The organism is Wolbachia endosymbiont (group A) of Anomoia purmunda (assembly GCF_947251545.1).
Taxonomy (GTDB): Bacteria; Pseudomonadota; Alphaproteobacteria; order Rickettsiales; family Anaplasmataceae; genus Wolbachia.
Genome location: NZ_OX366362.1, coordinates 460,917 through 518,587 on the forward strand (window position 1 = coordinate 460,917; position 57,671 = coordinate 518,587).

A 57,671-nucleotide genomic window follows, 5' to 3' on the forward strand; every position below is an offset into this window, starting at 1 on the left:
CATCCAGAGTTCAAAGAGTGGCGTTGGCAAGGTATAGATAGTTTAGTAGCCAGTGCTATATCATTTAAAAAAGAAGTTTATAAAACAGTGATAGAAGAGTTTTCTTCTATAATAAAAGCCTCAACAATAAGCTCATGATAATAGATTCTCATTGCCACTTGATTTATTTTTTCGATGATGAAATACCAAAAGTAATTTCAAGGGCAGAGAAAAATGGTGTAAAGGTTTTGCATAACATATGCGTAAGCATTGACGATGTTCCTAAGTTATTAAAAATTTCTTCATCCTATGATCAAGTCTACTCCTCTGTTGGTATACATCCGCTTGATGCTGCTATAGAAAACGGTGAGTGTATACATGTTGATGAATTAGTTGAATTGACCAAGAACCAAAAGGTAATTAGTATCGGTGAAACCGGGTTAGATTTTTATAAATCTGACAACAAAGACAATCAGAAAAAAAGTTTTGCATCACACATAGAAGCAGCAAGAATAACAGGGTTACCTTTAGTTATTCACACAAGAAGCGCTGATAATGAGATGATCGATATGTTAAGGTCAGAAATGAAAGCCGGTGGTTTTAGTGGAGTAATGCACTGCTTTGCTTCCTCTAAAGAACTTGCTTATCAATCTATAGATTTGGGGTTATATATTTCATTTTCTGGAATTATTACTTTTAAAAATGCGAACTTACTCAGAGAAATTGCACAAAATGTACCACGCGGGCGTGTTTTAGTCGAAACTGATGCACCATATCTATCACCTGAGCCTTATAGGGAAAAAAAGAATGAACCAGCAATGGTGAAATACGTTGTTGATTGTTTGGCAGAGTTGTGGAATGAGTCACCTGATAAAGTGGCAGAGATAACTACAAACAACTTTTTTAGGCTGTTTACGAAACTTAAGCTCAAAGAAACTCTATAGAGCAATTAATTTAGTATCTGTTCAAGGGCGTGGCTAATATGCAAATATTGAAGCAAAAGTGGTGTCATGCAAGTAGCTGACACTGGAATCTAGTTTCACTTTATGGTGGTGTCATTCCAGTGCTTGACACTGGAATCCAGCTTTTAATGCAACCCCTCACCAAAAATATTGTGTTTTAACATAAGGTTAGCTACTTTTATACTCAGTATCCAATCAAAATCCCTGGATCCCAGTGTCAAGCACTGGGATGACATCATTTGTTGTAAACTCACTTTTTCTTGATTTTTTGATTTATCTTGTCTACCTTATTTTGCCACTCCGCTGAACGGATACTTAATTTAGCTTAGAAGTTTCACCAGCTCTCTCACCGAGTTTACAGACTTATTAAACATTTCTTGTTCACTATCATTCATTTTAACTTCTAGGATCTTTTCAATTCCGTTTTTTCCAATAATTACAGGAACACCAATAAACAAATCTTCTACACCATATTCACCATTAAGGTAAGCAGCACATGGTAATATACGCCTTTTATCTTTTAAATATGACTCTAACATGCATATAGCTGAAGATGCAGGAGCGTAGTATGCAGATCCAGACTTAAGCAGATCAACTATTTCTTTACCGCCATTGCGAGTGCGTTCAACTATTTCATCGACTTTTTTCTGTGTGATAAGACCCATATCGATAATTTGAGTAAGTGGAACTCCAGCAACTGAAGCACAATTGATTAGTGGTACCATAGTGTCGCCATGTCCTCCAAGCACAAAAGCAGATATATCTTCAACTGAGATATTTAATTCACTTGCAAGAAAGTAACGAAAACGGGAAGAATCAAGCACTCCTGCCATGCCAACAATCATATTAGTTGGAAGATTTGAAAATTCATGCACCACTGAAACCATGGCATCCAAAGGGTTGGTAACCACTATTACAAACGCGTTTGGAGAATATTTTTTAATATTTTCGCCAACCTCCTTCATTACTTTAGCATTGGTTTGCAGGAGGTCGTCTCTGCTCATTCCTGGTTTTCTGGCAATGCCAGCGGTTATTATAATTGCATCGGAGTTTTTTATATTTTCATACCTATTTGTGCCAGTAATATTGACATTAAATCCATCAATAGGGGATAATTCTCCTATGTCGAGTGCTTTACCTTGTGGTATTCCATCACTAATATCAAGTAAAACAACATTGCCGAGCTCTCTTAGTGCAATCATATGGGTGAGAGTTCCACCGATATTTCCTGCACCGATTAAAGATATTTTTTTTCTTTGTACTGTCATTTTTTACTCCTTTGTATTTACTTTTATGGTTTTACCTTCCCAAGGCGATAAGCTATCAAACATACGAAAATCTTGCGGTAAATCTATAGGATTATACACAACCTTTTTTGTCTCTATATCATATCTTACTTCCTCATAACCAGTGAGAGGGAAATCTTTTAACATTGGATGACCTTTGAATCCATAGTCTGTTAGAATCCTACGCAAATCAGGGTGATCAGAAAACTCTATTCCATACATATCAAACACTTCACGCTCAAACCACAAAGCCGTACTAAATATCTTCGCTACACTTGGAGGCATATCGCCCTCACATAATTGAAGTTTTATGTGTACTCTAATATTATGCACAATGCTGAGCAGATTGTATATTAGCTCGAAACGCTTCTCTCTATTTGGATAGTCAACCCCAAAAATATCAACTAATAGTTCAAACCTACACTTTTCATCATCACGTAGAAAGAATAGGTGCTTTTCAATTTCATCTAAAGTTGAATATATTACAATAATGCCATCATCTTTTTGAATGCACTCGCATTTGGTCTTTTTTTGTATATACTTTGCAGTTTTATCCATGCTTTATATTCTGAGTTCGTTTTATTTTGTTTTGTAGGCATAGCATTCCATATAGCAACGCCTCAGCGGTTGGTGGGCATCCAGGGACATACACGTCAACTGGTACAATTCTATCACAGCCTCGGACTACTGAATAAGAGTAATGGTAATAACCACCACCATTTGCACAACTTCCCATGGAAATAACATACTTCGGGTCTGCCATTTGATCATAAACCTTGCGCAATGCTGCTGCCATTTTATTAGTTAGTGTGCCAGCAACAATCATCACATCTGATTGACGTGGGCTTGCACGAAACATTATGCCATATCTATCAAGATCATAACGGCTGGATGCAGTATGCATCATCTCAACTGCGCAACATGCAAGACCAAATGTCATTGGCCACAATGAACCAGACCTTGCCCAATTCATTACATAATCTGTTAAATCACCAAATTTAGTGACAAGAAACCCTTCTTTTTTATAACGACCCCAGTCATCATTAGATAGAATTTGATTTGTCATAAACTACTCCCACTCTAATGCACCTTTACACCATTCATAGATAAAACCTATAGTGAGTATTGCAAGAAATACCATCATAGACCAAAATCCACCATAGCTTATCTTAGATAAAGAAACAGCCCAAGGAAAAAGAAAAGCAGTTTCTAAGTCAAATATTATAAATAATATTGAAACTAGATAAAATTTAATGTCAAAATTTTTCCTTGCACTGGATAGTGGATTGAAGCCACACTCATATGTGGAAAGCTTTTCACCATCTGGCTTACTCACTGCAAGAAACATAGGCAATATACCTAAAGCAAAAGATACTACAATTGATACGCAGATAAAGATTACTATGGTTAAATATTCGCTCATTTAACAAAACATATAACACTATGAGTTTACATGCTTTCCTAACTTTTTACCACCTAAAATATGCACGTGAAAGTGTGGTACAACCTGCTCTCCATTTTCACCGTAGTTAGTGACTAATCTATATCCTGTTTTTTCTAGATTATATTTGTGTGCTATTTCTCTAACAGTTTTGAAAAAACTTATTATCTCCTCTTCAGGAGCTTTTAGAATGAAGTCATCATATGAAACATATTGATTTTTTGGTATAACTAAAATATGAACTGGCGCATCAGGGTACTTATCACAAAAAGCTAGTACATTTTCATTTTCATGTACCTTCTCACAAGGTAACTCACCTCTTAATATTTGAGCAAAGATGTTATCGCTATCATAAACTTCATTGCTCATATTTTAAGAGCGACCTTTCCCTCTTTCTTCGTTTTTCTCTACATTAGGTGTAGATAGTGGTTTTATCGCTTCACCAGAAGCATCTTCAAGATTTAAAGAGCTTACAAGTTCCCTTACTTTTACCATGTCCTGCTGTTCTTTCAAAAAGGGTTCTATTCCACTTACCATTTTTCCAGTAATAACTCCTGGTTGTAAGTGATACATATCCCCAGGAACAGTTAGACTATGATGTCTTTCCTCTATTTTTTTAGCTTCACTCATAATACTCCCCTATAACTTATTTTACATTCCACAACTTTGCGACTTACCTGCCTTTATAGCTTCTTGCGCCCATTTTTTCTTACCTGAAGCTATAGTTTCTGAAGGCTGACCAACATCAGACTTCACAACTTTGTCTAATGACTGCTTTTGATTATCATATTCCTTATACAATTTTTCTGCAATACCATTTAGCAATTTTAAGTCTGTATGAATTTTAAATTCCCCGCCAGTAATTTTTGCCAAGCCTTTGAGGTTGCAATCAACTTTATTAAAAATTTCCTTAAGAGCAAGTTCTTTTATTGCTTTTTCATTGATTCCTGGATTGTCATCTTTGATCTTTTTAATTATCTTTTCAACATCAACTTCAATTACAATTTTGTTTTCTTCTCTAAAAATAGTTATATTTGGCAAACCTTTTTTTATTTTATCTAATTGCTCTGGGCTCAAATAAGGTATATCTCCCGTCAGAGTTCTTGACGCTAAAAAACTTACCTTTCCTGTCCCTTTCTTTTGCTCTGTTATTTGTACACCAAGATTCTTACTAGCTTGTGTGGTTTCTATGGGTGGGTCATATTCCTTTTCTTCTTCAGGTACATTTATATTAACAACTTTCTTTAACGAAACTGTAGCATCATGTTTCATTTCACCCGTTGAAGCAAACGGCTTCCTTATAGGGTAAATAAGTGCTTTAGGCACAAGAGCAAACACCCGACCTGTAGCCTTTACACCTGTTTTAACTGCTCCGCCTATCTTAGCCCAAATAGATTCTGCCATACATACCTCCAAGGTACTTTCTATAACCAAATACATTTTAATTATAGACGAAAAAATTTAAACTTCTATATCCATTATAAGATAGAATTATAGGGATTGCAACCATTATTTGCACATTGTCTAAAACATGTAGTATTTTCGCTACTTTTATTGTTCAATTTATTATAAAGAATACTCTAAATTATGTTTAAATGGAACACAAATAATATCATTGATGCAACTGGCGGAAGAGACGTAAATGGTTATAATTGGATACATAGCTCAAATATTTCAACGGACACAAGAAGCATAAAAAAAGGTGATTTATTTATTGCCCTCAAGGGAAGGAATTTTGATGGCCATAATTTTTTGCATGAAGCGTTTTTAAAAGGGGCTGCCGCTGCAATAGCAAGTGAGAGTAAATATAAAAGTTTCCCTCTCATTATTGTACAAGATACCCTGAAAGCTTTGCACGATATGGCATCATACTACATTAGAAATGTTCTTATTGATGCTAAAGTTATTGCAGTTACAGGCAGTGTCGGGAAAACCACTACAAAGGATATGCTGCATACTGTTTTATCGCAATATGGAGTGTCCCATGCAAACGAAGGTAACTTAAATAATAATATAGGATTGCCTTTGACAATTCTGAAAGCTCCAAAAAACTGCCAGTACTTAATTCTTGAAATGGGAATGAATAAAGCTGGTGAAATAAAAGAATTATCAAAGATTAGTAATCCGAATATTGCAGTTATTACCAACATCGAACCTGCGCATGTTGAAAATTTTTCATCACTATTTGACGTTGCACAAGCGAAGTTAGAAATTCTGTATGGTATGAAAAATAACGGTACTTTGGTTTTAAGCAGAGATAATAAATATTATGATTATCTCTCATCACACGCCAATAGAAATGTAATAAGCTTCGGTAAAGATAAAAATGCTGAAGTTTGTTTACTAAACTTAATAAGAAACGATGAATCTTCTGTCATTTCAGCACTATCTTCTGTCATCCCAGTGCTTGACTACTTGGATCCAGGAAGTTCAATTGCAAATGAGCATATCAGACGGTTGTATAATAAAGACTGGATTCCAGCGTCACGCGCTGGAATGACATCAAACCGAGTTGCTAATAGATTAAGTTTAAAAATCAGGCTGAGTGATAATCAAATTATAAACTGTAATTTACGTGTACAAGGTGAGCATTTTGCTTATTCGCTACTTGCTGTTGCAGCAGTTGTGCAAAGCCTCGGACTTGATTTATCAAAATTACCACTTGCACTTAAGAATTTTAGTGTAGCGAAAGGTAGAGGCAATATTCATAAGGTCAAATACAATAAAAAATATATACATTTAATTGATGACTCCTATAACGCCAGCCCTGCTTCGATGAAAACTGCAATAAAAACTTTGAGTACATATTCTAATCAGAGAAAAGTAGCTTTGCTTGGTGATATGTTGGAACTTGGTGATGAAAGCATAGAGTTTCATACAGATTTGGTTAAGATTATCACAGGAAATAATATAGATAAAGTTTATACAGTTGGTAAATTTATGTTAGAATTGCATGAGCTTTTGCCAGATAATATAAGAGGCGCGCATTTTAATGATTCTAATCAATTGAAAAGTGATTTAGCTAACATTATTCAGAATAATGACGCAATTCTAGTTAAAGGCTCACGAGGAATGAAAATGGATCTTATTGTACGGGAATTCATAATAGAATATTAAGCAAAATCATTGTATTAATTTATAGTAACAAATTATTAGGAACTTTAATTGTGACAAAACGTGTAATTATTTTTGGTGGAACGGGGTTTATAGGGAAACACATCGTAAGACGCTTGGCAGCAGAAGGATATTTAATAAAGATATTCACTCGTAATCAGGAAAAAGCTGCTTGTTTAAAATTGTGTGGCAATTTAGGACAAATATCAATATTTAAAGGCGATTTTTTTGATGAAAAATCAGTTCTGGAGGGTATGGAAGAATGTGATGTAGCTATAAACTTAGTGGGAATATTATATGAAGCAAAAAAGCACGATTTTTACGCTGTTCACGTTAAAATAGCTGAAAGGATAGCAAAAGCTGCAAAAATGAAAAATGTACCTATGATGATACATTTTTCTGCTATGGGAATAGAAAATAGCAAGTTGTCAAAATATGCCAAAAGTAAATTGGAAGGTGAAAAAGCTGTAACTTCAGCATTTCAAGAAGCAATAATAATTAGGCCAAGCCTTGTATTTGGTAAAGAAGATAACTTCTTTAATAAATTTGCAAGATTAGCAACTATTCTTCCTTTTTTGCCGCTAATTGGCAATGGAACAACTAAATTTCAGCCAATATGTGTAACAGACTTAGCTGAAGTGGTATATCGTATTATCAGTTTTAATAAGCAAGACAAGAAAATTTATAACATGGGCGGACCAAAGGTTTACTCTTTCAAAAGCTTATTGAAGTTTATCCTGAATGTTACTAACAGAAAGTGTTTGTTGATCAATGTATCTTTTCCAATGGCAAAGTTAATAGCTTTCTTTTTAGAAAATAAAATTATTTCTATGCTGCTAAAACCAATAACCGGAGATACGAACCCTGTGCTTACTCAAGATCAGGTAAAAGTTATGATGAATAGCTCAATCGAAAAGTCAGCTGACCTTGAAACAATGAAGGTTCGACCATTAGCAATTGAAAATGTGGTGCCAGAGTACTTGAAGATTTATAGAAAGTATTGATAGAAGAGTGTGCCCGGTGGGATTCGAACCTACGACCCACAGCTTAGAAGGCTGTTGCTCTATCCAGCTGAGCTACGGGCACACAACATATATAAAATGCTTCTTAGTACAAGTGAAGTCAAGTATTTCGTGTGAATATGATGGTTGTGGTAATATCTTACAACACCTTGTCATTGCAGTTGTGTGTCACGCGCTGCTGAAATTGGATGCGAGAAGTCTATTTATTTTAGAAAATATTATATAGAAAGTTGCTTGACACTCTTCGCCAGCCCCCTTATCATGAAACTGAAGCTATTTCATTTAACTTCGCAATCTGTGCAGATTAAAACGACAAGAAAACTTGTATTTGGCGTACTATGCTTAATTTTTTGCACTATGTGTACCTTATGTCTTTATCAAATTTCTAGGTTTTTACCTATATAAGCTGAAACGCGCTTATAAAGCGTTCAAGACATCACCCAACGTCAAATTTTAAAATAGAGAGTGAATAACTAGCTACTGCGGGTTTTCTATGCCTTTTTTTTCTGCCTGGTAAATTTCTTAAATATTAAAGCTAAGGTTAGTTGCATTTAAAAGCAGCTAAATTGCAGCGTTTAAGACTTAAAAACGCCAATACTGAAAATAGACAATGGTTAGGGCTTCTTTTGCCTTTTTTTTCGTTTGGTAAATTTCTTAACGTTTGTGGCTAAAAGAGCCCAAGAGAGGTGTCATTCCAGTGCTTGACACTGGAATCTAGAAAAAAAGAAGCTGGATCCCAGTGTCAAGCACTGGAATGACACCCCACTGGTGGGAATTGCTCACAAACTACAACGTTCGTACAGTTGTGCGCGTGACACTGGAATCTAGTTCTTATTGTACATTTACTTGGTGTAGAGTTAAGTTTCCTGGATCCAAGTAGTCAGGGCACTGGGATGACAGGAGAAAGAGGCACTGGGATGACACCGAAGGGGCTACTCGGATGACACCCTTGTGGATGGAAATCAGTGTCAGCTACTTGCATGACATCATTCTTTTTTCTGGATTCCAGTGCTCCTTTTTTTGTCATCCGAGTAGCTGACACTGGGATCTATTTTGCATGTAACTCCAATTGTGTTTTGGCATAAAACGCGACGCGTATTAGACTTATTTGCAAGCAAAGCTTGCTAGATCGCAGATATCAACTATGTTTTTTTAAAAATTTTTTATTTGTAGTTTTGCAACTTCATATGGGCAATAAAAACCCATTTGTTATAGAAACAGAATTTTGTATCAAACAGCCACCACAGCAATTTCTGCTTAAGTTAATGAATATGCGCTTTTAATGTGTGTGGACGCGCATATTCATTAACCAATTTCAGTTATTGCTATGTAAATTTTTAAATATGCAAATTAACTGCTTCTTTAAGCCTTGCATTAGCAATCACTATTATTTTACGCATTAGAGCTGTTATAGCCACCATCTTTTTCTTACCACTTTCAATAAGCTTAGAATAAAAGGCACCAAGTGCAGATTTGGACCTTGCAGCAGCCATGGCAGCTGTAAAAAGCTTTGAACGAACGTTACTTCTTCCACCTATAATCCTTCGGTAGCCAATAGCTTTACCACTTTCCTTAGGATGAGGCGCAACACCTGCAAGGCTTGCAATTTGCCTTTTATTTAAAGAACCAAGTTCCGGTATGAGACACAATAAACATTGAGAGGTTTTTCTACCTATTCCAGGGACTGTTTCAAGAATTTTTTGGCATCGTTGCAATTCAGGATTTTCATTGACTATTTTTTGTATAGCTTGATCAAGCTTTTCTACCTGGTTGTTGAGGAATTCAATAGCTTGTTGACAACTTTCCTTAATGTAATCATTTCCAGGAGTTTTTAGCCTATTCTTCTCTTGAACAAGCATTTTCGTAATATCGTCACGACGCTGACAAAGTGCAAACAAGGTGGTTTGTTCTTTTGAGATAGGTGTAAATAGCTGCAGATGTCCACAACGCTCAGAACCATATTGGGCAAGCGCTTTTGCATCAAGACTGTCGGTCTTTGCCAAAGTTCCATGAGATAGAATGAAGTTTTTAACTTGACGAGTATTAGCACGATGCACAGCAATGTTTCTATCAATAAGAAAATACAATAAGCCAAGCTCATAACCTCCTGTAGCTTCTAAAATTACCATGGAGTTGGGCAAGATATTTGAAAATTTTTGGTAGAATTGTTTCCAACCAACACAACTATTGTCAAATTTGATGACACCTTTTTGTTCATTAACTGCAGTAACAAATTCAAGTTTTCCGATATCAATGCCAATAAAATTTTGATAAGATGTAACCATAAAGAACCTCGAGAGTTTAAGTTAAAATTTAAGATTGTAAACGGGTGCATATATATGTCCCAAACAACTATTCAAACGTCTCGAAGGATAGGCTTGAGTACCTTGATATCTACGTATGTTATAATACTACCGTCTTACGGTCGCTCAAGCCTGGCGATAACCACATTTTTATAGAGTTATCTTCCTTCTTGCTTCTTTTTATATCACATTTCCAACTTACAATTTCCTTGTTGCTAAACTCAGTAAACTTGTATGGTCTTCCAGTAAAGAATAATCCAAAGATGTCTTTATCTCCATGCTTATCCAGAGGTACAGGAAAGTTATCTTTTATATACCCTAAAAGGATGAGAGAGATAGCAACATTTACTTGTTCTTCTGGTTCCATAGCGATTTCTTGATATTTAATCAATAGAGGCGGACAAATAGATGATATCTTGCTATGAATTTCCTTAACTGACTCATTAAACAACGCCGGAATCCACCTAATTATAATTTCTCCTCTTTTGTTTTGTAATACTTGTGGTATTAGCGCTGACTTTTCCATCAGCATATGTGCAAACTGTGAAATCATATGCATGAAGCGAAGTTCAGGATTAAGCCTGTGAAGTAACGAATTAGGAATGTCGTTTAAAAATCGCGCTATATCTTTCAATACATTTCTACTTAGCATAAATACATTAGTTGTACCATTGCTCACTTGAGTAAGGTAATGCTGATCATCAATGAATAGTTGAAATGTTTGCCAATTCTCAATATTTCCCCATCTTTTAATAAATAGCTCCTCTTCTGATAGTTCCTTCTTAGAAGCTGGATAGTACACTAACTTTCCTGCAGGATACTTTTGCCAGTGCTTATAAGCTACCTGTAAAATATTATGGAAGTTTTTTTCAAAAAAAAGTGGATTATCTGTTAAAATACTACTGATACAATCAAAAAGGTTAGGAATAGTTGATAAATCAATATCATTTAAAATTGCTTGGTTATGTATTCTAATTTTAGAACATGCCTTAAATATATCATCTATCTTTAAAATGTTTTGAGCATTTTCTAATTTTCCATTCCCAAAATCATCGATAAGTGCTGACAAATTACAATTATGAATATTAAAAATCATGAAGGGGTTTTTATCAATTTCTGCAGCAATAAGATAAATTACAGCAGCAATGTGTTTACAAGGCATAGCCCAATCAGGACAGTTGCAATTTGCATTCATCTCTTCCCAATTTGAAGGAAACAATTTAATCCCAAGATCATTAAGCTTATCAAACAAGCTGGTTGGTAATTGCCTATTTATTAATTTAGATAGTATAGAAGGTGAAGTTTCAATTATTTGGCGAATAGTATGTTGTTCTGATGAACTTAATTCATTAAGTATAATTTCGACTTTATATGGGTGAGCACGAATTTTATATGCTGAGCTATGAACTTTAGCTGTAACTATGTGACCATTAATTTTAATACCAAAAGCTCGACCAGTATTAGCACAAGTTCTGCCACGTGGAAGACGGTTGTAAGTTGGAAATGTGATATAAAAAGAAGCAAGAAGGAAGATAACTCTATAAAAATGTGGTTATCGCCAGGCTTGAGCGACCGTAAGACGGTAGTATTATAACATACGTAGATATCAAGGTACTCAAGCCTATCCTTCGAGACGTTTGAATAGTTGTTTGGGACATATATATGCACCCGTTTACAATCTTAAATTTTAACTTAAACTCTCGAGGTTCTTTATGGTTACATCTTATCAAAATTTTATTGGCATTGATATCGGAAAACTTGAATTTGTTACTGCAGTTAATGAACAAAAAGGTGTCATCAAATTTGACAATAGTTGTGTTGGTTGGAAACAATTCTACCAAAAATTTTCAAATATCTTGCCCAACTCCATGGTAATTTTAGAAGCTACAGGAGGTTATGAGCTTGGCTTATTGTATTTTCTTATTGATAGAAACATTGCTGTGCATCGTGCTAATACTCGTCAAGTTAAAAACTTCATTCTATCTCATGGAACTTTGGCAAAGACCGACAGTCTTGATGCAAAAGCGCTTGCCCAATATGGTTCTGAGCGTTGTGGACATCTGCAGCTATTTACACCTATCTCAAAAGAACAAACCACCTTGTTTGCACTTTGTCAGCGTCGTGACGATATTACGAAAATGCTTGTTCAAGAGAAGAATAGGCTAAAAACTCCTGGAAATGATTACATTAAGGAAAGTTGTCAACAAGCTATTGAATTCCTCAACAACCAGGTAGAAAAGCTTGATCAAGCTATACAAAAAATAGTCAATGAAAATCCTGAATTGCAACGATGCCAAAAAATTCTTGAAACAGTCCCTGGAATAGGTAGAAAAACCTCTCAATGTTTATTGTGTCTCATACCGGAACTTGGTTCTTTAAATAAAAGGCAAATTGCAAGCCTTGCAGGTGTTGCGCCTCATCCTAAGGAAAGTGGTAAAGCTATTGGCTACCGAAGGATTATAGGTGGAAGAAGTAACGTTCGTTCAAAGCTTTTTACAGCTGCCATGGCTGCTGCAAGGTCCAAATCTGCACTTGGTGCCTTTTATTCTAAGCTTATTGAAAGTGGTAAGAAAAAGATGGTGGCTATAACAGCTCTAATGCGTAAAATAATAGTGATTGCTAATGCAAGGCTTAAAGAAGCAGTTAATTTGCATATTTAAAAATTTACATAGCAATAACTGAAATTGGTTAATGAATATGCGCGTCCACACACATTAAAAGCGCATATTCATTAACTTAAGCAGAAATTGCTGTGGTGGCTGTTTGATACAAAATTCTGTTTCTATAACAAATGGGTTTTTATTGCCCATATGAAGTTGCAAAACTACAAATAAAAAATTTTTAAAAAAACATAGTTGATACCAACTTTCAACTATAACATTTTCACTTAATTTTGACAACTCCCCTATCCATTGCAATAGCAACATTTAACGTGAACTTGATCGTCTTTCTTCTATATTAGGCTGCACAGTGACGTTTTCTAAACTCATAGAAGCTTGTCTCTCTTGTGCATCAAGAGTGAACTCTCCTAACGATTCCCTGATCTGTGGTACTTGCAACATAGTATAAACCCCTATTCCAACCATACCTATTAAACACCTAGACATTGAAAACTCTTCATCATTATCATTTCTGATTCCAGATGTATAGACTAGGTAGGATGAACCTGCAAGTAGGGCACAATGAGCCACATTACGACTTAAATCTCTTACCATTCGACGAATTATTTCTCTTTGTCCGTCTTCCAAAATTTGTCGTGCTTGCTCTAGGCCATGCGTTAGAGCTCTACGAAGTTCATCTTGACCATAGTGAATATTTTGTACTTGTCCCAATTCCTCTGATGTTTTTCCTCCAACGTTTCTAATAGCATTTTCTAGTTCTTTTAATGTTCTATTATTTACTCTCACTCTTTCACTTATTCTTGGATTATTACCTTGACCATACGCGTCAAGTTAAGAAGCAAGGGTAAGAAAATTCAATGAACTTAAGGTGGATACTCTAGTTTTTCTATATCTATCTTTCACAGAAAATTGTGACCAGTCTGTGGTAAGTTTTTTCAGGAAAATTCTCAAATTATTAATTTTACTGCTTAACGCTAAAAACAACTCCCTAATCCTTCTTTTTAATTCAATGAATGCCTTTGTTAAACTCAGCTCTGTATTCTCTTTCAGTTTTATACAACCAACTATTCCATGAAATATAAGAATTGCGCACAATTTAGCGTATAGTTCACATAATACTCTGTATGGTTTTCCTTTAAGTTCGTCAAGCCTGATGTGACTCTTATACAATTTAAATAATAATTCAATCTGCCATCTTACCCTGTAAACTGTTAATACTTGTTCAGCGCTGATTTTACTCTCTGGAACGTTAGTTATGAATATCGACCAATCCAGCAATTTTTGATTCTTTTGAGAAGATGTATATCCATGTGATTTTGCTAACTTATTAGCCCTTCTTCTAATTATAGACTGTTCTTCAGTTAATTTTTGACATATAATTCTCACTTTAATTTTTACTTCTTTTCCTAATAGCACTTCCATCTCTAGAAGGGATTGACCTTCTAAACATTCCAACAACTCTATTTTTTGATTTGTTTCTATATCATATATATTGGTATCAGACTTATAACGACTAACAAAATATGCACCTGCTTCATCAATCTGTTTAAAAGAACTAGGCACAAAGTAGCACAAATCAAATATTAGCAAATCATTGGCTGATAAACCGTTCAGATAATCCCTATAACCTTGATCCGACCTTATTCCTTCTATTAAATTTAACTTATCTAGCGCTTGGTTCAGGTAATCAAAGACTAACTGCAGCTTTATTCCTGATTTGGTATTACTCTCACAATCTCTATAGCTACTCCCATATCCTTTGTACATATCTTCCATGCTACTGGGCAGGCTAATATAATCCAAACCCTGTTTTGTAATTTCTATCGAGTCTTCATTTAGCAATTGGCACATTGTTTCTATGCTGCAATCACCAACTCCTATGTTACCAAAAACCATAGCTTTTATGAATGATGAGCCATTAAGTTTTCTCTTTCTTTTTATAAAACCTACTGCAATTGATATTTCGTCTGCTTTTTCATTAAAGAATTCATTGAGGTCTTTTGATAAGCAAGCTATTCTGTCCATTGTAAGTTCTCTCATTCACATATCCAAGAAGAACTTATACCTTATTCTTTTCCTTCACTCTATCAATTTTACTTACACTTTTCCTTAACTTGACGCGTATGATTACCTTGACTGTCAGCAATAATCACACAATCTAAAACTGTAAACTGTTGATTATTAATAACAACGATCTCATTAATGTGATCTTTTAACTCATTGATAATCTCCAGTGCTACTTTACCACTAGCTTCACTATCAGCTTCCGTAGGAATCAACAAAATTTTTTCAACTAGTTCTTTTTGTAATTTTTTTATATCCATGTTATTTCCTTTAGTTATAAATCTCTTAACATGTGGTATTACATTTTCACTTAATTTTGTCAAATATTCATTGAAATCACAATCCTTCGCTTTGGCTTCACACCTGCTACTTTTAACTCAGCCTTGATTCGTTGTCTTAAGTCCAATAGATCTTTTATCTGTACTTCTCCATACCTAACCACATGGTCACCGTATGCAATTGAGACAACCCTTTCCCCGCTCTGTAGCTTCTTGATCGCTTCTTCTACTTGTGCTAAGTATTCTTCACTGTACATTTTTCTCGCTTAACCATTGACTTTTTCTCACTCTTTTTAGCTTTTTCCCCCTGCTAAACTCTCCCATTTACTTTCTGGCCAACGATCAATCCCCAGTGCTATCGATGCTGCTCTTGCGCAAACTTTGCAATCTAATACTTCATTTCGGTCTCTTATCTTTTGCCACTCTTGTTTGGTATATCCTTTTAACGCGAATTCTGGATTAAGGAAGGAAGAAAGTATAGGAAATAGAAGGCTTTTTGGATTTGATGGAATAGGAAATGAGAGTAGAAAAGATATGAACCAAAAAATTAACAGGGGATCTATGGCGAGTGTGTTCAATTTCTAGTCTATTTTTTAGGTAACCAAAAACAGTCTCAATGATAGACCTTTTTCTCAGTAAAATCTTCTCATTTAGCGAAATTAATGCATTTTTCATACCTTTTTTCACCTTGGTAACAAGTTTCAAACCTCGGTCAAACAGCTTCTGAAAAAGCTCTTTTGCAATATAACCTTTGTCACCAAACAAAAGGCCGGTTAATTTTTCCGTCAGATTTGGCACAGGTATCAACATTGCCTTTTGTTAGCGTAAGTGCATGAATTTCACCATTTTCATTGATTACCATATGTAATTTGAAACCAAAAAACCAGCCGTAAGTACTCTTGCTTAATTTTGCAATTCCAGCAAAAACTTTGTTTTTGGATATTCTTTTTGCATGACAAACTGCAATGGGAGTTGTGTCTATATATGAAATTCCAGTGTTTTCTGACTGTCCACAAAGCCAATGCAACAACATTGCTAAATGCCACAAAAACCTAGGCTTTAGAGCAACAAACCTGGTATATGAAGGCAACTTTGGAAACTCTGATTTGTAGAGCAACGTTAGGTAATGTAGATAGAAAGTTTTGAAATTTTTACACGGAGATTGTTGATATAGCAGGATTATTGTCATGATTTCGGAGTGCTCAATTTCCGTTGTTCTTGTGGGTTTTTTACCATTTGGCAGTAGTTTACCTGCAAAATTTTTCTCTATATCTCTGCAAAAATCATCGACCAAACAAAACAGTTTTGTTATATCTTCCATGGGTAACCTCATCTATTTTTTTATAACTGCTGAGTTTACCCTGTTTTCTGCCTTTTCTATTCTCCTTTAATCCAGAATTCGCGTGTAGTAGCTAGCATTCAAATTCTCCCTTGTCTATTTGACGTCTTTTACTGTCTTAAACGCTTTATAAGCGCGTTTCGGCTTGTATAGGTAGAAACCTAAAAGTTTTATAAAGACATGAGGTACACATAGTGCAAAAAATTAAGCATGATTTACGCCAAATACATTAAGTTTTTTTGTCATTAATCCACTGCAGAGATTGCGAAGATAAATAAATAGCTTCAGTTTCATGATAAGGGGGCTGGCGAAGCATACGCGTCAAGTTAAGGAAAAGTGTAAGTAAAATTGATAGAGTGAAGGAAAAGAATAAGGTATAAGTTCTCTTGGATATGTGAATGAGAGAACTTACAATGGACAGAATAGCTTGCTTATCAAAAGACCTCAATGAATTCTTTAATGAAAAAGCAGACGAAATATCAATTGCAGTAGGTTTTATAAAAAGAAAGAGAAAACTTAATGGCTCATCATTCATAAAAGCTATGGTTTTTGGTAACATAGGAGTTGGTGATTGCAGCATAGAAACAATGTGCCAATTGCTAAATGAAGACTCGATAGAAATTACAAAACAGGGTTTGGATTATATTAGCCTGCCCAGTAGCATGGAAGATATGTACAAAGGATATGGGAGTAGCTATAGAGATTGTGAGAGTAATACCAAATCAGGAATAAAGCTGCAGTTAGTCTTTGATTACCTGAACCAAGCGCTAGATAAGTTAAATTTAATAGAAGGAATAAGGTCGGATCAAGGTTATAGGGATTATCTGAACGGTTTATCAGCCAATGATTTGCTAATATTTGATTTGTGCTACTTTGTGCCTAGTTCTTTTAAACAGATTGATGAAGCAGGTGCATATTTTGTTAGTCGTTATAAGTCTGATACCAATATATATGATATAGAAACAAATCAAAAAATAGAGTTGTTGGAATGTTTAGAAGGTCAATCCCTTCTAGAGATGGAAGTGCTATTAGGAAAAGAAGTAAAAATTAAAGTGAGAATTATATGTCAAAAATTAACTGAAGAACAGTCTATAATTAGAAGAAGAAGGGCTAATAAGTTAGCAAAATCACATGGATATACATCTTCTCAAAAGAATCAAAAATTGCTGGATTGGTCGATATTCATAACTAACGTTCCAGAGAGTAAAATCAGCGCTGAACAAGTATTAACAGTTTACAGGGTAAGATGGCAGATTGAATTATTATTTAAATTGTATAAGAGTCACATCAGGCTTGACGAACTTAAAGGAAAACCATACAGAGTATTATGTGAACTATACGCTAAATTGTGCGCAATTCTTATATTTCATGGAATAGTTGGTTGTATAAAACTGAAAGAGAATACAGAGCTGAGTTTAACAAAGGCATTCATTGAATTAAAAAGAAGGATTAGGGAGTTGTTTTTAGCGTTAAGCAGTAAAATTAATAATTTGAGAATTTTCCTGAAAAAACTTACCACAGACTGGTCACAATTTTCTGTGAAAGATAGATATAGAAAAACTAGAGTATCCACCTTAAGTTCATTGAATTTTCTTACCCTTGCTTCTTAACTTGACGCGTATGGCTGGCGAAGGGTGTCAAGCAAGTTTTTTCTTTTCTCCGGGCTACTTGAATAACGGCTACAATGTTTGTACAATTGTGCGCCGTGCGCTGGAATCCGTTTTAGCCTTTATCTATATCTCAGTTCCACCAACAGTTATTGCGTCGACTTTGAGTGTCGGCTGACCAACTCCAACCGGCACATTTTGTCCATCTTTCGAGCATGTGCCAACACCAGGATCTAACTTTAAGTCATTGCCGACCATAGATACTTTTTTCAACACTGTTGGACCGTCACCAATTAGTGTTGCTCCTTTGACTGGCTGTGTAATTTTGCCATTTTCTATTAGGTAAGCTTCCGAAGATGAAAAAACAAATTTTCCTGACGTTATATCAACCTGTCCACCACCGAAATTTACTGCATATAGACCTTTCTTTACGCTAGATATTATTTCCTCCGGTGTATGTTTTCCAGGCAGCATATAGGTGTTTGTCATGCGCGGCATAATAACTTCTTTATAACTTTCTCTTCTACCATTACCAGTTGGATTTACACCCATGAGTTTAGCGTTCATATGATCCTGCATGTATCCTTTGAGGATCCCATTCTCTATCAATATATTATAACTGGGTGGAGTGCCTTCATCGTCTACGCTGATAGAGCCACGCAAATTAGGCAGAGTTCCGTCATCAACTACTGTGATGTCACTAGCTGCTACTTGTTTACCCACAGAATTTGAAAATGCTGAGACCCCTTTGCGATTAAAATCGCCCTCAAGTCCATGACCCACAGCTTCGTGTAACAATATTCCTGGCCAGCCTGAACCTAAAACGACTGTCATTTCTCCAGCTGGAGTTGGAATTGCTTCAAGATTTACCAGTGCTTGTTCTAACGCTTGGTTTGCAACTTCTTTCCACTTTTTCTCAGAAATAAACTTACTATAAGAGTCCCTTCCACCATGCCCTGCAGAACCTCTTTCGGTACGGCCATCTTTTTCTACAATAACTAGCACATTAAAACGTACCAGAGGCCTGATATCGCTTAATCTGTGATCACCCTTTATTATTTGTACAACTTGCCATTCTCCACTTAGAGTTATTTTTACTTGCTTCACGCAGTTATTTTTGGACCTTACATACTCATTAACCTCATTGAGTAGCTTAATCTTTGAATTCAGATCCATTTCATTTATAGGGTTAATCCTCGAATATAGGCTTTTTGTCTCTTCGTTTAAATTTATTGAATTTGTCTTGTTTAAAGACACTGAGCTTTTTACCATAGAAGCAGCATTACTAATTTCTTTTTCGCTGATCTCAGAAGAACAAACGAAAGATGTACTATCCTCACAAAAAGACCTTAAACCAAATCCCCTTCTAGTATTCAAGTCCATGTGTTTTAATATGTTATCCTCAAAAAGCAGGGACTCCGACTGGCAAAATTCTAGAAACAGCTCACCACCATCGCTATTGCTCAAAGCGTTATTGACTATTTTATATACGTTATTAATATTAACATTGTTTTGAGCGAAAAATATTTGATCTAGATTTGGCATTACCTTTGAACTAAAAATTGTTTAAGTATATTATTTAACTTTAACATAGTAAACTATAAAAAGCCCGGGTGGCGGAATTGGTAGACGCGCTAGCTTCAGGTGCTAGTAACTTTTTAAGTTGTGGAAGTTCAAGTCTTCTCTCGGGCACTCTTAGCTTCCATATTGCTTGTTGAATTAATTAATGCTATAACATAATGTATTAGGTAATATTTATGCTATGTACAGTGAAAAAGATAAGTTAGCCTACAGAAAGAAGGTACGAACTTACTCGAAACGCTTAGTTACTACACTATCTACTATCTCTTTTATTGGATACATAGCGGCATTGGTCTTAAATATTCCTGTCTTAAGTCTGTATTTTAGTATTGCCGGCACTATATTCAGTGCACTTTCGTTTGCTTTAAATATATGGTCACTAAATGATCATTTCCTACAGAAGCAACTTGGTGTAGCAGGACAAAAAAAACTAACAAAGATCTGTCTTGATATTACATCTAACGTTTCGTTTTTAATAGGAGGAATTGCATCTATATTGCCTCTCGAATCTTCTATCATTCCTTTTGTTTCTACTGCCTTTTTTATTCTAGGCTGTGCCTTTATGGCAACTAATATCGTTCGGACTATGATTAGTGAATCACAGGCAGAAAAATCTACTGATGACCACTCCCGAGCTGCAGGAGCAGCTTAAGTATTAACTTATACAGGAATATTAGCTATATCATTCCACTGAAGGAAGCCATTCAAAAGAGTTCAACGTAATTAGCATTAAAAAAGTATAAGAGAATTTAAAGCTTAGTGGTAAATAGGGGACTGAGTATCCTCATTTCAACATCAATTACTTGAATAGTTGCTCAAGCTATCAAAATAAAAATTTTTATTCAGTAATTTGTGTATAAAGAGTATTATTTTACTAGTAGTGAAATAAATCAGAATGAAGTCTATTTTATTAACGAGGCCTTTATTGGACTCATTCAATACAAGAAATATATTGAGAAAGTATGGATACAAAGTTTTTATAGAACCAGTATTCACAATAAAGTACTTAAATCCTGATATATCTGCGTACGAATTTGATGTTGTGATATCTACAAGTAAAAACAGTGTAAAGGCTTTTAGTCAAATATGCAAAGAGGATGACTTTCCGATTATTACAGTTGGTAATTCAACCATGCAGGCTGCAAAAAATTTGGGATTTTCTGATATAATCTCAGCAGACAGCAACGTTGATGGTCTGATATCATTCATAAAAGCTCATTATTCAAACGCAATAAAGTTCTTGTATATAAGGGGACAAGAAGTATCATGTGACCTAAAAAAGAGATTATCTGAGGAAGATTTTAACGTAAGAGAAGTTGTACTCTATAAAACAATTATTAAAAGGAGTCTAACTAATAGGTGTAAAAATTTGCTGTTGGATGGTAAAATTGATAGTGTTGCTTTTTTTTCCTCACAGACAGCAAGGGTATTTTGTTCATTAGTTCTAAAAAGTGGGCTATCTCATGTGATGAATAATACAGTTGCATATACCATGAGTAAAAACATTGCTGATAGTTTAAAGTTAATCAAATGGAAAAAAATTATAACATCGAGGTTGCCTACAGGGGAGAGTTTAATTGATATAATTAATAAGGATTGTTGATGCTAAAGATTGCAACTTGGAATGTAAACTCCATACGTAAAAGAGTTAACCAACTTTGTAGTTTTATAGTTGACAGTCAGATAGATATAATTTTGCTGCAAGAGATAAAATGTACGGAAGAGCAATTTCCTTATGCGGAGATAGAAAAGTTAGGATATGAATATGCTATCTATGGAAAAGTTGCAAGAAATGGCGTTTGTGTTTTATCTAAATATCCGATACTGGAGAAGTTTAAAATTGACATTGTGGAAAGTCATCAAGAAGCACGTTATATAGAGTGCGTGATAAAGTATACCAATAGTAAGATAAGGGTAGGAAGTGTATACGTGCCAAACGGTCAAAGCCCGGACTCTCACGCATTTGAATATAAACTCAAGTTTTTTGATAACCTATATGAAAGGATGAGCACTTTGTTGAAGAATGAAGAGTTAACTATTATAGCTGGCGATTATAATGTTGCACTGGATGAAATTGATGTTTTTGATTCAAATTTATTGAATGGCCAAGTGTGCTTTCATATAAAAGAACGTGAGAAGTTAAGAGCAATCTTGAATCTTGGGTTTAAAGACGCGTTTAGAGTATCTTACCCAGATTTGCAACAATTCACTTGGTGGCATTATCAAGGCAATTCACTCAGAAATAATCAAGGAATGCGAATAGATTATATGCTATTATCGCCACAAGCTGTAGATAAATTGGAAACATGTTACACAGATGATAGATTGCGTAAGCTAGAAAATCCATCTGATCATACTCCTGTTGTATGCGTTATAGAATAATAGTAGATCTCTTACACAACTCACTTTTTGGCAAACTTAGGTAGTCTTACTTGGTTGCTGCACTGTGGTTTTTTGCTGATCTAAAGTAACTTGTTTAAGTACAGTAGACTGCTTACTTTCTTCGTTTTCCCTGTTGTTTCTCTGGGAAATTTGCTCAGGGACAGGTTGTTGTTCACTCTTTTCATTTTCCTGGGAAACTTTCTCAGAAACAGAAATAAGTTGCTCACTTCCTTTAGCTTTCTTGACTGAGGTTCCTAAAATTTTATTGATACCATCGCTAATTTCATTATCCCATTCTTTTCTTTCCTTTTCATCTCGTGGGTCATATAAAGTACCTTTTTTATTATTTGAAAAAAGAACTTCAACTCCTCTCTTTACGGCAAATATTGTGCCGAAAGCAGTAAGAGCTACTCCGAGTGTAGTAGGACCAAAAATTAACATTGGAATAGTGGAAAGAAGGACAGGAAAAAAGATCTTGCTTAAGAACGTTGTTGCCATCTCTTCATCACTGAGCGGTGGCTCATCCTCCTCTTTTTTATCTTTACTTAAGAATGGTATTTTTTCTTTCATCCCATTCATAAAAGAGCTAAAAAAGTTTTTAGGATTTACCTTTATTCCAAACAGCCACCCGGGAAGCTTTATGAATGAATCTTTAGCTTCTGTACCCCGTATATCAGCTACACACTTAGCTACTACTTTTTCTATTTTACCATTCTTTAAATTCTCTTCATTAGCTAAATTTTCTTCTCTAATTTTTTCAAATATGGAAAGTAAAAGCTGACAAAAGTTTTCTTCACTTAGTAACTTTATATCTTCTTGATTAATATTATTGAATATACCTTCATGATTTTTTGATATAAAAGTAAAAATTTTCTTTTCATTTCTATTCTGTAATCGCTTTAATTGTTTGTTTAATGACTCCAGATCACGATGTAATTTTTGTTTTTCTTTATCTGAAAGTTCTTCTTTCAATTTCTGTTTCTTCTTTTCTCTTTCCTGTTTCGTTTGCTTTTCTAGATTTTCTGGATTTTTTAAAGTATCTAGGAAAGCACGATAGATTGCCTGATATTCCTCTTTTTCAAAAATTTTCTCATCTTTGTTAGTTACCTGATTTGAAGGTTCCAAATTCTTTGTTTGTGGAGTTAATATTTTTGTCATAACTGAGTTACTCACATTTACTATACTTCAATTGTAGCATATTTTTCATATTAATTCAAATAATCTATACTCTTAGAATCCACGATGTTTAAGTCATAATTAAGAGCCCAGTTGTCGCCAACTTTTATTTCTACTTCAAGTGGTATAGAAATTTCTACTACACCTTCCATTATATTTTTCACAAGTTTTGCTGTTTCTCGCACTCTGCTCTCTTCCACTTCAACAAGCAATTCGTCATGAACCTGGAGGATTATTTTACCTACTTTCAATTGGTCAAAAAGCTGAATTGTCGCACGTTTTATTATATCAGCGGCGGTGCCTTGCAGTGGTGCGTTTATTGCTGCCCTTTCTGCAAATTGTCTTATATAAGGAATTGTATTGTTTATGTCTCTTACAAAGCATCTCCTGCCAAACAAAGTTTCTACATAACCTTGCAATCTTGCGATAGACACTGCTTTTTTCATATAGGCCTTTATTTCTGGGTAACAGTAAAAATAGTAATTAATGTATTCAGCAGCTTCCGCAATGGTAATTCCAAGCCGCTTTGCAAGACCAAATGGGCTAATGCCATATATAATTCCAAAATTGATGGATTTTGCTTTGCGTCTTAATTGCTCATCTATTTCTTGCACTCCAAAAACTTGCCTAGCGGTGATCTCATGAATATCTTGTCCGTTTGCAAAAGCTTCTTTAAATGCTGCAACGTCTGCAACGTGTGCCAGGAGTCTCAATTCTATTTGCGAATAGTCAGCAGAAATTATCTTATGCCCTTTTGGCGCAATAAATGCTTGTCTGATAAGATTTCCCTCTTCGCTTCTGATAGGAATGTTCTGTAAATTAGGATTGCTGGAGCTCAGCCTTCCAGTTGCAGTTGCAGTCGTTGAAAAGCTTGTGTGTATTCTACCATCAAGTGGATCAACTTGCTTTATTAATGCATCAGTGTAGGTGCCTTTTAATTTACTTAAATGTCGCCAATTTAAGATTTTACTTGCGATTTCTACCCCTTCTTCTTCGAGTGCCTCTAGAACTTCATAATTGGTGCTATACGATCCAGATTTTTTTGACTTTTTCTTTTTATTAAGCCCCATTTTGTTGAACAAAACATCACTTAATTGTTTTGGCGAAGCAATATTAAATCTTTCTCCTGCCAAATTATATATCTCATCTTCAAGCACGGCAATTACCTGCTGAAATTTATCGGACAGCTCCTGTAATTTTTGTATGTTCAGTAATATCCCATTTTTCTCCATATCAAATATTACTTTCATAAGTGGCTTATCGAAGCGCTCGTAAATTGTGAACAATTTTTCCTGAAATAACCTTTGCTTTAGCTTTTCATGAATTGCTATTAAAGTTTTTGCCGAGAAAATTTCTGCATTTTCACTCAAATTATGCGCAACTATGTTTGGAATACTGTGATCATGCTTTCCTGTATCCAAGCTATACGACATTATCATCAAATCATCAACTGAATCTAACATCTTCTCTACTGCAGGGAAGATTTTCCTGATCTCTTTAATGTTATGTATTATTTTAAGCACCCCATTTGAGAGCAAAGTTGAGTTAATTATAATGAGTGCATCTTGTATGCTGTCTTGCTCTATATAAAAAATATTACTTTCGCTATAAGATAGACTTAATACATTGTTTTCAAGGTGGCAATGAATTGCAATTTTGCCTTCATATCTACAATGCTCCAAAAATTTCTCTAACTCTTCACTACTATACTCTATTTTTTCTTCTGTGCTGGATCCATTGTAAGAAAAAAGCTTTTCCATTTTACCTATTAAGGAATTGAATTCATACTTCTTTAAAAAGGATAATAGTTTCTCCATATTTGGAGAATGGACTTCATATTTTGCAATATCATGTTGAAGGTCTACTTTTTCGCATAGTGATAAAAGTTCTCTTGAAATCAATGCTTTTTCCTTATGTTCGGTAAGAATATTACGAATCCTCGTTTGCTCGATGTTATCAATGTTCTCTATAATATTATTCAATGAATCAAATTCATCTAATAATTTAGTGGCAGTTTTTGGGCCTATTCCTGGAACTCCTGGAATGTTATCGGATGCATCACCAGTTAGAGAAAATAAATCAAGAAGCTTGTGTGAGTTTACACCAAATTTTTCTACTATTTGTTTTTCATCTATATATATATTTTTAATGGGGTCGAATATTAAAATATTGTGGTTCAAGAGTTGAAACAAATCTTTATCTGATGAAACGACTACCACTTTAAAGTCTTGGTGGTTGGCGTATTTTGCAGCTAGTGTTGCGATTATGTCATCTGCTTCATAACCTTCAATTTCTTCATAGCTGAGGTTAAAAGCTTCTACCGCTTCCCTCAGTATGGTGAACTGTGGAGTTAGATCCTCAGGAGGCGTTACTCTATTCGCTTTGTACTCAGGATATAAATTGTGCCTAAAATTCTTTTTCCCTGCATCAAGTGCTATAGTTAAGTAGTCCGAATGGGCAATGTACTTAAGAACCATATTCAGAAAGCCATATACACCACCTATTGGCATTCCTGTTGTGGTAATTAAGTGAGGTAGTACATAGTAAGCTCTGAAAAGAAAACCATAGCCATCGATGATTGTGAAAGTTTTTTCTTTCATTGTAGATATTTATGCGTGCTTTTGATGGTCCACTATTTAGCTGAGAAAATCAAGTTTTTGTTTTTCTGCTTTTGAGCGTTGTAAGAGATTTTACCGAAAATAGCATTCATGATGGGGATGTACACATATGTAATATCAAAACCTAGTAGAAGAAATTCATATTTTACCCAATCGAAGCGGGGAAATGTATTTCTCACCCGAATTCTGGATTAGAGATTAAAAAAACAAGAATATCAATAGCTTATTGTTTTAGCATTTACGATAAAGCAGTAAGTATTTCAAGATTAGTTACTAATTTAGTAAAATTCAAGAATTTCAATAGTTTAGCTATTTTAAATGAAATCAAATCTGTGTCAAGTAGGTAATAAATCGCTATTTTTAAATTTGATCAAATTTAATTAAAAAAGTCAAGACTTTCAATGATTTACCTAAAATCTAATCCAGAATTCGGGTTAATAGTGAGAATTGGTATTAGCATAGATCCCGCTAACACGTAGCGGGATGACGAGCTTATCGTCATGCCACCGCGAACCGTCATACCGCGAATGAATCGCGGTATCTCTTAGCCGCTAACAAGCAGCGGCATGACGGTTGTCAGGCCAGCGCCCCTATGATGTCATTCAAGTAGCTGACACTGGTTCCTTTATGACGGCAGTGCCCCTATGGTGTCATTTCAGTGCCCTGACTACTTGGATCCAGGAAAAAGAATGGTGTCATCCCAGTAGCTGACACTGGTTCCTTTATGATGGTGTCATCCCAGTGCCCAGACACTGGGATCCAGGAATTTTGATTGGACACTGGGTTGGTAAGCATAAAAGTGTTATGTTAAAACACAACGTTCTTGATGGAATCATATGGAAAACTAGATCCCAGTGTCTGGGCACTGGGATGACAAAGGAGAGCAGTGTCAAGCACTGGAATGACACCCTTTACGGGCTCTTAAATTACAACTATAAATGTTTAAGAAATTTACCAAATAAAAAAAAGGCAAAAAAAGCCCTGGGGTTATTATCCGCTTTAAAATATTGGCGTTTTTTATGTTTTAAACGCTTGACAAGCAAGATTAAGCTGCTTTTAAATGCAACTAACCTTAGCTTTAATATTTAAGAAATTTACCAGGCAGAAAAAAAAGGCATAGAAAACCCGCAGTAGCTAGTTATTCACTCTCTATTTTAAAATTTGACGTTGGGTGATGTCTTGAACGCTTTATAGGCGCGTTTCAGCTTATATAGGTAAAAACCTAGAAATTTGATAAAGACATAAGGTACACATAGTGCAAAAAATTAAGCATAGTACGCCAAATACAAGTTTTCTTGTCGTTTTAATCTGCACAGATTGCGAAGTTAAATGAAATAGCTTCACTGTCATGATAAGGGAGCTGGCGAAGGGTGTCAAGGAAGTTTTTTCGTTTCTATTCCCAATAAAAGTTCATTATATGGTTATGCAAGAAGTCTACTGATGGCTTTCAAAGCAGTTGAGCTTAATTATTAGAGTAGTAATGTTTATTTTTATATTGACTATTGAGGTTTATTATTTTATAACTAAAAACTTAGTTATTTTAATGAGCTTGAGTTTATAACATATGCCTACGATAAATCAATTAATACGTAAGGGTAGATTAGGATTGACCCATAAGAAAAAGGTACCAGCTTTGGGAGAAAGCAACCCTCAAAGGAGAGGTGTTTGCACTAAGGTGTATACTACAACTCCTAGGAAGCCTAACTCAGCACTCCGTAAAGTAGCCAGAGTAAAAATTAGTGGGTATGGTGAAGTGACAGCTTATATACCTGGTGAAGGTCATAATTTACAAGAGCACTCTGTTGTTTTGATACGTGGTGGGCGGGTTAAAGACTTGCCAGGTGTGCGTTATCACATAATAAGAGGTGCCCTTGATCTCCGTGGTGTGCAAAATCGAAAGAAAGCTCGTTCAAAATATGGTGTAAAGAAATCTGGTTAAAGTTTATGGCTCGTCGGAATAAAGCAAAAAAAAGAGAAATAAGTCCTGATTCGCGTTACGGCAGTGTTTTGCTGATGCGTTTCATTAATACAATCATGAAATCTGGTAAAAAATCTACTGCAGAAAAGATTATCTATGACGCTTTGTCTTTAGCTGAAAAGAAAATAGGCGAAGGTGGGTTATCAATTTTTGAAACAGCAGTAGGAAATGTTACTCCTTCTATAGAAGTGCGTTCTCGACGCATTGGTGGTGCAACTTATCAAGTGCCTGTTGAAGTTCGACAAGATAGAGCGGTTTCTTTAGCGTTAAGGTGGATTGCTAAAGCAACTTCTGCTGCTCGAAAAAAGAGTGGAAAAACCACTGTTGATTGTTTGCAATCTGAAATACTGGATGCTTATAATAAACGCGGTGGTGCGTTTAAGATGTGCGAAGAAAAATATAAAATGGCTGAAGCTAATAAGGCATTTTCTCATCTTCGTTTTTAATGTTAGCTAATTAATTGTGATATGGAAATTGGGATATCTAAATACAGAAATATAGGGATAATGGCTCACATAGATGCTGGTAAGACTACCACAACAGAGCGTATTTTATTTTATACTGGTAAGCAAAATAGAATTGGTGAAGTGCACGATGGTGCAGCTTCTATGGATTGGATGGAGCAGGAAAAAGAGCGTGGTATTACAATCACATCTGCTGCAACAACATGTTTTTGGAATGGTCATAGGGTCAATATAATAGACACTCCTGGTCACGTTGATTTCACTATTGAAGTTGAGAGATCTTTAAGGGTTTTGGATGGTGCAGTTGCTGTATTTGATGGAGTTGCTGGAGTTGAACCTCAATCTGAGACAGTTTGGCGTCAAGCTGATAAATATAGCGTTCCTCGTATCTGCTTTGTTAATAAGATGGATAGAATAGGGGCAAATTTTTATCGATGTGTTGATATGATAAAGACGAAGCTTGGTGCAGCACCTTTAGTTGTTTATTTACCAATAGGGAGTGAGAAAGATTTCAAAGGTATAATTGACCTTATTTCTATGAAAGCCATTATATGGCAAGAAGAAACGTTGGGCGCTAAATTTTCTTATGAAGATATTCCTTCTGATTTGCTTGATAAGGCTCAAGAATATCGAAATCTTTTATTAGATGCTGCAGCTGAGATGGATGATGAAGCGATGAATACTTACTTTGAGTCTAATGATTTGCCAGTGGATTTACTGAAAAAATGCGTGAGAAATGGGACCATTAAAGGAAAATTTGTTCCTGTATTATGTGGATCAGCTTTTAAAAACAAAGGCGTACAACCACTTTTAGATGGTGTGGTTGACTTTTTACCTTCTCCTATTGATGTTGATGTAATTGTTGGAATTGATCCTAAAGATTTAGAAAAGAAAATTGAGGTCAAACCTTCAGAAAAAGAGAAATTTGTTGCTCTTGCATTTAAAGTGATGACGGATAAATTTGTAGGCAGCTTGACGTTTATCCGTATTTATTCTGGTAAATTAAAGTCTAAATCTACCGTTTCAAATGCGTTAAAAAACGAAACTGAAGGGATTGGCAGAATGTTACTTATGCATGCAAACAACCGAGAAGATATAACTGAGGCTAGGGCTGGAGATATAGTTGCTTTAGTTGGGCTAAAGAAAACAACCACCGGAGATACTTTATGTTCTGTTGATTTTCCTATATTATTGGAGCGTATGGAATTTCCTGAGCCTGTTATTGAAATTGCTGTGGAACCTAAAACCACTTCAGATCAGGAAAAATTAGGTATTGCTCTAAATAGGTTGGTTGCAGAAGATCCTTCTTTGAGAATGTCAGTAAATGCGGAAAGCGGCCAGACTATATTGAAAGGCATGGGTGAGCTCCATCTTGAGATTATTGTTGATAGAATGAAGCGCGAGTTTAACGTTGAGGCTAACGTCGGTGCTCCTCAGGTTGCATATCGTGAAACGATCACTAAATCTGTTGAAATTGATTACACTCATAAAAAACAATCTGGTGGAGCTGGTCAGTTTGCTAAGGTTAAAATAAAATTTGAACCTCTTGAGCCTGGTTCTGGGTTTCAATTTGAAAGTAAAATTGTAGGTGGTGCTATTCCAAAAGAGTATATTCCTGGGGTAGAAAATGGCTTGGAGTTGATAAAAGAAGGTGGTATAATTTCGGGATTTCCGTTGATTGATTTTAAGGCTACCCTTCTTGATGGTGCTTTTCATGAGGTTGATTCTAGTCCTTTAGCTTTTGAACTTGCTGCTAAAGGTGCTTTTAAAGAGATGGCAAATAAAGCTGGTCCAAAAATGCTGGAGCCTATAATGAAAGTTGAAATCATTACTCCTGAAGAATATATGGGTGATGTTATGGGTGATATAAATAGTAGAAGAGGAAATGTTGCTGATATGCTCGATTTAGGTAATAATAGTAAAATAATTACTGCTTCGGTACCTCTTGCAAATACGTTTGGTTATATCAACGTTTTGCGTTCTATGTCTCAGGGAAGGGCGCAGTATAGTATGCATTTTTCTTGTTATGAGCAAGTGCCACAATATGTGGTTGATGAGTTAAAGTTAAAGTATAATTAAGGGTAATAATTATGACAGCAGTAGTGGAAGCATTTGGAAAGCCGCATGTAAATGTGGGAACAATAGGACATGTGGATCATGGGAAGACAACGTTGACAGCGGCGATAACGAAGCATTATGGAAATTTTGTAGCGTATGATCAGATAGATAAAGCGCCAGAAGAAAGGAAGAGGGGGATAACGATAGCAACAGCGCATGTTGAGTATCAGACGGAAAAAAGGCATTATGCACACGTTGATTGTCCTGGACATGCTGACTATGTAAAGAACATGATAGTAGGTGCAGCACAGATGGATGCGGCGATATTGGTAGTGTCAGGGGTTGATGGGCCAATGCCACAAACGAGAGAGCATATATTGCTGGCGAAGCAAGTGGGTGTTGGATATATCGTGGTGTATATAAATAAAGCTGATGTTGCTGATGCTGATATGATAGATTTAGTAGAAATGGAAGTGAGGGAATTGCTGAGTAAATACGGATTTCCAGGGGATGAAGTGCCTGTGATAGTTGGTTCAGCACTCAAGGCGCTGGAGGATGACAGCAGCGAATATGGAAAGAAATCAATAGACAAATTGATGGAAAAGTTAGATGAATATGTAGCGGTTCCACCAAGGCCTGTGGATTTACCATTTTTATTGCCAATCGAAGATGTATTTTCGATATCGGGGCGAGGAACGGTAGTAACAGGAAGAATAGAGAAGGGAGAGATAAAGACGGGAGAAGAGATAGAGATAATAGGTCTGAAGGGAACGCAAAAGACGATATGCACAGGTGTAGAAATGTTTAAGAAGTTGCTGGATAAAGGAAGTGCAGGACTCAATGTAGGAATATTGTTAAGAGGAACAAAAAGAGAAGAAGTGGAGAGAGGGCAAGTATTAGCAAAACCGGGGACGATAACGCCACATAGAAAGTTTAAGGCGGAGGTTTATATATTAAAGAAAGAGGAAGGAGGAAGGCATACACCATTTTTTGCGAATTACCAGCCACAGTTTTATTTAAGGACAACGGATGTAACTGGGAGCATAAAATTGCTAGATGGGAAGGAGATGGTAATGCCGGGAGATAATGTGAGTGTAGAAGTAGAATTGCAAGTACCGATAGCAATGGATAAGGGATTGCGTTTTGCGATAAGAGAAGGCGGTAGAACTGTTGGTTCTGGTGTTGTTTCTGAAATTTTGGAGTGAGAGTTTGAGTTATAGGAGTGTAGCTCAATTGGTAGAGCGCTGGTCTCCAAAACCAGAGGTTGTAGGTTCAATTCCTATCGCTCCTGCATTAATGTTGTGGTGGAAATGTTAAAAAGTTTGTGTGGTTTTTTCTGTGATATAAAGCAAGAAATACGAAAAATTGCTTGGGTAAAGAAACAGGAGGTGTTGTCATCTCTATTTGTTGTAATGATTGTTATATTATGCTTTTCGATTTTCTTCTGTTTTGTGGATTTTATGTCTCTTTACGTAATTAAGGCTTTATTTGGAATTATTTATGGAATGTGAATATAAATGGTATATCATTAAAGTTGATTATGGATATGAGCAAAACATACGCGAATTGGTAAGTAATGCTGTTTATTTTAAGGAAGTGTTTATTCCTTATCAAACGGTATGTAATTCAAAGTCTGATATAAAAGAATTATGTGAAGTGTATGTATATATGCATCTGTGTGATGAAAGCAAAAATATTTTGAGTCAAACGCCTGGATTCTGCAGTGGCGAATCTGGTGATTTTGAGATGATTTCAGATGATGAGATAAGTTTAAAGTGTAAAGAATTTAATAGATATAAATGGTATATCTTGAGAGTTGCTTCCAATTGTGAAGAGAAAGTGCGCCAACATATATTGGAAAATTCTATGAGATTGGGTGTTAATGATTACTTTAAGAAAGTTTTTATTCCATATGAAGAGCTAAGTGAACTAGAGTTGAAATCTAAGAAAATTGCTACACGAAGGAAATGCTTTCCTGGTTATGTCTTTTTATACGTGAATTTATGCGATGAAGTATTGAATTTTATCAATAATATACCAAAATCTCTTAAGGTTTATGGATTTTTGAAAAATGGTAATATTCCAAAGGTGATTTTGGATGATGAGATTCACTCAATGTGTAGTGCACTTTATAATGCTCAAGAGACAAAGAAGTTAGGTTATGGTTATGAAAAAGGTGAAAAAGTGAAAATTAATGATGGTCTTTTTCAAAATTTTACTGGTAAGGTAAATATGGTAAACGATGAGAAAAAAATTATTAGTGTGGAAGTATCAATTTTTGGTAAGCCGACAATAATGGAGTTTGGTCTGGCTCAAGTAGAGAAAATAGAGGATGAATTATGAGTGTTGTAGTTGCTAAGATTAACTTACTTATGGAAGCTGGGAAAGCAGTTCCAGGACCAAAAATTGCTTCAGTACTTGGTCCACGTGGTATACCTGTTCCTAAGTTTTGTGAAGCTTTTAATAAAGTTACTAGTGCTGCTAACGCTAATTATAAAGTAGGCGATTTAGTAACAGTGCGAATTTCCATAAAGGATGATCGCTCTCATGATTTTACTGTCAGCGGTCCGCCTGTGGCTTATTTACTTAAGCAGGAGACTAAATTAAGTAAAAGTTCTGGTAATCCTGGTAAAGAATTAGTGGCTAAATTACCTATGTCTGCTATAATTAAAGTGGCAAAGTGCAAGATGGTTGATATGAAAGTGGATAATGAAGATTCAGCAGTGAAAATGGTTGTAGGCACTGCAAAATCTATGGGTATAGAAGTTGTGGAAGGTTAGGTAAATGAATACATATAATGATAATCCTAAGCAGTGTTTGGAAAAGATTGTTGAGTCTGCTTCAGCAAAATTTAATGAATCAGTTGATATTGCGGTCAATTTAGGCGTAGATTCACGTAAATCTGAAGAGCAGGTGCGTGGTACAGTAGTTTTGCCTAAAGGTATCGGGAAGAATATTAAAGTAGCTGTTTTCGCTCAAGATAAACATTTATTAGAAGCTGAAAAAGCTGGTGCTGATATTGCAGGAGGAGAGGATTTAGTTGAAGAAATAAAAAAAGGTAGAAAGTTAGATGTTGATTGGTGCATTACTACTCCTGATTTTATGGCAAAAATCACTCCTATTGCAAAAGTATTGGGTGCTAAAGGGCTGATGCCTAACCCTAAATTTGGTACTGTGACTTCTAACATTGCAGAAGCTATTAAAACCATTAAGTCTGGTCAGGTAAAATTTAGAACAGATAAAAATGGTGTTATTCATGGTAAATTAGGAAATATTAAATTTGATGTTGATGACTTGCTAGAAAATTTAAAAGCCTTTCTTAAAGTAATTAAAGATAATAAACCTATTTCTGCGAAAGGAATTTACTTTAAGGGTGTTTTTTTAAATTCAACTATGGGTAAAGCTTATAAGATAGGCAAAGTGGAAGATATAATTTAAGGGAGTGATACCGTGAAGCGTAAAAATAAGGATGAATTTATACAGAGCACAATAAACGTATTTGTAAATAATGATTTCTTGATATTAGTAAATTTTAAATCTATAAATGCTAATGATTCATTAACTCTGAGGAATAGCCTGAAGTCTATAGCAGGTGGGGTATTAGTAGTTAAAAACACTCTAGCGCGCTTGGCTTTGGAAAGGACTGGTAAATTTTCTTATTTATTAGGCAAATTTTCTGGTCCTGTTGCTATTATATACTCTAGTGGCATAGTAGAAGCTGCAAAATTAATAGTTGATTTTACTAATGCTAACAAAGAAAAAATTTCTGTGATTTGCGCAGCTCATTTAAATGAATTGTTAACAGTGGAAGATGTTAATAAACTGGCTAAGTTGCCTTCTCTGGATGAATTGCGTGTTAAAATTATGCGTTTAATATCTTATGATATTCCTGCTCGGTTAGCGTTGTCTATTAATTTATCTTCTATGAGGCTTATGAGAGTTTTGGATTATTATAGTTCTAAAAAATAAATTTGTTGTTAAGTAAGGTGGTAATTATGAGTAATGTAACAAGTGATTTGGTTGATAAAATATTATCTTTAAACCTATTAGAGGCTTCTGAACTTGTAAAAGTTCTAGAAGAGAAAATAGGGTTGCCTGCTGGTTCTTTTCTTGGTAGAGCTGTTGGTGCTGGGGCGCCTATTGGTGATAATGCTGCTGCTCCTGCTGCTCAAGAAAAAGCTGAGTATAAAGTTGTGATTAAAGAAATTGATGCGAGTAAAAAAATAGGAGTTATTAAAGCTGTGAGAGAGGTTAATTCTACATTGGGTTTAAAAGAGGCAAAAGAGTTGGTTGAATCTTTACCTAAAGATTTGACTGCTAATGTTCCTAAAGACGAAGCAGAAAAAATCAAGCAAAAACTTATTGAAGCAGGAGCAACTAAAGTGGAGCTTGAATAATATTTAATGTATTAATTTTATATTGATATAGCTCTTTTAATTAGTTTGGGGTATTTTAATGGTTGATTCTTCTTATATGTACGCTTCTGGTGCTTTTGTTCCTAGAGTTTCTTATTCTAGGTCGATTGATTTAAAAGATTCTTTATTGGATTTGGTTAAGGTTCAAAAAGAGTCGTATGATTCATTTACTCCTAAGAATAAGGGTAATGAAAGACTTGAAGTTATCTTTCATACAATCTTTCCAATAAATGATCCTTTGCGCAGGGCTACTATCGAGTTTATAAGTTGTAGGGTAGATGATCCTAAGTATGATGAATCTGAGTGTATAAAGCGTGGTGTAACTTTTTCTGCTCAGGTTATTGCTTCTATACGTCTTGTTGTTATGCAGGATGGTATTTCTCTTGATGAATATAAATCGATTAAAGAGAGTGGAGATCATTCTAAACTTGCAACCGTTGTAAAATCTATAGAAGAGCAGAAAGTCCACTTTTGTGGGTTGCCTATGATGACTGATAAGGGCACTTTCATCATTAATGGTGTGGAAAAAGTTATCGTCTCACAAATGCATAGGTCTCCTGGTGTATTTTTTGATAGCGATAAGGGGAAAACTTACAATTCTGGTAAATTGATCTATTCTGCTAGAATTATTCCTTATAGGGGTTCTTGGCTTGATATTGAATTTGATGTTAAAGACCATTTGTATTTTCGTGTTGATAGAAAAAGAAAATTGCCAATTTCAGTTTTATTAAAGGCATTGGGTCTATCAAATAATGATATACTCGATAGATTTTATGAGAAAATAAAGTATGTAAAACATAAAGATGGTTGGAAAGTGCCTTTTGTTCCTGATAAATTTAAAGGAGTGAGGCTGCCTTTCGACTTAATGGATATTGAAGGTAATGTGCTGCTTAAAGCTAACGTTCGTATTACCTCAAGACTAGCTAAAAAGCTATATGATAATGAATTGAAAGAGTATCTAGTTCCTTTTAATTCTATATGTGGTTTATTCCTCGCAGAAGATTTAATGGATAGTGCTAGCTCTACGAAAATTTTATCTGCTGGTGAATCTATAAAGCTAGAAGACATAAAGAAGCTTGAGTTATTATCTGTGGATGAAATATCAGTGTTGAACATAGATAATTTGTTTGTTGGGCCTTATATATTAAATACGCTTTTCTTAGATGAAAACATGTCTTATCAGGATGCGCTATATGAAATATATAGAGTTTTGCGTCCTGGTGAAGTTCCTGTTTTAGAGATAGTAGAGGAGTTTTTCCGTAATCTTTTCTTCAGTCCGGAATATTATGATTTGTCTAACATTGGTAGGTTGAAGCTTAACTCTTACCTTGGATTAAATTATGATGAGGATTTAACTGTTTTAACGCATGAAGATATTATTGAAATTGTGAAAAAAATAGTATTGTTACGTGACGGTCAAGGATCTGTAGATGATATTGATCATTTAGGAAACAGAAGAGTAAGATCAGTTGGAGAGTTTATAGAAAATCAATTTAGAACTGGGTTGTTGAAATTGGAACGCGCAATAGTTGATTCTATGTCCACTTCTAGTTTAGATAAAGTTTCTCCATCTGATTTTATTAATCCAAAAGTGTTAACTAATGTTTTAAGAGATTTCTTCAATTCTTCTCAATTATCTCAATTTATGGATCAGACTAATCCGTTATCTGAAATAACACATAAAAGAAGGTTGTCCGCGTTAGGTCCTGGCGGTTTAACAAGAGAACGGGCAGGATTTGAAGTGCGTGATGTTCATCCAACTCATTATGGAAGAATTTGCCCTATTGAGACTCCTGAAGGGCAAAATATAGGGTTAATCAACAGCTTAGCTATATACGCGCGTATTAATAAATATGGTTTTATTGAAAGCCCTTATAGAAAAGTAGTCAATAGGGTTGTTACTGATCAAATTGAGTATCTTTCTGCTATAGACGAAGGCTCACATCATATAGCTGACACTAGCGTAAAGCTTGATGAAAATAATTGCTTTGTTGATGACATGCTATACTGTAGATATGCTGGTAGCTTCGTCATGGTAAGTAGCGACCAAGTTAGTTACATTGACGTATCTCCTAAGCAGGTAATATCAGTTGCAGCTTCCTTGATTCCATTTTTAGAAAATGATGATGCTAATAGAGCATTAATGGGCTCAAATATGCAACGTCAGGCCGTACCTTTATTGAAGCCTACCGCTCCCCTGGTTGCTACTGGTATGGAGTCTTTTGTAGCTTCTGGCTCTGGTGCTGTAGTTTTAGCAAAACGCGATGGCATAGTTGATAGTTCTGATAGTAACTCTATAGTTATACGTGCTTTTGATAAAGAAAGGGTTAACTACTTGGACGTAGATATTTATCATCTAAGGAAATTTCAGCGTTCTAACCATAATACTTGTATTAATCAAAGACCGCTAGTGTGCGTAGGTGATTATGTTAAAAAGGGTGATGTAATAGCTGATGGTCCTGCAATTAACAGTGGTGAGTTGGCGCTTGGTAAAAATTTGCTAGTCGCTTTTATGTCTTGGCAAGGTTATAATTTTGAAGACTCTATTATTATTTCTAGTGAAGTTGTTAAAAAAGATCTCTTTACTTCTATTCATATAGAAGAATTTGACTGTGTTGTACATGATACCCCTTTAGGATCAGAAAAAATAACTCGTGCTATACCTGGTGTTAATGAAGAAAATCTATATCACTTGGATGATAGTGGTATAGTGAAAATTGGTACAAGAGTTGGTCCAGGCTATATTCTGGTAGGTAAGGTTACACCTAAACCTTCTCTTTCATTGCCTCCTGAAACGAAGTTATTAATGACAATTTTTGGTGAAAAGTCATTCGATTGTGCGGATTCCTCTTTATATACATCTCCAGATGTTGAAGGGACAGTAATTGATGTACAAGTCTTTACACGCAGGGGGGTTGAAGAAAATGAAAGGGCATTACTCATCAAACAAAAAGAGGTAAATGACTTTGAGAAAGAGCGAGATTATATAATCAACGTTACTAGTGAATATTTCTATGATGAACTGAAGAAACTTCTTATTAATTCTGGTTCTCAAGATCGAGAAAAATTTGACTCTATTGAACGTGAGCAATGGTGGGGTATAGGATTAAAAAACCAATCCATTTCTGAGCAAGTTAAGAGCTTAAAAAAAGATTTTGATGAAAAAGTATCACATGCAATAGCACAGTTTAAGCGAAAAGTAGAAAAATTACATGAAGGTTATGACCTGCCTCAAGGTGTGTCGATGTCAGTAAAAGTTTTCATTGCTGTAAAACATAGTCTGCAACCAGGGGATAAAATGGCTGGTAGACATGGAAATAAAGGTGTGATTTCTCGAGTTGTGCCAGTGGAAGATATGCCTTATTTGGAAGATGGTACTCCTGTTGATATTATTCTTAACCCTCTTGGTGTTCCTTCACGAATGAATGTAGGGCAAATACTGGAAACGCATGTAGGTTGGGCTTGTAGAAAATTAGGGGAAAAGGTAAGTAATATTCTCAATGAGATCAATAAAATCAAAAGTGCTTTTTGCAAGGGAATTAGGTCCCTTAACGATGATAATTTTACACAATTTGCAGTAGCATATCTTGACAATAAAAAAATTGAAAATATTGATGATGATGAAATAACGGCTTCTGTTTTAAATACACCTAATAAGAATACACTAAATGACGAGTTGAATGCGTTAGTAGAGAACTATTTGAACTCTTGTAAAAGTTCATACAGCAATTTACGTAACTTCCTGATTGAGGTTTATAGCTATGGCAGTAACGTATCTATCTGTAATGATATTCGTAATATTAGTGATAATAATCTCATTGAATTTGCACGCAAATTACGTGATGGCGTTCCTGTTGCTGCACCTGTATTTGAGGGTCCAAAAGATGAACAAATAGCAAAATTATTTGAACTTGCTGGTTTGGATAACTCTGGACAAGCTGTATTATATGACGGTTGCAGTGGTGAAAAATTCGACCGCAAGGTTACAGTTGGTTACATGTACATGCTTAAGTTGCACCACTTGGTTGATGGTAAAATTCATGCGCGTTCAGTAGGGCCTTATAGTTTGGTTACTCAACAACCTCTAGGAGGAAAATCTCATTTTGGTGGTCAGCGTTTTGGTGAAATGGAATGTTGGGCATTACAAGCCTATGGTGCTGCTTATACTTTGCAGGAAATGTTAACTGTGAAGTCTGATGATATTAATGGTAGAGTTAAGATTTACGAATCGATAATAAAAGGTGACAGTAATTTTGAATGTGGAATTCCTGAATCCTTTAATGTGATGATAAAAGAATTACGTTCTTTATGTTTAAATGTAGATTTAAAGCAAAATGATGTAGTGATTGAAGATATATCTCACACTAACATTGCACAATCTTTTAATGAGGTTAGCATATCGATTGCTAGCCCTGAAAGTATTAAGCGTATATCTTGTGGTGAGATAGAAGATGTTTCAACTGCAAATTATCGTACGTTCAAAGTTGAGAAAGGTGGACTATTTTGCCCTAAGGTTTTTGGCCCTGTCAATGACGATGAATGTTTATGTGGAAAATACAAAAAAAGAAGACACAGAGGTCGCATATGCGAAAAATGCGGAGTAGAAGTTACATCTTCTAAAGTAAGAAGAGAAAGGATGGGTCATATAGAGCTTGCATCTCCTGTTGCTCATATATGGTTTTTGAAATCGCTTCCTTCAAGAATTGGAGCATTACTGGATATGTCTCTCAGAGATATTGAGAATATTTTATATAGCGATAATTATATCGTAATAGATCCTCTTGTTTCGCCTTTTGAAAAAGGTGAGATTATTAGTGAAAAAGCTTATAATGAAGCTAAAGATAGCTATGGGATCGATAGTTTTGTAGCTATGCAAGGTGTTGAAGCTATAAGAGAGTTGCTAACGCGCCTTGATTTACATGAAATTAGGAAGGATTTAAGACTAGAATTAGAATCTGTTGCTTCTGAGATAAGAAGAAAGAAAATTATAAAGAGATTGCGTATTGTTGAAAACTTCATTAAGTCTGGAAATAGGCCTGAGTGGATGATACTTACAACTATACCTATTTTACCACCTGATTTGCGTCCTTTGGTATCGCTTGAGAGTGGTCGTCCTGCAGTTTCTGATCTGAATCATCATTATAGGACTATTATTAATAGAAATAACAGGTTGAGGAAATTGTTGAGCTTAAATCCTCCTGAGATTATGATTCGTAATGAAAAAAGGATGTTACAAGAAGCAGTTGATTCTCTTTTTGATAATAGTCGTCGTAATACTTTGGTAAATAAAGCTGGTGCTGTTGGATATAAAAAGTCCATTAGTGATATGTTAAAAGGAAAACAGGGTCGTTTTCGCCAGAACCTCTTAGGAAAAAGGGTAGACTACTCTGGACGTTCTGTAATAGTTGTTGGTCCAACTTTGAAACTAAATCAGTGTGGATTACCAAAAAGAATGGCTCTTGAACTATTCAAACCTTTTGTTTACTCAAAACTTAAGATGTATGGTATGGCTCCAACTATTAAGTTTGCTAGTAAGTTGATAAGAGCAGAAAAACCAGAAGTTTGGGATATGCTTGAAGAGGTAATAAAAGAGCATCCTGTTTTGTTGAATAGAGCGCCTACGCTACATAGACTTAGTATTCAGGCTTTTGAGCCAATCCTTATTGAAGGCAAAGCAATACAGCTTCATCCGCTTGTCTGTACGGCGTTTAATGCTGATTTTGATGGTGATCAAATGGCAGTGCATGTGCCAATTTCATTGGAAGCTCAGCTTGAAGCTAGGGTGTTGATGATGTCCACTAATAACGTTTTAAGTCCTTCTAATGGCAGACCGATTATAGTTCCTAGTAAAGATATAGTACTTGGTATATATTATCTGACTTTACAAGAACCTAAGGAAGATAATTTACCATCTTTTGGTGCTTTTTGTGAAGTTGAGCATTCCTTGAGTGATGGTACTTTACATATTCATTCTAGTATAAAGTATAGGATGGAGTATATTAATAGCAGCGGTGAAACTCACTATAAAACTGTTTGTACAACTCCTGGCCGTTTAATATTATGGCAGATTTTTCCTAAGCATGAGAATCTAAGCTTCGATCTAATAAATCAGATATTAACAGTCAAGGAAATAACTGGTATAGTTGATTTGGTATATCGTAACTGTGGTCAAAGTGCTACAGTGGCATTTTCTGATAAATTAATGGTACTTGGCTTTGAGTATGCCACATTTTCTGGTATTTCTTTTGGTCGTTGTGATATGGTTATACCTGAAACTAAAGCTACACATGTTGATCACGCGAGGGGTGAAATTAAGAAATTCTCTATGCAATATCAAGATGGGCTAATAACTAGAAGTGAGAGGTATAACAAGGTTATAGATGAATGGTCTAAGTGTACGGATATGATAGCTAATGATATGTTAAAAGCAATATCTCTATATGATGGAAATAGTAAGTACAACTCAGTGTATATGATGGTTAACTCTGGTGCAAGGGGTTCTACTTCACAGATGAAACAGCTAGCAGGAATGCGAGGGCTCATGACCAAACCTTCTGGTGAGATTATAGAAACACCTATAATTTCTAATTTCCGTGAAGGATTGAACGTATTTGAATACTTTAATTCTACTCACGGTGCGCGTAAAGGTTTAGCTGACACTGCACTTAAAACTGCAAACTCTGGATACTTAACTCGTCGTTTAGTTGATGTATCTCAAAATTGCATAGTTACAAAGCATGACTGTAAAACAAAAAATGGTCTTGTTGTGAGAGCTACAGTTGAAGGAAGTACTATAGTTGCATCTCTAGAGAGTGTTGTGCTGGGTAGAACAGCTGCAAATGATATATATAACCCAGTGACAAAAGAATTATTAGTAAAAGCAGGGGAATTAATTGATGAGGATAAAGTAAAGCAAATCAGCATTGCAGGTCTTGATGCTCTAAAAATTAGATCGCCTTTAACTTGTGAAATAAGTCCTGGTGTATGTTCTTTATGTTATGGAAGAGACCTTGCAACTGGTAAAATTGTTTCAATAGGTGAAGCAGTTGGTGTTATAGCTGCTCAATCTGTTGGAGAGCCAGGTACTCAGTTAACGATGCGTACTTTCCATATAGGTGGAGTAATGACTAGAGGCGTTGAATCCTCGAATATTATAGCTTCTATTAATGCTAAAATAAAGTTAAACAATAGTAATATAATTATAGATAGAAACGGAAATAAAATTGTGATAAGCCGTTCCTGTGAAGTCGTGTTGATTGATAGCCTTGGTAGTGAGAAGTTGAAGCACAGTGTACCTTACGGCGCTAAGCTTTATGTAGATGAGAGTGGGTCAGTAAAAATTGGCGATAAAGTTGCGGAATGGGATCCTTATACATTGCCTATTATCACGGAGAAGACAGGTACAGTGTCTTATCAGGACTTAAAAGATGGAATTTCGATCACTGAAGTGATGGATGAATCTACAGGAATATCAAGCAAAGTAGTAAAAGACTGGAAATTGCATTCTGGTGGAGCTAATTTACGTCCTCGTATTGTGCTGCTTGACGATAATGGTAAAGTAATGACACTCGCAAGTGGCGTTGAAGCATGTTATTTTATACCAATCGGTGCAGTGCTCAATGTACAAGATGGCCAGAAGGTTCATGCAGGTGATGTTATTACAAGAACACCAAGAGAGTCAGTTAAAACTCGTGATATTACTGGTGGTTTACCGAGGGTTATAGAGTTATTTGAAGCACGTCGTCCTAAAGAGCATGCTATTGTTAGCGAGATAGATGGCTATGTAGCGTTTTCTGAAAAAGACCGTAGAGGAAAACGCAGTATATTAATTAAACCTGTAGATGAACAAATTTCTCCAGTTGAATATTTGGTATCAAGAAGTAAGCATGTGATAGTCAATGAAGGTGATTTTGTACGTAAAGGTGATCTATTGATGGATGGTGACCCTGATCTCCATGATATTTTACGTGTGCTTGGGTTAGAAGCTTTAGCGCACTATATGATTTCTGAAATACAGCAAGTTTATAGATTGCAGGGTGTTCGTATAGACAATAAGCATTTAGAGGTGATCTTAAAACAAATGCTACAAAAAGTGGAAATTACTGATCCTGGTGATACTATGTACTTGGTTGGCGAAAGCATTGACAAGCTGGAAGTTGATAGGGAAAATGATGCTATGAGTAACTCTGGCAAACGGCCTACTCATTATCTTCCTATTCTGCAGGGGATTACTAGGGCAAGTCTTGAAACTAGCTCCTTTATTTCTGCTGCCTCTTTCCAAGAGACAACAAAAGTACTTACAGAAGCAGCATTCTGCGGGAAGAGTGATCCTTTAAGTGGATTAAAAGAAAATGTTATAGTAGGAAGATTAATTCCTGCTGGTACAGGTTTGATTATGAATAAGATCAGAGCACTTTCACTTTGTGATAATGTGGATAAATATGAAAAATATTTTGATATTGAAACTTATGACGAGGAATGGTTGATGGATAATGGTTGTCATTTACACTCTGGTGAGGAAGAGAGCGTAGTGGCATATGATCAGTCGAATTGAGTACAGCTAGTGTGTCTTTTGACCAAAAAAGCCAACAATATTTTCTTTCACTTCTGTGCTATCTGTCATGTTATTTACTCTCACACGAAATTCAGATGAGCCTTGAAGCCCGCTACTGTACCAACCTATGTGTTTGCGGGCCATCTTTATTCCTGTGTCATTTCCATAGTACTCAAGAATATTGTCGTAATGCTCGAGTATGATGCTTAATCTCTCTGAAGCTGTTGGCTCAGAAGTTTCACCTCCACTGAGAAAGTTCATTGCTTGATTAATCAGCCAAGGTTTACCGTAGGCACCACGACCTATCATCACTCCGTCTGCTCCAGATTCTTTGAGAGCATTCTGAATATCATTTAAATTTTTAATATCGCCATTTACTATAACTGGAATTTTCACTTGCTCTTTAACATTTCTAACGAATTTCCAATCTGCTTGACCGTTATAGAGCTGCGCTCTTGTTCTTCCATGCACAGTGATCATTTTTGCTCCTAAGTCTTCGGCAATTTTCGCAAGTCTCGGGGCATTACGATTTTCATCGTTCCATCCAGTGCGCATTTTCACCGTAACTGGCACATTCACTGCTTTGACCACAGCTTCAATTATCTCAGCGGCTTTTTTCTCATCACGCATTAGCGCTGATCCTGCATAACCGTTTACAACTTTTTTAACAGGGCAACCAAAGTTTATATCTATGATTTTAGCTCCCATATCCTCATTCAATTTTGCAGCCTCCGCCATAACATCTGGCTCACACCCAGCAAGCTGCACAGCGGTCAATTCGTCAACTTTTGCCTTTTGCATGCTTTGGCGAGTTTGCATAATCATGGCTCTGCTTGCAATCATCTCTGAAATTAACAAACTTGCACCAAGCTTCTTAACAACACTTCTAAATGGATAATCAGTTACACCAGACATCGGGGCTAAGATTACCGGAGAATCAATCGTCAAATTTCCTATTTGCAGGGGCATACATTCTATGCGTTCAAACCTAATGCATTCACACATGCTGCTGCAGCATTTTGTACAGCTGAACTTACTTTTTCCATAAGAGAAGGATCTACCTCTACTATCTCAGCTCTCTCATAATGATTTCCCCCTAAGTGTATTGTTTCTTGTTTTTTGTTGCCCCATAACTCGTCGTTTAGTTTATAACTTTCACGACCAAATACTCGATTTAGCTGATCATCATTTATCATTTGTGGATCTGGCTCAAACTCCTCGTGCTTCTCGTTGTTATTGTCTTTATAATAGACATTAATTTTAATGTTAGCTAAAGAAGCTAAAATAGGAATTTCTTTGATAAAAATATAATAGCACGGATTATTTATTGCTTCTAAATAAGCTTTGTAAAGTTCAGGGTTATTAAGAAATGAATTTGTAATAACATCACTATTGTATTTTGTTTTGTAAATCTCTTCATCAAAATTATCTGGATCAAGAGCTTCTGCATATTTCCTTAGATCGCTGATAGCCTTATCATGCGATACATTAAAATTTCTAATAATTCTACCTACTAGCTCCCCAACTTTATCTTTAGCATTTCTAGTCTTTTCATTTGTCTGTTCAACCAGCTTCTTTATTTTGTCTGACCTCCCAGTTAGATCTCCTGGCTTGTTTAAAAACATATTAAAAAGCGTTTCTAGATGCCCTCTTAGAGGAGCTGGCATACTCGGATCATCCAAAGATGTAAATCGCTTAAAAATTTGTGCCATTCCATTCTCATATCTTGTGCTTTTTCAGCCTTATATTGACCAGAGCTATTATCACCAAATACCGCATGGAAAAAGCAGTTACCATCACCTGTAGTATTATATTGAACAATTTTTGTTTGCTTACTTTCTACTGAATCTAAACTTACTCCGCTATCTTTACGACTTATATTTCCTGGACCACCTAATACAGGGCTTGGCGTATTACCTCTGCTTTGTTTATCTCTCCTCAATGCTTCTGCAAGCTCTTTTCTCTTCTCTTCCAATTTTTTTTTACTAGGTTTGTATTCTGATAGCTCTGTGCTAATTTCATCAAACGATTTGCCTGCCTTCAGCATATCTGTAATTTTCTTAGTATTCTCTAACGCAAATATTCCACAATTCCATGTATCTCCATCTTTTTGTTGTTTAGCTTCTGAGTTTCTAATACTACTATTGTCTATTTCTAGAGTTTTCTGTAGCGCACTTGATACCTCTTCTGGTAATGGTTCACCAAATGAATCGCAATAATATGCTCTAAACTTTTTACTCTTTTCATCATGAGAAATAACCAATGTTACCCAATGATTTCCGTTAATATGAAGAATCGAAGTAAATATAAAATTATTATTTCCTTGTTCTACTTTATTTTTATATTCTTTTAGTTTTTGCTCTAATAATTTAGTGTTAGAACAAGAAAAAAACACTCCTTCAGAAAGAATCTTACAATTCTTTTTGTCTTTATATGCTTTCCATTTATAGCAAACTCTTGCGATTTCTATAATATCAGAATCACTTAACCAAAATTTATAATCTTCTTTTTTATTTGTCTTATATACAAAAGAATCCTTATCTTCTTTGCAGTCAAAAATACCACTATCCCTATCAGGAATTTTTGGCCTTTCTTGATTTTCTTCAGGTTGCTCTTGTAATTCTTGTGGCTTAACCTCTGCTTCCTTACTCTTTTTCTCCTTTGAAGCTCCTTTTCCATTAATATAGTTCTTTGCTAAGTGAAATAAAGGTTCAACAACCATTTTGTATGCTGCTGTAACAACTATTCCCATTAAAACCCAAACTACGGGGTTAGAGATGAGCATAGCAAGTGGAAAGGTCAATAGAGGAACCTATTATCAACCCCAAACAGCCAACAGCAAATGTGGCTGCTAGGCATACGCAAGTAGCGTAGATAACGAATTTCCCACCAGCAAAGTAAGTGCTCTCTTTAAATTGATTATATTTTTCTTTGATGCCCAACATACTACATCCTATGAACGCTAAGTTAATTAAATTTTAACAAATCCTAGCAATAAAATCAACCATAATAATTTTAGTAGTATGAGAAAATATTGAATATTAAGAGCTTTTAAAGTACAGTAACAATGTTAGTAATAGCACAATATATGCACGATATAGAATATATACGCAAAAACCCTGAAGGATTTGAAAAGGCAATGAGAAGCAGGGGGATAAGAGAGTTTACTGCAAAAGAGATATTAGAAATTGATCACGAGAAAAGGTCATTAACCACTAAATTGCAAGATTTAAATAGGCAGCGCAATGAAATCACAGAGGAAATAAAGAAGCTTAAAATGAGCAAGAGCCCCTGTGAAGAGCAAATAAAATCATCAAAAAACATCACGAATGAGATAGAGGCAATTAGCTTAAAAGAGCAAGCAGAAAAGGATAAGTTAGTGAATGTTTTATCTAACTTGCCGAATATTTCTGCGCAAGATGTGCCAATAGGCGCAGATGAGAACTCTAATTTAGAGGTGAGAAAATATGGAAGAAAAAGACAGTTTGATTTTACAGCAAAATCTCATTATGAACTCGGAGAAAAGTTAGGTTTAATGGACTTCGAACAAGCGGCGAGAATTTCCGGATCAAGATTTGCGATATTAAAAGGACAGTTAGCTAAGCTTGGACGAGCGCTAATAAATTTTATGCTTGAAATGCATGTTAATGAATTTGGCTATACTGAGGTGTACCACCCGGCTTTGGTGAAAGACGAAGCTATGTATAATGTTGGTCAGCTACCGAAATTTTCTGACGATTCGTATTTAACTACCGACGAATTGAGGTTGATTCCTACAAGTGAAGTGTTTTTAACAAATTTGGTTGCTGATAAAATAGTAGAGGAAAAAGAACTGCCTATTCGTTTTACTGCGTATTCAGAGTGTTTTCGTAAAGAAGCAGGCAGCGCAGGGCGAGACACGAGAGGCATGATAAGGCAACACCAATTTGGTAAAGTGGAATTGGTGAGTATCACAACTGAAGACCAATCAAATGATGAACTTGAGCGCATGACGAGTGTTGTTGAAGAGATATTAAAAAAACTAGAATTACCGTATAGAGTAATGCTACTCTGTAGTGGTGATATGGGTTTTGCTGCACAAAGGACTTATGACATAGAGGTATGGTTACCTGAGCAAAATAAATATAGAGAAATATCAAGCTGCTCAAATTGTGGTGCATTTCAAGCAAGAAGGATGAACGCTAAATACTCTTCAGAAACTGATAAAAAGATGAAAAAATATATTCACACTTTAAACGGCTCAGCTTTAGCTATAGGAAGAACGATTATTGCCATAATGGAGAATTATCAAAATTCTGACGGGTCGATTGCAATACCAAACGTGTTGCAAAAATACATGAGTAATGATACTGTTATAAGCAAATAATAATTTTGACATATAGAAAAGCGAGGAAATAAAGATGAAGGTTCTGGTTATAGGTTCTGGTGGGCGTGAGCACGCTCTACTTTGGGCTCTAAAAAAATCTCCTATCTTGACTGAGTTATATGTCACTCCTGGTCGCCCGGCCATGGAAAATTTGGGAGTTCTTGTGGATGTAAATATTCAAAATTCAGTGGATGTTACACAATTTTGCAAGAGAGAAAATATAGAGTTGGTTGTTATTGGTCCAGAACAACCAATAATTGATGGGCTTGCTGATGATTTAGTTGCAGAGGGAATAAATGTTTTTGCTCCAAGTCAAGCAACTGCAAAACTTGAGGGATCGAAGTCTTTCACCAAGGGATTATGTAAACGATATGGTATACCAACTGCCAAGTACGAGTGTTTTGTTGATGAAGGGTTAGCTAAAGATTTTGTACGTAGCAATAAAATAAAGTTTCCACTTGTAGTGAAAGCAAATGGAATTGCAGCAGGAAAAGGGGTGGTTATATGTAATACAGAAAACGAAGCTTTTTCAGCAATAGATTCAATGCTAGTGGAGAAAAAATTTGGTGAATCAGGTGAAGAAATAATCATAGAAGAGTTTTTAATTGGAGAAGAAGTAAGTTTTTTTGCTCTTGTTGATGGGTTGAAAGTAGTAACTCTTGGGTGTGCAAAAGATTATAAGAGAGTTGATGAAAGTAATGAAAGCCAAAATACTGGAGGTATGGGGTCGTACTCATCACCTTCAATTATAAGTAAGGACATGGAGCAAAAAATTATCCAAAAAATAATATACCCTACAGCTCAAGCATTGGTTAACATGGGTACGCCTTATAAAGGAGTACTCTTTGCTGGTTTAATGATTTGCAAAGATAGCCCAAAACTTCTCGAGTATAACGTTAGATTCGGTGATCCGGAAATACAATCCGTGTTACCTAGATTTGATTCAAATTGCGATTTGTTAAAATTGATGTTGTCAGTTGCAGAAGGAAAGTTAAATGTCAAAATGGTGGAACTTAACAACAAATCTACAGTTTGTGTAGTTGTTGCAAGTAAAGGCTATCCGGGTGATTATCAAAAGGGAGAAGTAATTAAGGGGTTAGATAAAATTGAAAGCATTCCTGGTGTATTGGTGTTTCATGCTGGTACTAAATTGGATGAAAGTGGTAACTTAGTTTCAGATGGCGGAAGAGTGCTAAATATAGTAGCAGAAGGGAGCACTATAGAGGAAGCCAAAAGTAAAGTGTACTCAGCATTAAATTTTTTAGAATGGCCAGGGGGCTTCTTCAGATACGATATCGGTAGTTAATGTTAGCAGGTGGTTCACAGAAACGAAAAAACTTACTTGACACCCTTTGCCAGCCCTCTTATCATGAAACTGAAGCTATTTATTTATCTTCGCAATCTGCAGATTAAAACGACAAAGGGAACTTTGTATTTGGCGTAAATCATGCTTAATTTTTTGCACTATGTGCACCTCATGTCTTTATAAAACTTTTAGGTTTCTACCTATACAAGCAGAAACGCGCTTATAAAGCGTTCAAGACATCAAAAGACGTCAAATAGAACAAGGGGGAATTTGAATACTGGCTACCCTGGGGATTCTTTGCCTTTTTTTTCTGCCTAGTAAATTTCTTAAACATTTATAGCTAAGGTTAGTTGCATTTAAAAGCGGCTGAATCGGAGCGTTTAGAATAAAAAACGCCAATATTTTGAAGTACATATAAATAACTAGTTAACCATGGGGCTTCTTTTGCCTTTTTTTTCGTTTGGTAAATTTCTTAATGTTTGTAGCTAAAAGAGCCCAAGAGAGGTGTCATGCCAGTGCTCCTTTTTTTGTCATCCCAGTGCCCAGACACTGGGATCTAGCCTTTATTATGCAGTCACTTGGTTGAAATTAAGTCTTCTGGATCCCAGTGTCTGGGCACTGGGATGACACCATTCTTTTTTCTGGATCCAAGTAGTCGAGCTACTTGGATGACAGGGGAGGGAGGTTACTTGGATGACACCATATAGGCTACTTAGAGGACCCAAAAAGGGTGTCATTCCAGTCTGGAATGGCTTTGTTGCATAGCAACCGAAAAAATCTGGCAGTTACTGACAAAATTCATTATAAATAGCCATTTAACCTTTGAAGAAAAAATATGCCACAAAAAATGAGAGTCAGTAACTGCCATGAATATAACAAATTTCTCCAAGAAAGAGGAAGCATTTTTTGTTATATCAATGACGCTATAGAAAATTGGTACGAGAATTGTCCAAAAATGCAGGGCGGCAACTATATTTATAGTGATAAAGTTGTAATTTTGGTGCATATAATCACCAGTCTCTTTAGAATTGGCTTAAGACAAACGGTGGGATTTATAAAAGGATATTTGCAACAAATAGGAAGAAGTTTGCAAGTTATCAACTATTCCCAGGCTTCAAGAAGGTTTAAGAAACTTAATATTAAGATAAATGATTGCAGAAAATAATATGGAAGATATCGAAATTGCTATAGACAGTACAGGAATTAGTATATATAACAACACACAGCAAGGAAAATAGCACTGACAGAAAATATCGTGGCTATGAGCAAACAAGAAAATTGCACGTAATGTTGAATATAAACAGCAAAAAAGCCATAGCTGTAAAATATAGTAACGGTCTGATCACTATGGAGCTTGTGATTTGCTAAAAGAAGTTCATGCAATAAAAGCACTATATGCAGATAGAGCATATGATAGGCACAAAGTTGTGTAACGAATATGATATAAAGGCAAAAATTCCACCAATAAACAATGCGGCAGAACATCCAGAAATAGATTATATGTCTGACAGGAATGCTGCCATTAGGTTAATAAAATTATACGGTGAAGATAGCATGAAAGAATGGAAAAAAGAAGTAAATTATGGCTTATGTTGAAGGGTTTTTCTCAAGATTAAAGCAAATATTTGGATTTAGTTTTAGGAATAAATCTGAGATAAATCGAGAAAAAGAACTGCTAATCAAATGCTATTTGCTCAATAAATTCACTGATATTGGTATGGCTAAATTTGAGATAGTTACATGAATTTACCATAAATCACCATCTCATAAAGTGCGATGCAACAAAGCCATCCCAGTGTCAGCTACTCGGATGACAAGAAAGGGAGCACTGGAATTTTTGTTTCGGTATTTGTACATTAGCCATGCATCTGAACAGATACCAGTATATGCAATTATTTTAAACTTTATCACCAGCTATATACTACAATGTTGCTGAGCTTTGCTAACATTTACACTTGAAGCTAGGGGAGATTCTAGCTTAGTGCTTTCTCCTTCCTGCAAAATAGAAAGCTTCAACAACTTCTTTAGAGTTGATTTTGCAAGTGTTGTATCATCTTTGTTTAAGATGTAGTCTAGCATGCCGTTTTTCTGTAAGAGATTAACAAAATATCTATCTTCCTCATTAGGAACTTCTATCCTGTTAATATAAAATAATACTAAATCCGAGCTCTTTATTGCTAAAATTCCATTTACAAAAGTATCTAATTTTGTTTTGTCTTCAGTTAAGTCTCTAGCTAACCTATTTCTGATATTATCATTATCAAGCACAGTGTACTCGAGATACGAGCAAGGCTCAATAAGTATAAAATCCTCTAAAGGCACTAGTTCTGGATAGGTGCCAGCGTAATCAAGTATGCCACACTTAGTAGTACCATCTTCTACATATTCTATAGTACAGGAATTGAGACGACCATGATACATTGATAGCAAAGAAAAAAGACGTATTATACTTGTACCTCTATCTTTCATTTCCTCGAAAAGTTTCCTATCATTTATTAGTTTATTTAAGATGTAATCCATAGCAGAGTAACCCTGATCGCTAGTACTGTTCTTTTGAATTAGCTGAGGCCATTTAAAAATGGCCTCAGCTAATTCGATAGATTTTTTATCCTCATCTACGAAAGCTTTTTCATTTCTATTTAACTGTATGATCTCAGCTTTGCTATTGCTGCGTAGACTAGTTTGCCCTATTAACCTCTCAAATATTTCTGTATTCATATATATCCTATATTAATTAAAGTAAATATTGATGATATTTACTTTTTAAATAAAAATAAATGAAAATTTTAATAAATATTGTAGCTTTTTAATAGAATGAAAGTATCTGTTCAGATGCATGGCTAATGTACAAATATTGAAGCAAAGTGCGTGATACACAACTGTACGAACATTTGTTTGCAAAGGCAGTATGTTAAGTGTTATAGCCGATTTTGCCTCAAACACAAAGGTGTCATCCCAGTGCCCAGACACTGGGATCCAGAAAAATTGTAAACAAACGCACTATACAACATTTTCGATCAAAAGCTGGATCCCAGTGTCAAGCACTGGGATGACACCATTTATTGTAAGGACTTACCTCACATTTACTCTATGGTCTTGCCGCTATCCTGAACAGATACGAATGAAAGTCTTTTTATATTTGTCTGAGCATCAAAGAGGTTTGATTGGTGTGATACGTTTTCTATCGCGCCTGGCTGCAGTGCCCAGCGTCAAGATCTGATGAACAATGTCCGCTTGCCAGCTTTCGCTTCGATATTTACACAATTGTGCTAGATTCCCTGCATAACTTGCTTCAAAATTTCCTCCTGTTGCTGAGCATGGACACTAGCATAACCACATGCAGGAGATGCAGCAGCAGGCCTCGCGATGCATTTAGGTCTTTTTGCTTGAATATTGAGATTGGACAACACTTCTTCTATCAATGGGTTGACAAAAAACCATCCCCCCATATTTTTTGGTTCTTCTTGACACCATATAATTTCAGCGTTCTTGTATTTCTCAAGTTCACTGCTTAATTTATCGGCAGGAAACGGATAGAATTGCTCCAAACGTATTACTGCTATATCGTTTATTTTTTGTGCTTCACATACTTCAATTATGTTGTAGTAAACTTTACCACTGCATATTACAACTTTACGTATTTTATCATTTAGAACCAAATCTGTTCTATATTCTGGGATTACCGTGAGGAATTTTCCTTCAAAGTCAGATAGGTTAGAAACTGCTCTTTTATGACGCAGTAGCGATTTAGGTGTAAACACTACCAGAGGCTTACGAAAGTCTCTATGCATTTGTCTGCGTAAAGCATGAAAATAATTTGCTGGGGTTGAACAATTAACTACCTGCATATTATCTTCTGCACAGAGTTGCAAAAATCTCTCTATACGCGCGGAGCTATGCTCAGGTCCCTGTCCTTCATAACCATGAGGCAGCAACAAAACTAGACCGCTTGATCGCAACCACTTTGTTTCTGCAGATGCGATAAACTGGTCAATCATAATTTGTGCACCATTTGCGAAATCACCAAATTGTCCTTCCCAGAGCACCAGTGAATATGGGGAATCAAGGCTATATCCATATTCAAAGCCCATTACAGCATACTCTGATAAAGCGCTATCTATGACCTCAAAGTGAGCTTGCTTTCCATTTATATTGTTTAGCGGAATAAACGCTTCTTCCGTTACCTGATCAACAAGCCTTGAATGACGGTGCGAGAAAGTTCCACGTCCAGAATCTTGTCCTGATAAACGCACTCCTATTCCTTCTGTAAGCAGTGACGCAAATGCAAGACTTTCGGCAATTGCCCAGTCTATATTACTACTGGAATTTATACTGTCTATTCTGCCATCAAGTATTTTTCTAACCTTATTATTAATGTTAAAGCTACTTGGGATATTGCTATTTATATACACACCTAATTTTTTCAACTCATCTGGCGGAACACCAGAATCTGTATAGTATTCGCTCAAATCGTTCAACCTTGCCCTTCTTAATTTTGACCATACTCCACAAAACCAGTCAGCTTTTTTTGGAGTGTAAGTCACTGATTCAGCAAGACTTTTATCTAATTTTGCCCTGAACTCACTGCGCAATTTATTTACCTCATCACCACTTAATACTTTCTCTGCGATCAACTTCTCTTCATACAGTGTTCCTGGAGTTTTATGCTTTGATATCGCCTTATACATAAGTGGCTGAGTGAAATTCGGTTCATCGCCTTCATTATGGCCATATTTGCGGTAGCATATTATGTCAATCACTACGTCCTTTTTAAATTTCTGCCTATATTCCATCGCCAAATTCGCAACAAAACTCACAGCTTCAGGGTTATCTCCATTAACGTGAAATACTGGAGCTTCTACTGATTTTGCTATGTCAGTGCAATAAAAAGAAGATCGTGCGCAGCATGGGTTAGCAGTAAAACCAACTTGGTTGTTAATGACAATGTGCACGATGCCATCCACCTTATAGCCTTCAATATTGCTTAAGGTTAGAGTTTCAGCAACCACTCCTTGACCGATGAAAGCCGCATCACCATGAATTGATATGCCAAGCACAGATCTTATATTCTGTTTTGCTCTTATTCTTCCAGCCAAAACCGGATTTACCGCTTCAAGGTGAGATGGATTAGGGCATAAACTTAAATGTATTTTCTTACCACCGGCAAGTGTTCGATCAGAAGAGTAACCAAGGTGATATTTAACATCACCAGACACCTCAAGACCACTTGGGCATGCAAGATTGCCTTGAAATTCAGATAGCATTGCCGCATATTCTTTGCCCATAACTTTGGTTAGAACATTGAGTCGTCCGCGGTGAGCCATGCCAAGGACTATCTCTTCAATACTAAAAGCTGCAGAATCACTAATGATTCTCTCAATTGCAACGATAGCTGATTCCCCACCTTCGATAGAAAAACGTTTATATCCAGGAAATTTCATATGGAGAAATTGTTCGAACATCTCAGATTCAACCAAGTGCCTCAGTATTTCCTTTTTATCTTGTGAACTCAGCGTATAGGTTTGATTTTCGATCTTTTCCTGCAGCCACATCCTCTCCTCATAAGAGGAGATATGCATAAATTCAAAACCGATATTCTTGCAGTAAATATCTCTATAGATTCCAGTGTCACCCGTAGGAGAGAGATTCGAATATTTCTGATAATCTACTTCCTTATTCACATTGGGTGATAACGGATTAAGATCCGCAAAAAAATGACCGTAAGATCTGAAAAAATTTGCTAAACTAGAAACTGAATCATCCACCTTAGTTACATGCTGCGGACTGCAGGTCTCCGCTTTATTAACTTCTAAATTGCTTGAAAAAATTCTATACCAATCCTCCCCGATTGATTTATCACCCTGCAAATAACGGCTATACATTTCTTCCACAAATTCTGCATTATCACCATAAAGGCAGCTTAAACTCGACATAATTACTATATAAGATATCAAACACTTATAAGTATAACTTAAGTTTTTTAAAAAAGAACTCCTTTCGTTTCTAATTATTAAATTACACTTACAACTATTGTAATATGGCACAAATTACATAGCAAATATTGTCATCCCAGTGCGTGAAGGTGGAATCTAGTTTCACTTTATTATGGTGTCATCCGAGTAGCCGACACTTGGATCCAGATTGCATACTGAGTTGGTGAGTATAAAAGTATAGCTTCTACGTCATACCGCTGCGGTATCTCTTAGCCGCTAACAAGTAGCGGGATCTAGACGATTGTCGGTGAATCTAAATTACCTTAGCTACATTTCTAGCTGTAACTATAAATGTATGGATTTTTTATCGTGCCATGTTATAATTAACGTCTTGCTAAAAATTAAATATTGATGAATGAACTAAGAAAGTTAAGTATTACACAAATGCATGACGGGCTCAAAAAAAAGAGTTTTTCTGCCGTTGAACTCGTAAAGGCGCACATCAGTGCGGTTGAAAATGAGAAATTAAATGCATTTATAACAAAAACCCTAGAGATAGCAATGAAAGCTGCTAAAGCTGCAGATGAACATTTCTCTAGGCAAAAGGATGATTTAATCTCGCCGCTCATGGGTATACCAGTTGGCATCAAAGATCTATTCTGTACAAAAGGAATAAAAACAACAGCATGCTCAAAAATGCTGGAAAATTTTGTTCCGACTTACGAATCTACGGTGTCTGACTTGCTTTTAAAAAGTGGAGCAGCCATGCTCGGTAAGCTTAATATGGATGAATTTGCTATGGGTTCTGCGAACACAAATAGCTATTTTGGCCCTGTTGAAAATGTGTGGATTAGAAAAAGTGATGGGGAAAAAGTTGTTCCTGGTGGATCATCTGGTGGATCTGCAGCATCGGTTGCTGGATTTTTATGCGCTGGAGCGTTAGGGAGCGACACCGGTGGATCTGTACGCCAACCAGCAGCTTATTGTGGAGTAGTTGGAATAAAGCCAACTTATGGAAGATGCTCGCGTTTTGGTATGATTGCATTTGCGAGTTCTCTGGATCAAGCAGGAGTCATTACTCGTTCTGTCTCTGATTCAGCATTAATGCTGGAAGCAATTTGTGGCTATGATACAAAAGATTCAATATCGAGCGAAAAGCCAGTGCCTAAATTTTCTAGCTTTATAAATAGTGATGTCAAGGGTAAGTGTATTGGTATACCAAAAGAATATAGGATGGATGGAATTTCAGAGGAAATAGTTCATAATTGGGAAAGAGTTGCTTCCTATTTAAAAGAAAATGGCGCTGAAGTTGTTGACATTACTCTGCCACATACTAAATATGCAATACCAGTCTATTATTTAATCTGTTCTGCTGAAACTTCATCCAATCTTGCTCGTTACGATGGTGTGCGTTATGGATTAAGGGTTGATGCTGATACCCTTGAAGAAATGTATTCACTAACAAGAGCAGAAGGTTTTGGTAAAGAGGTGAAAAGAAGAATTTTAATTGGCGCTTATGCGCTTTCTTCAGGTCATTATAATGAATATTACGAAAAAGCGCAGTGCATTAGGGCATTAATCAGAAATGATTTTATAAAAGCGTTTGAAAAAATAGATTACATACTTGTGCCATCTGCTCCAACGGAAGCTTTTGGCTTAAATGAAAAGCCAGATCCGTTAATTATGTGCATCAATGATGTGTTTACTGTGCCGGCAAGTCTGGCAGGATTGCCTGCTATTTCTGTTCCTGTTGGGCTCTCCAATGAGGGTTTACCACTTGCCTTGCAAGTGATTGGAAATTATTATGATGAAGCTGGAATATTAAATGTGGCAAGTGTGATAGAGCAAAATTGCGGCAGAATAATTAGACCTCTGGCAAAATATATTAAGTAAGTTTTTTCGTTTCTATTGGATGACAGCTGGATGCCCAACGTGCTGCCAAAAGCTATGCAAAAAGTCTATTGACAGGTGATTAAACTATAATGTAGCCTATCGCCATATATCCGGGGGTGGGTTATTGTGAGGCTTTTTCACTTTTTATTCTTATTAATGTGTTTTTCTCTGTATTACTATGCGGGTTTTATATTTTCGCCCTGCCCAAAAGCTACGGTTTGCTTTTCACCTGGAGAAGATTGTGCTGTGCCGATAATCAGCGTAATAGATCAGTCTAAAAAATCTATCCTAGTTCAAGAATATACATTTACTCTTGGAACAATTGCAAAATCTTTGATTAATGCTAAAGAGCGTGGTGTTGATGTTAAAGTCATCTTAGATAAATCGCAACTCTACTCAAAATATAGTGTTATAAATGAATTATTTTCAGGTGGAGTACCAGTTTGGATCGATGATAAGCCAAAAATTGCTCATAATAAGATAATGATTGTTGATAATCAAAAAGTTATCACAGGGTCGTTTAACCTGAGTAAGACAGCTAAAAAAGGAAATGCTGAAAATTTATTAATTATTACAGATTATCCTGAATTGATTCAGCAGTATGTGAAAAACTGGGAGGCACGAATGTCACAGTCTTATAAATATGCTCCCAACTAATCAAAAGCACTTGCTTACAATCAGTTCTAAAAACAGCAAGAGAGAGCTTTTTTGATTGACTGGTATAATGATTATGATATAATAAACCAAAAGTTTAAGGAATAAAGTAATGGATTACATAAATGATGCTGCCGGTAGCTACACTGCCGTTCATGATTTTTTTCAACACAGTGGTGTTGGAGATTACAAAGTTCAATGCAGTTATGGTGGGGTACCGTATGCTACTGATGAGTACGTGCATTCTGGCGATAAATTTTGGAGTAATAATTTCATA

At 35.7% G+C, this 57,671-nt stretch carries 54 protein-coding genes, 3 tRNA genes and 3 pseudogenes (2 of these 60 cut by a window edge); 32 read left to right on the plus strand and 28 right to left on the minus strand.

The window, feature by feature from the left end:
- Nucleotides 1–138: the 3' end of an RNA pyrophosphohydrolase gene (locus OPR57_RS02370; RefSeq protein ID WP_406831637.1), read on the plus strand. 309 nt of this gene lie to the left of the window's left edge; 138 of the gene's 447 nt are visible here — the last part of the coding sequence; the start codon falls outside the window, past its left edge; its stop codon occupies nucleotides 136–138.
- Nucleotides 135–923: a TatD family hydrolase gene (locus OPR57_RS02375; protein ID WP_265037112.1), complete on the plus strand. Its 789-nt coding sequence runs from the start codon at nucleotides 135–137 to the stop codon at nucleotides 921–923. The genes OPR57_RS02370 and OPR57_RS02375 overlap by 4 nt, the downstream gene beginning before the upstream one ends.
- Before the next feature lie 143 nt (nucleotides 924–1,066).
- Here OPR57_RS02375 and OPR57_RS02380 read toward each other — a convergent pair whose 3' ends face one another.
- The 8 genes from OPR57_RS02380 to OPR57_RS02415 all read right to left on the minus strand — a co-directional run bounded on the left by OPR57_RS02380 (nucleotide 1,067) and on the right by OPR57_RS02415 (nucleotide 5,072).
- Entirely contained in the window at nucleotides 1,067–1,195 is a 129-nt protein-coding gene (locus OPR57_RS02380) for a hypothetical protein (RefSeq protein WP_256359385.1), read from the minus strand.
- Nucleotides 1,196–1,261: 66 nt separating this feature from the next.
- Complete coding sequence (mdh, locus tag OPR57_RS02385) at nucleotides 1,262–2,209, minus strand: malate dehydrogenase (protein ID WP_265037114.1); 948 nt, start codon at nucleotides 2,207–2,209, stop codon at nucleotides 1,262–1,264.
- Between the two features lie 3 nt (nucleotides 2,210–2,212).
- Entirely contained in the window at nucleotides 2,213–2,785 is a 573-nt protein-coding gene (locus tag OPR57_RS02390; RefSeq protein WP_265037115.1) for an NADH-quinone oxidoreductase subunit C, read from the minus strand.
- Nucleotides 2,778–3,293, minus strand: a complete 516-nt coding sequence (locus OPR57_RS02395; protein ID WP_096617324.1) for a NuoB/complex I 20 kDa subunit family protein — start codon at nucleotides 3,291–3,293, stop codon at nucleotides 2,778–2,780. The genes OPR57_RS02390 and OPR57_RS02395 overlap by 8 nt, the downstream gene beginning before the upstream one ends.
- A gap of 3 nt (nucleotides 3,294–3,296) precedes the next feature.
- A complete protein-coding gene (locus tag OPR57_RS02400) occupies nucleotides 3,297–3,650 on the minus strand; it encodes an NADH-quinone oxidoreductase subunit A (protein WP_265037116.1) in 354 nt (117 codons plus the stop codon).
- A gap of 18 nt (nucleotides 3,651–3,668) precedes the next feature.
- Entirely contained in the window at nucleotides 3,669–4,037 is a 369-nt protein-coding gene (locus tag OPR57_RS02405; protein WP_265037117.1) for an HIT domain-containing protein, read from the minus strand.
- Nucleotides 4,038–4,040: 3 nt separating this feature from the next.
- Entirely contained in the window at nucleotides 4,041–4,298 is a 258-nt protein-coding gene (locus tag OPR57_RS02410) for a hypothetical protein (protein WP_265037118.1), read from the minus strand.
- Between the two features lie 21 nt (nucleotides 4,299–4,319).
- Nucleotides 4,320–5,072 carry a hypothetical protein gene (locus OPR57_RS02415; protein WP_265037120.1) on the minus strand — a complete coding sequence of 251 codons (753 nt, stop codon included), beginning with the start codon at nucleotides 5,070–5,072 and terminating at the stop codon, nucleotides 4,320–4,322.
- A gap of 183 nt (nucleotides 5,073–5,255) precedes the next feature.
- On the opposite strand from OPR57_RS02415, the gene OPR57_RS02420 reads away from it, so the two are divergent.
- Together OPR57_RS02420 and OPR57_RS02425 are read left to right on the plus strand one after the other, a co-directional pair.
- Nucleotides 5,256–6,785 carry a UDP-N-acetylmuramoyl-tripeptide--D-alanyl-D-alanine ligase gene (locus tag OPR57_RS02420; protein WP_265037121.1) on the plus strand — a complete coding sequence of 510 codons (1,530 nt, stop codon included), beginning with the start codon at nucleotides 5,256–5,258 and terminating at the stop codon, nucleotides 6,783–6,785.
- Between the two features lie 50 nt (nucleotides 6,786–6,835).
- Nucleotides 6,836–7,786, plus strand: coding sequence for a complex I NDUFA9 subunit family protein (locus OPR57_RS02425; RefSeq protein WP_265037123.1), 951 nt, complete (start codon nucleotides 6,836–6,838; stop codon nucleotides 7,784–7,786).
- Between the two features lie 8 nt (nucleotides 7,787–7,794).
- Here OPR57_RS02425 and OPR57_RS02430 read toward each other — a convergent pair.
- A tRNA-Arg gene (locus OPR57_RS02430) sits at nucleotides 7,795–7,868 on the minus strand.
- 690 nt (nucleotides 7,869–8,558) lie between these two features.
- Here OPR57_RS02430 and OPR57_RS02435 point away from each other — a divergent pair.
- A complete protein-coding gene (locus OPR57_RS02435) occupies nucleotides 8,559–8,684 on the plus strand; it encodes a hypothetical protein (protein WP_265037125.1) in 126 nt (41 codons plus the stop codon).
- On the opposite strand, the gene OPR57_RS02440 is transcribed toward OPR57_RS02435, so the two are convergent.
- The 3 genes from OPR57_RS02440 to OPR57_RS02450 all read right to left on the minus strand — a co-directional run bounded on the left by OPR57_RS02440 (nucleotide 8,685) and on the right by OPR57_RS02450 (nucleotide 11,359).
- Nucleotides 8,685–8,831 (minus strand): hypothetical protein, encoded by a 147-nt coding sequence (locus OPR57_RS02440; protein ID WP_265037127.1) that lies wholly within the window; start codon nucleotides 8,829–8,831, stop codon nucleotides 8,685–8,687.
- A gap of 310 nt (nucleotides 8,832–9,141) precedes the next feature.
- Nucleotides 9,142–10,089 carry an IS110 family transposase gene (locus OPR57_RS02445; RefSeq protein ID WP_265035888.1) on the minus strand — a complete coding sequence of 316 codons (948 nt, stop codon included), beginning with the start codon at nucleotides 10,087–10,089 and terminating at the stop codon, nucleotides 9,142–9,144.
- Nucleotides 10,090–10,207: 118 nt separating this feature from the next.
- The gene (locus OPR57_RS02450; RefSeq protein WP_265037129.1) at nucleotides 10,208–11,359 is read right to left on the minus strand and encodes an SWIM zinc finger family protein; all 1,152 of its coding nucleotides are present in this window, start codon (nucleotides 11,357–11,359) and stop codon (nucleotides 10,208–10,210) included.
- A 460-nt stretch (nucleotides 11,360–11,819) separates the two neighbouring features.
- Between OPR57_RS02450 and OPR57_RS02455 the strand changes: the two genes are divergently transcribed.
- Nucleotides 11,820–12,767, plus strand: coding sequence for an IS110 family transposase (locus tag OPR57_RS02455; RefSeq protein WP_265035888.1), 948 nt, complete (start codon nucleotides 11,820–11,822; stop codon nucleotides 12,765–12,767).
- A 267-nt stretch (nucleotides 12,768–13,034) separates the two neighbouring features.
- Here OPR57_RS02455 and OPR57_RS02460 read toward each other — a convergent pair whose 3' ends face one another.
- The 6 genes and pseudogenes from OPR57_RS02460 to OPR57_RS02485 form a co-directional block, all read right to left on the minus strand.
- The gene (locus tag OPR57_RS02460; RefSeq protein WP_265037131.1) at nucleotides 13,035–13,514 is read right to left on the minus strand and encodes a hypothetical protein; all 480 of its coding nucleotides are present in this window, start codon (nucleotides 13,512–13,514) and stop codon (nucleotides 13,035–13,037) included.
- A gap of 45 nt (nucleotides 13,515–13,559) precedes the next feature.
- Nucleotides 13,560–14,753, minus strand: a complete 1,194-nt coding sequence (locus tag OPR57_RS02465; protein WP_406831635.1) for an IS4 family transposase — start codon at nucleotides 14,751–14,753, stop codon at nucleotides 13,560–13,562.
- A 68-nt stretch (nucleotides 14,754–14,821) separates the two neighbouring features.
- The gene (locus OPR57_RS02470; protein WP_265037133.1) at nucleotides 14,822–15,115 is read right to left on the minus strand and encodes a hypothetical protein; all 294 of its coding nucleotides are present in this window, start codon (nucleotides 15,113–15,115) and stop codon (nucleotides 14,822–14,824) included.
- A complete protein-coding gene (locus OPR57_RS02475; protein WP_265037134.1) occupies nucleotides 15,112–15,327 on the minus strand; it encodes a gpW family protein in 216 nt (71 codons plus the stop codon). Before OPR57_RS02475 ends, OPR57_RS02470 begins: the two co-directional genes overlap by 4 nt.
- Nucleotides 15,317–15,516, minus strand: a pseudogene (locus tag OPR57_RS07775) (terminase gpA endonuclease subunit); the annotation flags it as partial. The gene OPR57_RS02475 and the pseudogene OPR57_RS07775, both read right to left, overlap by 11 nt.
- Nucleotides 15,517–15,529: 13 nt before the next feature.
- A pseudogene (locus OPR57_RS02485) lies at nucleotides 15,530–16,391 on the minus strand (IS982 family transposase).
- A gap of 431 nt (nucleotides 16,392–16,822) precedes the next feature.
- Here OPR57_RS02485 and OPR57_RS02490 point away from each other — a divergent pair.
- Nucleotides 16,823–18,019, plus strand: coding sequence for an IS4 family transposase (locus tag OPR57_RS02490; RefSeq protein ID WP_406831627.1), 1,197 nt, complete (start codon nucleotides 16,823–16,825; stop codon nucleotides 18,017–18,019).
- 123 nt (nucleotides 18,020–18,142) lie between these two features.
- Here the strand turns inward: OPR57_RS02490 and tldD are convergent, their stop codons facing one another.
- Nucleotides 18,143–19,561 (minus strand): metalloprotease TldD, encoded by a 1,419-nt coding sequence (gene tldD / locus OPR57_RS02495; protein WP_265037136.1) that lies wholly within the window; start codon nucleotides 19,559–19,561, stop codon nucleotides 18,143–18,145.
- 62 nt (nucleotides 19,562–19,623) lie between these two features.
- On the opposite strand from tldD, the gene OPR57_RS02500 reads away from it, so the two are divergent.
- From OPR57_RS02500 to OPR57_RS02515, 4 genes are all read left to right on the plus strand, one after another.
- Nucleotides 19,624–19,708, plus strand: a tRNA-Leu gene (locus OPR57_RS02500).
- 70 nt (nucleotides 19,709–19,778) lie between these two features.
- The gene (locus OPR57_RS02505; protein ID WP_265037137.1) at nucleotides 19,779–20,249 is read left to right on the plus strand and encodes a hypothetical protein; all 471 of its coding nucleotides are present in this window, start codon (nucleotides 19,779–19,781) and stop codon (nucleotides 20,247–20,249) included.
- 243 nt (nucleotides 20,250–20,492) lie between these two features.
- Entirely contained in the window at nucleotides 20,493–21,200 is a 708-nt protein-coding gene (locus OPR57_RS02510) for a uroporphyrinogen-III synthase (RefSeq protein ID WP_265037139.1), read from the plus strand.
- Complete coding sequence (locus OPR57_RS02515; protein WP_265037140.1) at nucleotides 21,200–21,979, plus strand: exodeoxyribonuclease III; 780 nt, start codon at nucleotides 21,200–21,202, stop codon at nucleotides 21,977–21,979. The genes OPR57_RS02510 and OPR57_RS02515 overlap by 1 nt, the downstream gene beginning before the upstream one ends.
- A gap of 36 nt (nucleotides 21,980–22,015) precedes the next feature.
- Here OPR57_RS02515 and OPR57_RS02520 read toward each other — a convergent pair whose 3' ends face one another.
- From OPR57_RS02520 to OPR57_RS02530, 3 genes are all read right to left on the minus strand, one after another.
- Nucleotides 22,016–23,137 (minus strand): hypothetical protein, encoded by a 1,122-nt coding sequence (locus tag OPR57_RS02520; protein WP_406831639.1) that lies wholly within the window; start codon nucleotides 23,135–23,137, stop codon nucleotides 22,016–22,018.
- A 50-nt stretch (nucleotides 23,138–23,187) separates the two neighbouring features.
- The gene (polA, locus tag OPR57_RS02525) at nucleotides 23,188–25,755 is read right to left on the minus strand and encodes a DNA polymerase I (RefSeq protein WP_265037145.1); all 2,568 of its coding nucleotides are present in this window, start codon (nucleotides 25,753–25,755) and stop codon (nucleotides 23,188–23,190) included.
- Between the two features lie 660 nt (nucleotides 25,756–26,415).
- Nucleotides 26,416–26,568 carry a hypothetical protein gene (locus tag OPR57_RS02530; RefSeq protein ID WP_265037147.1) on the minus strand — a complete coding sequence of 51 codons (153 nt, stop codon included), beginning with the start codon at nucleotides 26,566–26,568 and terminating at the stop codon, nucleotides 26,416–26,418.
- Between the two features lie 9 nt (nucleotides 26,569–26,577).
- Between OPR57_RS02530 and OPR57_RS02535 the strand changes: the two genes are divergently transcribed.
- From OPR57_RS02535 to OPR57_RS02595, 13 genes are all read left to right on the plus strand, one after another.
- Nucleotides 26,578–26,862 (plus strand): hypothetical protein, encoded by a 285-nt coding sequence (locus OPR57_RS02535; protein WP_265037149.1) that lies wholly within the window; start codon nucleotides 26,578–26,580, stop codon nucleotides 26,860–26,862.
- Nucleotides 26,863–27,337: 475 nt separating this feature from the next.
- The gene (gene rpsL, locus OPR57_RS02540; RefSeq protein WP_006279787.1) at nucleotides 27,338–27,712 is read left to right on the plus strand and encodes a 30S ribosomal protein S12; all 375 of its coding nucleotides are present in this window, start codon (nucleotides 27,338–27,340) and stop codon (nucleotides 27,710–27,712) included.
- Between the two features lie 5 nt (nucleotides 27,713–27,717).
- Nucleotides 27,718–28,197, plus strand: a complete 480-nt coding sequence (rpsG, locus tag OPR57_RS02545; RefSeq protein WP_265037151.1) for a 30S ribosomal protein S7 — start codon at nucleotides 27,718–27,720, stop codon at nucleotides 28,195–28,197.
- A 21-nt stretch (nucleotides 28,198–28,218) separates the two neighbouring features.
- Complete coding sequence (gene fusA / locus OPR57_RS02550; protein ID WP_265037153.1) at nucleotides 28,219–30,294, plus strand: elongation factor G; 2,076 nt, start codon at nucleotides 28,219–28,221, stop codon at nucleotides 30,292–30,294.
- 11 nt (nucleotides 30,295–30,305) lie between these two features.
- Entirely contained in the window at nucleotides 30,306–31,478 is a 1,173-nt protein-coding gene (gene tuf / locus OPR57_RS02555) for an elongation factor Tu (protein ID WP_265037154.1), read from the plus strand.
- Nucleotides 31,479–31,491: 13 nt separating this feature from the next.
- A tRNA-Trp gene (locus OPR57_RS02560) sits at nucleotides 31,492–31,564 on the plus strand.
- A gap of 19 nt (nucleotides 31,565–31,583) precedes the next feature.
- Entirely contained in the window at nucleotides 31,584–31,784 is a 201-nt protein-coding gene (gene secE, locus OPR57_RS02565; protein WP_265037156.1) for a preprotein translocase subunit SecE, read from the plus strand.
- On the plus strand, nucleotides 31,774–32,616 hold the full coding sequence (gene nusG / locus OPR57_RS02570; RefSeq protein ID WP_265037158.1) for a transcription termination/antitermination protein NusG: 843 nt from the start codon (nucleotides 31,774–31,776) through the stop codon (nucleotides 32,614–32,616). The genes secE and nusG overlap by 11 nt, the downstream gene beginning before the upstream one ends.
- Nucleotides 32,613–33,053 (plus strand): 50S ribosomal protein L11, encoded by a 441-nt coding sequence (locus OPR57_RS02575; protein ID WP_265037160.1) that lies wholly within the window; start codon nucleotides 32,613–32,615, stop codon nucleotides 33,051–33,053. Before nusG ends, OPR57_RS02575 begins: the two co-directional genes overlap by 4 nt.
- Before the next feature lie 4 nt (nucleotides 33,054–33,057).
- On the plus strand, nucleotides 33,058–33,711 hold the full coding sequence (gene rplA, locus OPR57_RS02580; protein WP_265037162.1) for a 50S ribosomal protein L1: 654 nt from the start codon (nucleotides 33,058–33,060) through the stop codon (nucleotides 33,709–33,711).
- A 12-nt stretch (nucleotides 33,712–33,723) separates the two neighbouring features.
- The gene (gene rplJ, locus OPR57_RS02585) at nucleotides 33,724–34,242 is read left to right on the plus strand and encodes a 50S ribosomal protein L10 (protein WP_265037164.1); all 519 of its coding nucleotides are present in this window, start codon (nucleotides 33,724–33,726) and stop codon (nucleotides 34,240–34,242) included.
- A gap of 26 nt (nucleotides 34,243–34,268) precedes the next feature.
- Nucleotides 34,269–34,670, plus strand: coding sequence for a 50S ribosomal protein L7/L12 (gene rplL, locus OPR57_RS02590; RefSeq protein ID WP_265037167.1), 402 nt, complete (start codon nucleotides 34,269–34,271; stop codon nucleotides 34,668–34,670).
- Nucleotides 34,671–34,728: 58 nt separating this feature from the next.
- On the plus strand, nucleotides 34,729–43,242 hold the full coding sequence (locus tag OPR57_RS02595) for a DNA-directed RNA polymerase subunit beta/beta' (RefSeq protein ID WP_265037169.1): 8,514 nt from the start codon (nucleotides 34,729–34,731) through the stop codon (nucleotides 43,240–43,242).
- Nucleotides 43,243–43,248: 6 nt separating this feature from the next.
- Here the strand turns inward: OPR57_RS02595 and dusB are convergent, their stop codons facing one another.
- Genes dusB through OPR57_RS02610 form a run of 3 tightly spaced genes read right to left on the minus strand, consistent with a single transcriptional unit; the run spans nucleotide 43,249 to nucleotide 46,027 of the window.
- A complete protein-coding gene (gene dusB, locus OPR57_RS02600) occupies nucleotides 43,249–44,211 on the minus strand; it encodes a tRNA dihydrouridine synthase DusB (RefSeq protein ID WP_265037170.1) in 963 nt (320 codons plus the stop codon).
- A gap of 5 nt (nucleotides 44,212–44,216) precedes the next feature.
- Nucleotides 44,217–44,909 (minus strand): OTU domain-containing protein, encoded by a 693-nt coding sequence (locus OPR57_RS02605; protein WP_265037172.1) that lies wholly within the window; start codon nucleotides 44,907–44,909, stop codon nucleotides 44,217–44,219.
- Nucleotides 44,894–46,027 carry a C48 family peptidase gene (locus tag OPR57_RS02610; RefSeq protein WP_265037174.1) on the minus strand — a complete coding sequence of 378 codons (1,134 nt, stop codon included), beginning with the start codon at nucleotides 46,025–46,027 and terminating at the stop codon, nucleotides 44,894–44,896. The genes OPR57_RS02605 and OPR57_RS02610 overlap by 16 nt, the downstream gene beginning before the upstream one ends.
- 303 nt (nucleotides 46,028–46,330) lie before the next feature.
- Here OPR57_RS02610 and serS point away from each other — a divergent pair, with 303 nt between their 5' ends.
- The 4 genes and pseudogenes from serS to OPR57_RS08150 all read left to right on the plus strand — a co-directional run bounded on the left by serS (nucleotide 46,331) and on the right by OPR57_RS08150 (nucleotide 50,658).
- Nucleotides 46,331–47,608, plus strand: a complete 1,278-nt coding sequence (gene serS, locus OPR57_RS02615) for a serine--tRNA ligase (protein ID WP_265037175.1) — start codon at nucleotides 46,331–46,333, stop codon at nucleotides 47,606–47,608.
- A 34-nt stretch (nucleotides 47,609–47,642) separates the two neighbouring features.
- A complete protein-coding gene (gene purD, locus OPR57_RS02620; RefSeq protein WP_265037177.1) occupies nucleotides 47,643–48,914 on the plus strand; it encodes a phosphoribosylamine--glycine ligase in 1,272 nt (423 codons plus the stop codon).
- A 578-nt stretch (nucleotides 48,915–49,492) separates the two neighbouring features.
- Nucleotides 49,493–49,621: a hypothetical protein gene (locus OPR57_RS08010; protein WP_265037179.1), complete on the plus strand. Its 129-nt coding sequence runs from the start codon at nucleotides 49,493–49,495 to the stop codon at nucleotides 49,619–49,621.
- Nucleotides 49,622–49,749: 128 nt separating this feature from the next.
- A pseudogene (locus OPR57_RS08150) lies at nucleotides 49,750–50,658 on the plus strand (IS5 family transposase).
- A 20-nt stretch (nucleotides 50,659–50,678) separates the two neighbouring features.
- Here the strand turns inward: OPR57_RS08150 and OPR57_RS02640 are convergent.
- Nucleotides 50,679–50,825 carry a hypothetical protein gene (locus tag OPR57_RS02640; protein ID WP_265037183.1) on the minus strand — a complete coding sequence of 49 codons (147 nt, stop codon included), beginning with the start codon at nucleotides 50,823–50,825 and terminating at the stop codon, nucleotides 50,679–50,681.
- Nucleotides 50,826–50,828: 3 nt separating this feature from the next.
- Nucleotides 50,829–51,632 (minus strand): hypothetical protein, encoded by an 804-nt coding sequence (locus tag OPR57_RS02645; RefSeq protein ID WP_265037185.1) that lies wholly within the window; start codon nucleotides 51,630–51,632, stop codon nucleotides 50,829–50,831.
- Nucleotides 51,633–51,822: 190 nt separating this feature from the next.
- Between OPR57_RS02645 and OPR57_RS02650 the strand changes: the two genes are divergently transcribed.
- Nucleotides 51,823–52,134, plus strand: a complete 312-nt coding sequence (locus tag OPR57_RS02650; protein WP_265027294.1) for a hypothetical protein — start codon at nucleotides 51,823–51,825, stop codon at nucleotides 52,132–52,134.
- 49 nt (nucleotides 52,135–52,183) lie between these two features.
- On the opposite strand, the gene OPR57_RS02655 is transcribed toward OPR57_RS02650, so the two are convergent.
- Nucleotides 52,184–54,847, minus strand: a complete 2,664-nt coding sequence (locus OPR57_RS02655; RefSeq protein WP_265037187.1) for a 2-oxoglutarate dehydrogenase E1 component — start codon at nucleotides 54,845–54,847, stop codon at nucleotides 52,184–52,186.
- A gap of 411 nt (nucleotides 54,848–55,258) precedes the next feature.
- Here OPR57_RS02655 and gatA point away from each other — a divergent pair, with 411 nt between their 5' ends.
- From gatA to OPR57_RS02670, 3 genes are all read left to right on the plus strand, one after another.
- A complete protein-coding gene (gene gatA, locus OPR57_RS02660; RefSeq protein WP_265037189.1) occupies nucleotides 55,259–56,740 on the plus strand; it encodes an Asp-tRNA(Asn)/Glu-tRNA(Gln) amidotransferase subunit GatA in 1,482 nt (493 codons plus the stop codon).
- Nucleotides 56,741–56,866: 126 nt separating this feature from the next.
- Nucleotides 56,867–57,397, plus strand: a complete 531-nt coding sequence (locus OPR57_RS02665) for a phospholipase D family nuclease (protein ID WP_265037190.1) — start codon at nucleotides 56,867–56,869, stop codon at nucleotides 57,395–57,397.
- A 109-nt stretch (nucleotides 57,398–57,506) separates the two neighbouring features.
- Nucleotides 57,507–57,671 carry the start of a hypothetical protein gene (locus OPR57_RS02670; RefSeq protein WP_265037192.1) on the plus strand. 378 nt of this gene lie beyond the right edge of the window, so only the first 165 of its 543 coding nucleotides appear in the window; it begins with the start codon at nucleotides 57,507–57,509; its stop codon lies beyond the right edge, outside the window.

Excerpts from the sequence above, each read along its gene's own strand:
- OPR57_RS02645 (WP_265037185.1), bottom strand. The coding sequence starts at position 51,632 with ATGAATACAGAAATATTTGAGAGGTTAATAGGGCAAACTAGTCTACGC.
- purD (WP_265037177.1), top strand. The coding sequence starts at position 47,643 with ATGAAGGTTCTGGTTATAGGTTCTGGTGGGCGTGAGCACGCTCTACTT.
- OPR57_RS02505 (WP_265037137.1), top strand. The coding sequence starts at position 19,779 with ATGTACAGTGAAAAAGATAAGTTAGCCTACAGAAAGAAGGTACGAACT.
- OPR57_RS02415 (WP_265037120.1), bottom strand. The coding sequence starts at position 5,072 with ATGGCAGAATCTATTTGGGCTAAGATAGGCGGAGCAGTTAAAACAGGT.
- OPR57_RS02475 (WP_265037134.1), bottom strand. The coding sequence starts at position 15,327 with ATGTACAGTGAAGAATACTTAGCACAAGTAGAAGAAGCGATCAAGAAG.
- serS (WP_265037175.1), top strand. The coding sequence starts at position 46,331 with ATGCACGATATAGAATATATACGCAAAAACCCTGAAGGATTTGAAAAG.
- OPR57_RS02440 (WP_265037127.1), bottom strand. The coding sequence starts at position 8,831 with ATGACAAAAAAAGGAGCACTGGAATCCAGAAAAAAGAATGATGTCATG.
- secE (WP_265037156.1), top strand. The coding sequence starts at position 31,584 with ATGTTAAAAAGTTTGTGTGGTTTTTTCTGTGATATAAAGCAAGAAATA.
- OPR57_RS02445 (WP_265035888.1), bottom strand. The coding sequence starts at position 10,089 with ATGGTTACATCTTATCAAAATTTTATTGGCATTGATATCGGAAAACTT.
- tuf (WP_265037154.1), top strand. The coding sequence starts at position 30,306 with ATGACAGCAGTAGTGGAAGCATTTGGAAAGCCGCATGTAAATGTGGGA.
- OPR57_RS02455 (WP_265035888.1), top strand. The coding sequence starts at position 11,820 with ATGGTTACATCTTATCAAAATTTTATTGGCATTGATATCGGAAAACTT.
- OPR57_RS02515 (WP_265037140.1), top strand. The coding sequence starts at position 21,200 with ATGCTAAAGATTGCAACTTGGAATGTAAACTCCATACGTAAAAGAGTT.
- dusB (WP_265037170.1), bottom strand. The coding sequence starts at position 44,211 with ATGCCCCTGCAAATAGGAAATTTGACGATTGATTCTCCGGTAATCTTA.
- OPR57_RS02655 (WP_265037187.1), bottom strand. The coding sequence starts at position 54,847 with ATGTCGAGTTTAAGCTGCCTTTATGGTGATAATGCAGAATTTGTGGAA.
- mdh (WP_265037114.1), bottom strand. The coding sequence starts at position 2,209 with ATGACAGTACAAAGAAAAAAAATATCTTTAATCGGTGCAGGAAATATC.
- OPR57_RS02400 (WP_265037116.1), bottom strand. The coding sequence starts at position 3,650 with ATGAGCGAATATTTAACCATAGTAATCTTTATCTGCGTATCAATTGTA.
- OPR57_RS02395 (WP_096617324.1), bottom strand. The coding sequence starts at position 3,293 with ATGACAAATCAAATTCTATCTAATGATGACTGGGGTCGTTATAAAAAA.
- OPR57_RS02510 (WP_265037139.1), top strand. The coding sequence starts at position 20,493 with ATGAAGTCTATTTTATTAACGAGGCCTTTATTGGACTCATTCAATACA.
- OPR57_RS02390 (WP_265037115.1), bottom strand. The coding sequence starts at position 2,785 with ATGGATAAAACTGCAAAGTATATACAAAAAAAGACCAAATGCGAGTGC.
- OPR57_RS02420 (WP_265037121.1), top strand. The coding sequence starts at position 5,256 with ATGTTTAAATGGAACACAAATAATATCATTGATGCAACTGGCGGAAGA.
- OPR57_RS02410 (WP_265037118.1), bottom strand. The coding sequence starts at position 4,298 with ATGAGTGAAGCTAAAAAAATAGAGGAAAGACATCATAGTCTAACTGTT.
- OPR57_RS02520 (WP_406831639.1), bottom strand. The coding sequence starts at position 23,137 with ATGACAAAAATATTAACTCCACAAACAAAGAATTTGGAACCTTCAAAT.
- OPR57_RS02605 (WP_265037172.1), bottom strand. The coding sequence starts at position 44,909 with ATGCCAGCTCCTCTAAGAGGGCATCTAGAAACGCTTTTTAATATGTTT.
- OPR57_RS02650 (WP_265027294.1), top strand. The coding sequence starts at position 51,823 with ATGTTAAGTGTTATAGCCGATTTTGCCTCAAACACAAAGGTGTCATCC.
- fusA (WP_265037153.1), top strand. The coding sequence starts at position 28,219 with ATGGAAATTGGGATATCTAAATACAGAAATATAGGGATAATGGCTCAC.
- rpsL (WP_006279787.1), top strand. The coding sequence starts at position 27,338 with ATGCCTACGATAAATCAATTAATACGTAAGGGTAGATTAGGATTGACC.
- OPR57_RS02405 (WP_265037117.1), bottom strand. The coding sequence starts at position 4,037 with ATGAGCAATGAAGTTTATGATAGCGATAACATCTTTGCTCAAATATTA.
- OPR57_RS02490 (WP_406831627.1), top strand. The coding sequence starts at position 16,823 with ATGGACAGAATAGCTTGCTTATCAAAAGACCTCAATGAATTCTTTAAT.
- nusG (WP_265037158.1), top strand. The coding sequence starts at position 31,774 with ATGGAATGTGAATATAAATGGTATATCATTAAAGTTGATTATGGATAT.
- rpsG (WP_265037151.1), top strand. The coding sequence starts at position 27,718 with ATGGCTCGTCGGAATAAAGCAAAAAAAAGAGAAATAAGTCCTGATTCG.
- rplA (WP_265037162.1), top strand. The coding sequence starts at position 33,058 with ATGAATACATATAATGATAATCCTAAGCAGTGTTTGGAAAAGATTGTT.
- OPR57_RS02535 (WP_265037149.1), top strand. The coding sequence starts at position 26,578 with ATGTTAAAACACAACGTTCTTGATGGAATCATATGGAAAACTAGATCC.
- OPR57_RS02435 (WP_265037125.1), top strand. The coding sequence starts at position 8,559 with ATGACACCCCACTGGTGGGAATTGCTCACAAACTACAACGTTCGTACA.
- gatA (WP_265037189.1), top strand. The coding sequence starts at position 55,259 with ATGAATGAACTAAGAAAGTTAAGTATTACACAAATGCATGACGGGCTC.
- OPR57_RS02575 (WP_265037160.1), top strand. The coding sequence starts at position 32,613 with ATGAGTGTTGTAGTTGCTAAGATTAACTTACTTATGGAAGCTGGGAAA.
- OPR57_RS02375 (WP_265037112.1), top strand. The coding sequence starts at position 135 with ATGATAATAGATTCTCATTGCCACTTGATTTATTTTTTCGATGATGAA.
- OPR57_RS02595 (WP_265037169.1), top strand. The coding sequence starts at position 34,729 with ATGGTTGATTCTTCTTATATGTACGCTTCTGGTGCTTTTGTTCCTAGA.
- OPR57_RS02610 (WP_265037174.1), bottom strand. The coding sequence starts at position 46,027 with ATGCTCATCTCTAACCCCGTAGTTTGGGTTTTAATGGGAATAGTTGTT.
- OPR57_RS02530 (WP_265037147.1), bottom strand. The coding sequence starts at position 26,568 with ATGCTTACCAACCCAGTGTCCAATCAAAATTCCTGGATCCCAGTGTCT.
- rplL (WP_265037167.1), top strand. The coding sequence starts at position 34,269 with ATGAGTAATGTAACAAGTGATTTGGTTGATAAAATATTATCTTTAAAC.
- polA (WP_265037145.1), bottom strand. The coding sequence starts at position 25,755 with ATGAAAGAAAAAACTTTCACAATCATCGATGGCTATGGTTTTCTTTTC.
- tldD (WP_265037136.1), bottom strand. The coding sequence starts at position 19,561 with ATGCCAAATCTAGATCAAATATTTTTCGCTCAAAACAATGTTAATATT.
- OPR57_RS02465 (WP_406831635.1), bottom strand. The coding sequence starts at position 14,753 with ATGGACAGAATAGCTTGCTTATCAAAAGACCTCAATGAATTCTTTAAT.